This window comes from Spirosoma terrae (assembly GCF_010435915.1).
Classification (GTDB): Bacteria; Bacteroidota; Bacteroidia; order Cytophagales; family Spirosomataceae; genus Spirosoma; species Spirosoma terrae.
The window spans coordinates 1-57,671 of the sequence record NZ_JAAFZH010000002.1; the positions used below are offsets into that span (position 1 = coordinate 1).

Here is a 57,671-nt window from a genome sequence, read left to right on the forward strand (position 1 = left end):
GGTGTTCACACTCAACCCGGCCGGATCAGTAGCGGTGACGGTCAGTGTTATAGGTGAGCCTATAGTGGTTGACGGCGTACCAGTGATGGTGTTATTACTGACTAGAGCCAGTCCGTTGGGCAGCCCACTGACAGAGATAGATAAGCTGTTGGGTGTTTCCTTGTCAGTGAACGTATTGATTGGAATAGCGAAAGTGAATGGCTGTCCCACGGTGGCTGACTGAGGGGGGATGACATTGGCCACGGTGGGAGCGGTGTTGGCGGGTGCGCCACAAGCGGCCAGCCAGTTGTAGGCGAAGCTGGCGGTTTGTCCGTTTTGCTGCGCCTGTAGGGAGATTGGTGAATTGTCGGTGTACACACGGATGGTATATGGCCCCGTGGCGGTGGTTGGTGTCAGCAGTCCTACGGCGGTAAAGGTGATGGCCGATCCGTTGCTGCCTGTGTAGAGCGGTAGGAAAGTGAGCTGTCGTTCGGTGGCTGAGACGGTCACACAACTCAGGGTGTTGACCGACGTAATGGTAAATAAGGTTGGGTTGGTCACTACTGCTGGGCTGATGGTCAGCACCAGGGGCGTGTTCACGCTCAACCCGGCTGGGTCAGTAGCAGTGACGGTCAGTGTTATAGGTGAGCCTACAGTTGTTGACGGCGTACCAGTGATGGTGTTGTTACTGGCCAGAGCCAGTCCGGTTGGTAGTCCAGTGACAGAGATAGATAAGCTGTTAGGCGTTTCCTTATCGGTGAATGTGCTGGCGGGGATGGCATAGGTAAATGGCTGTCCCACGGTGGCTGACTGGGGAGGAATGACATTGGCTACGGTAGGGGCCGTGTTAGCGGGTGCGTTACAGGCTGCTAGCCAATTATAGACAAAGCTGGCGGTTACGCCATTTTGCTGAGCGCGAAGATTGATGGTTGGGTTATCGGTATACAGACGTAACGTATAGGGCCCTGAATCAGTGGTATTTCCTAATTCATTAAGGACAGAAAAGTTTACAGCAGAGCCATTTAGGCCTGTATAAACGGGTTGAAAAGTGATTCTACGTTCACTACTAGAAACAGTCTCACACTTAATTGAGTTGACGGATGTAATGGCGAAGACACCAGGGTTCGTTGGAGCAGAATAAATGGTTAGCACCAGTGGAGTCGATACGCTCAACCCACCAGCATCGGTAGCGGTGACGGTCAATGTTATCGGTGAGCCTACGGTTGTTGACGGCGTTCCTGAAATAGAGGTGTTATTCGCAAAGCTAAGACCCGATGGTAAGCCAACTACAGAAAGCACTAAACTATTGGGTGTTTCTTTGTCGGTAAACGTATTGGTCGGAATAGAGTACGAAAATGTTTGTCCAACAGTGGCCGACTGAGGAGGAATCGCGGTAGCTAGGGTAGGGGCTGTATTGGTCGGAGGGTTTGAGTTACAGCTAGTGGGCGCTATATATTTTGTCGAACTACTGGTATAACCATTGCCAGTGACTGTAACGGTATGTTCTCCTGTACCCGAGGTGAGACCGGCCAGCATAAACGTAGCAGACGATTGTCCATTACTAATAAGTACCGTAGTCGTCGCGTTACCATCCGTAATAGTAAGCGTACTGGCTACAGCGGCCGTCAACGAAATCGTACCACTTACTGTGTAAAGGTTTGTAGCAGCGTCGCAGGAACCTGGCGTCGCTGCTACAAGTAAAGCGGTTTGTGCAGTACAGGTAGTCCGAGATAAGGACACTACATAGTCTGTATAGCACCTAGCGGTATTATAGACACGGATCGTATACTGCTTATTGCCTGACGGATTGCTTAGATTATTGACGAGAATCCCGTTGGCAGGAATGCGTTTAGGGGAGCCAGATAGAGAAGCGCCAGCGTTAAACGAAGAACCTTCCGAATATTGATACGTGTGAGCCGGATTGAAATTTCGCAAAACGATCTGCCCATTGGTCTGGATTACTCCATTTTGACAGCTCGCAGCTACAGTCTCAGCCTGGAAACTAGGAATTGGGTCTTCTTCTATAAAAAGTGGGCAGCAGGCAACATCCGGACATTTGTCTGAACCATTATCAATTGATACGCTATAACTACCCACTGAGGTTATATAGAGCGTATTTTTGGTTTGGTCAGCCAGAAGATTTCCATCTTTATACCATTTATAGCCAGCACGACCAGCCGGAGCTGTCAGTAAAGAAGAGATTGGCGTTCCAGGACATACTTTTACCGGAATACTAGTGCATATAGTCGACGTAGCAACGCCTGGTATAGTCGATTTAGAATATACGATTCCTGAGCTATCGGCAACCGCCTGGAAGGTGAGCCGTAACGTTTGTCCACCATTCAGATTGGCGACACGCCAACTACTAATAGGGTTTCCCAGGTTGAAATTTGTATTTCCAGGATACGTAGCAGAGTTGGTTACATAACGGAGACCTGTTCCTAATGAGTCTCTAACCTGTATGTCGTTAACTGTTGAGCCACCGCTGTTCGTTAAAATAACTGTATAAGTAAGCGTATCGCCTAAGCTTGCCTTCGACTTGTTGACTTGTTTACTGATTGTCAACTGGGTGGATTGGGCCCATGATTGATTTCCAAGATTAACAACTAAGTTAATTAATAGACTTAGTAGTATTACGTTTGTTTTGGAGCAAACCATGAATACAGTAGTAGAAGAAGTTCTCAATAGTTGGCAATTTGTCGACTTAGCTATTTTTTATATCGAAAAAAGTTTACGTAAGTCGATATTTGGTAATATTTTGTTTGTTGTATTAACTTTTAGTGTGGCTGTTGTTTAATTCTATTTTTATGGTGTTACATGATGACGGGGTCAAAATGCGTGCCAAGATTGTTTAGTAAATTATTTTACTGAAAATCGATTACTTAATTAATTTTGTAATAACTGTGTTTTTTTACTTTTTTATGTAATTTTATTGTTTTTAAATCTACTTGTAGGTTTATTTAGTTATCTAAATTTAATATTTAGATAACTAAATATATTCAGATAAAACTATTTGGAGGGAAAGCGGCCTGTTTCATCTAAAGCCGGTTTATCGAACTGGCACAGTACTGCCTGTCCCGAAAACCCAGTTTCATTTAGTGCCTCAAAGCTGTACCTTGCAGGCTCAGGCCGATGAAAACGGTGCTGGGTTTGTGTATGAAAAACGAAAAAAAGGCTACAGTCTTCGACGCTTTGGTAATGAAAAACCCAATTGAGTTGCCTATCAATGTTTCCTCTGAAATTGGAACGCTCAGACGACTGTTAATTCATAGTCCAGACCGGGGCTTAGGCAAGGTAGTGCCGTCAAAGGCGCAGGATTGGCTTTTCGAGGATATCGTTCATCTGGACATGATGCGCCGGGATGAATATGATTATTACGTTAAGATTTTACTTTACTTTTTAGATCCGGATAAAGTAAGAGGTAAGATTGCTGAACTTGGGCCAGATGCGGATCGGTCATTTTTTAAACCTGCCGATGACCATTATTTTAAGTCTGATAAGGTTATTGATATTCAGCGGTTACTGACGGATATATTGGGCGATGAATCCATTCGCCTACGGCTTATTGCAGCCATATGTGGTATTGAACGCACATCATTCCGTATTCAGCAACAACTAAATGAGTACGATCCTGTAGAGCTGGCAAAAATCATGATCTCCGGCTCGTTGCCCGATCGAACAATGTTGTTTGCCCCGCTACCCAATTTTATTTTTACTCGCGATATTGGGATCGTCATCAATGACCATATCCTGCTCAACAAACCGGCAAAACTGGCTCGCACGCGGGAAGCCCTACTATCGCAGTATATCTTTTTTAATCACCCGCTCTTTGCTGATTATCAGGATAAAATACTGGAGATACCGGATAATGAGCACGCCTTTTTATTATCCGACACGGATACCAATCGTGATGTTACCCGTTCGACTTTGGAAGGGGGCGACGTAATGATGATTGCCCGTCGGCATCTGTTGATCGGCGTCAGCGAACGGACTACACTATATGCTGCTCAACAGGTTATGCAGGTAGTGTTTGCCCGCAATCTTGTTGATAAAGTAACTATTCTTAAAATCCCGAAAAAACGGGATTATATGCATATTGACACGATTTTTACCCAGGTTAAACGAAATGTGTGGGTACTGCTTGGGTCGCTTGGGCGTACGGGCGATGAGGCTAAAAAACGGGACGTTATTCATTTTTTTGCGCCTAAGGACGTATCGGAAGATCTAAAAATTCTTCAGTTCATTAAGGGTCTGGAGCATAAGCCAATCGAAATCGAGAATCTGGAAGATCTGCTGGCCGATATTAGTAAAAACGATCTGGGTGCTTCAGAGCCTATTCAATTTATCTATTCGGGCAATAACGAATTTCCGTTTGGGGCTCGGGAGCAGTGGACAGATTCCTGTAACTTGCTGGCGTTAAAAGATGGTGTAGTAGTGGGCTACGATCGGAATCAGAAAACAGCCGATGCGTTTCGACAAGCTGGCTTCGACGTAGTAGATGTTGCCAGCATTCTGGATCGTTTTGAACGAGGAGAGTCATCGCCTGAAACCATTGAAAACACGTTGATTATGCTCCCCTCGGCGGAGTTGTCAAGAGCCAGGGGTGGCTCTCATTGTATGAGCTTGCCATTACTGCGGGACGATGTATAAGATACTTGGTGCTTGGTAGGTTACTGTCTTATCTATAGGTTTTATTGAACAATTAATGCTTTGATGCTAATTTGCTGGCTAATTACGAACGTAACCAGACCTGTATTCTAATAAATTTATAAACCAGTATGCAATCTCAGGCTACCTCAAAAATACTAATGATTCGACCGGCTAACTTTGGCTACAACCCAGAAACCGCCGAATCAAATGCGTTCCAGAACCCAGAACTGGCCGCTCAAACGAACGATGTAGCTAAGGAAGATGCTCAGCGTGAATTCGATGAAATGGTGCATCAGCTACAGGCCACTGGTGTGGATGTAATGATTTACGATGATACGGCTGATCCCAATACGCCCGACGCCATTTTTCCAAACAACTGGGTTTCGTTTCATGCCAGCGGTACTGTCGTGCTCTACCCCATGCAGGCCGAAAATCGCCGGCTGGAACGCCGACCGGATATTGTGAATGATCTGGCAGAACGCTTCCACGTAGCCAGAATTATTGATCTTACTCATTTTGAACAGGAAGGCAAGTTCCTGGAAGGAACGGGGAGTCTGGTTCTTGATCGGATGAACCGGGTTGCTTTCGCCAGCCTGTCGCCCAGAACTCATCCGGACGTACTGGCTGAATTCGCCAATCAGACCGGATACCGTACCATCTCGTTTAGCGCTGCCGACGCAACCGGCAAAGCAGTGTACCATACGAATGTACTGATGTGTATCGGTGATACGTTTGCCATTGTTTGCTTAGCCGCTATTACCGACCCCGACGAACGACTCATGGTACGTCAGGAACTGGAGAGCCTCAACAAGCGGGTCATTGATATTACGCTGGAGCAAATGGCGAATTTTGCCGGAAATATGCTGATGGTACAGACTCCGAAAGGGCAGAAGTTGCTGATCATGTCGAACCGCGCCTATGAATCGTTGACGCCGAAGCAAATCGATCAGCTGGATGATTATGCGATGTTATTTCACTTTGATTTATCAACAATTGAGAACTACGGCGGAGGTTCGGCCCGTTGCATGATGGCTGAAGTTCATCTTCCTTTAAAGTAAGAAAATACATCATTTTTTGCCTTGTGGATGACGTCGATAGGTCATCTACAAGGCAATTTCTTTATACAGCCGAAAACATGCTACGTAGCAGCAGACTGATAAATTCGATCGACAACGTTTTGTAGAATGGCACCTTGTGTACCTGTGCAGACATTGGATGGTTTCCCCTGGCAGGCATCCAGAAAGGCAACCGTATTTTTTAGTTGTATATCCACATCTTCCAGGTAAGGAAACTGAATGTCGGCCAGCTCGCCAGCCAATTCGGTATGCAGCGAAAAGGGGAATAGTGTCACTCCGCCTTTGGTGCCAAAAACTTCCAGATTACGATCTTTATCGGCCTGGGTGTTTAAAGCGAAGGAAGAAGAGAGCATGATAGAAGCTTTGTTGGAGAAGGAAAGATAAGCCATAGCCGCATCCTCAACCTCAAATGTCTCAGGATGCCAACTGCCCATCAGGCCCTTACCACCTGTTTTACCAATCATATCGTACGTATTGCCCAGAACATGCTCAGGACTAGGGTAGCCTAAGGCACATAAAGCCAGATCGAGCACATGAACACCGAGATCCATTAAAGCACCACCGCCCTGCATGCTTTTATTCGTGAAATAACCCCATCCTGGAATGCCGCGCCGACGCAGAAAATGAGCTTTGATATGGTATATATCGCCCAGCAAACCATCCGTTTGGCAACGCATCAGCAAAGACCACTCGCTGGTTTGGCGAAGCTGAAAATTATAGGCAAGCACCCGGCCTTTCTGTAGGGCCAAATCGGCCATTTTCTGAGCGTCCTGAGCCGTTAACGCAGGTGGCTTTTCGCAGAATATGTGGCAGTTATGCTCCAGAGCCTCAATAGTTTGTGGATAGTGTAAATAGTTTGGGGTGCAGATAACAACCAGATCCGGACTGCATTCCCGGTAGAGATCGGCCGTGTTGGCAAACGCATGAGGAATACCGTGTTTATCAGCCAGGGCACGTGCTTTAGTCTGTTCACGGCCACAAATAGCCACAATGTCTACCTGGTCGGATAGCTGTTTTAAAGCCGGAATGTGATTTTTGTCGGCAATGTTGCCACCACCAATAATTGCTGCTCTAAAGATTGACATGCCAAAAGCAAAAGAGAAAGGTTCGGAGTCAAGTTGACCAAAACTGCTACGTAGTAGACGCGGCTTTTCGACTAAACAAGCACCGGAGATGCGTTGATGGTATACACTGGTGTTTCCTCAAAACGAGAGGCAACAATAACGTCAGTCGTATCAGCGTGTTGCGTAAACAAATCTCTGGTTAATTGCGGGCAATTGTTGTCTTTCGATAAGTGAGACAGTAAAACGTGGCTCATATAGGCAGGCTTGTGATTTTTAAAAAGCTCTAAAGCCTGCTGGTTGGAAAGGTGACCCCGGCCGCCCCGGATTCTACGTTTCAGAAAATAGGGATACCGGCCTTTTTCCAGTAAATCGTCGTCATAATTAGCCTCCAGAAAAGCCGCGTGACATTGGCTGAAGTGGTGAATAACGTGCTCGCAGGGAGCGCCAATATCCGTAAAGACACCAACGGTTATGCCCTGATACGTAATGATAAAGCTATGCGGGTCCGATGCGTCGTGTAGTTTCGGGAAAGCCGTTACGCTAAGATCGCCAATCTGAATGGGTTCATAGCCGCGCAAAGCACGTAGCGGAAAACCCTGGATAGGTAACCGGGATTGTTGTAGCGTACGGGACGTAATAAAAACAGGGAGCTGGTGCTTTCGGGCTAATTGTGGAATACCACTGATATGGTCAGCATGTTCGTGTGAAACAAAAATGGCTTTGACGTTACTGAGCGACAGACCGAGCCGTTTCATGCGCCTTTCGGTTTCCCGGCAAGATATCCCGGCGTCAATTAATACAGCTTCGTGCTCATTACCAACGTAATAGCAGTTGCCGTTGCTTCCTGAGTTTAAGGAGGTAATATAAAGTGGCATATAGATGCAAGTAAACAAGTTTTCGGGAATTATTCGAGTGAATGAGTGCTGGAATGAGCATTAAAATAACGTAGTCGGCTCCCTGCATTTAGGGCTTGACTGGAAAAAAAGAAAAGAATTTTTTGATTTTTGTTTGCACATACAAATATCGGTTTTACCTTTGTACTACCAACCTGAAGAAAGAGTATATGAATGCAGAGAGTGAAGTCGTGCAGGGCGAAAAAGCAGAATCTCGCTATAGTGCCTGTCTTCTGTTTTCCGCGAATGCGTTAGCCCGAGCCATTACGGCAATTGGTGACGAAGAGTTTGGACGGTTTGGATTGTGTTATTCGCATGCCTATTTGCTTTGTGAAGTGGTAGAGCAGCCCGGAATAACCCCATCGCAGTTGAGTGAAACACTTTCTCTATCGCCATCGACGATTACTCGATTGGTAGAAAAGTTAGAACAAAAGCAATTAGTACGTCGTGAATCGGAGGGCAAGAAAACCCTGATTTATCCAACAAATGAGGGCGAAGCGCTGCAACCCGCTGTTGCTAAAGCCTGGGATCGTGTTGGTGAACGTTACTCTAAAGCTATTGGTGAAGCCGACGTATGTCAGCTAACGCAGCAAATTAAGAAAGCAACCCAGGTCCTGGGCGAAGGCTTTTAAAAATTTTGCAAGAAATATTGTATGTGCAAACAAGTTAACTACTGACCGCTATGAAAACTGACAACGAAACCATTGGACTGCTAATCGGAAAAGCAGATGCTGCCACGAAAGATATCTGCTGGTCATTAGCTAAGGAAGGAATTTCTGCCATCGTGAAGCAGAAGGAAACAGGAACAACCGAGCCCGACGACGTATCTAAGCAATGGTCAGGCCAGCCCGGAAAGGATCTCTTTTTTAATGGGTGGAAACTACTCTTTTAAGATCAGGTTCCGAAGGGTTGGAATAGAATCAGATGCCATGTTCCCGCCTTTCGGGCCACTCGAAGTTCCTCTGCACAAGGTTAAGCATACCTTGTTGCTGGAATGCAATAAAATCAACTGTGAAGAAGGAGCCTGTGGGCTCTTTTTTATTGCCCATTAGTCAGAAGTGAACGTATCGATTCCCGGAAAATTTACTGTTTTAGCAATCTGTCAATCTCCTCCAGAAACGGATAGCCGGGCTCTAAATCACATTCAGAAGACAACGCTGCTCGGGCTTTATGGTAGATCGTTAATCTGACGATGTTCTTAGCCTGGCAATGCTCGTCGTAGCCTTTACAGGCGATGACCATGGCTGCAGTGGTTGGGTTTTCCCACCAAGTGCCCGATATAACCTGAAAACCGTCGCTTCTTTGCAAACAGCGCCGGTTCCGAACAGTCGGTAAGGGTATATCGCTTCCCAACCTGGGTCGGAAGATACGCCTGAGCGTATCGCTATAATCACAGGAAATCCTGAATAACGTATCGTTGTAGAAGAACAGAGAAAGATTGGTCAGTAATACCTCATCAATCGTTATCTGAGTTGCTGTGAATTTCCGAATATGTGGACAGGAGAGAGCCAGAGTTCCTTTTACCCGTGGCTGATCTTCCTCCAGAAAGAGACTGGTATTTATCGTACTGGCCGTAGTAATGCCGATCCGATAAGCGCCCAGGCCATCTGTTATTGATTGAGCCTTCGCGAAAGCAGGTATTAACAAGAATACAAGCAGGAAACGTAGCATTCATCAGGAAAGCCTGGTTATACGCGGAAAGATAATGCTTTCTGGGGACGATACGCTAAGGAGCCGCAACCGGAATAGGGTTCACGGGATGATGTGGGTAAAAAGGGAAATATCCTGGCTTAAAATCAGGAGTTTTTAGGGCTGATAACTGCCCATGCAGCCGTATGTCCTGTTCGTTTACGTAGTCAATCTGTATCACACGTATTAGTAGCGTATCCAGGTATAATAGTTCGCCAACCGTAGGTATACGAGACAAACCGATCGACCGAAAACGGCGCCCCTTAAAATAGACGTAAACGTTATGCATAGAGGTAGTGGAAACTAGTTGAACATATATATTACGACCGATTTGTAAATAGTTGCCAGCGCTGACCATTACGATCAATAATCTTCTGGGCTCTGCTCAGCGTTGGGCAAATGGCAACAATAAGACCCGCTTGCGGGCATACAATCTGGTAGGCATCGCGCTGACCTGTATTCGTAAACACTGGCTGAGCGTTAATAACAAAGCCTTTATAAATCATTGTGAACAGGATTATATGCTCCTTATACGAAAAAAGGATAGTCGTAAGATTTCTTTTTAGCCTGTTTATTAATTAAAAGGTTGTATACTATGATTATTGACTAAAAATAAAGCTAGTATTTAGTCGAAATGGATCATATGAAAAATTTATCTTTTATGCTGGCCTTGCTTGCTATGCTTTTGTATGGCTGTAAGGATGCACCGGTTGAAACGTCCGTCGCAATACCATCTGGTCAGAGAGTAAGCCGTCTTACTACCTCCTACCTGCGCATTCTGAATCAGGACCCGTTGTTAGACACGGTTGTGGTTGATGGAACGGTCTATTCAATTGCGTCAAAAGACAGCATGGCTTTTCAGTACGACAGTCAGGATCGATTAATCAACTTCGACAGAACACAGTTTTCGGGCGGCCCTGGTGGCTCGTATACGAATGGACCTCTCAAAAATGTGTATGCATACAGTAACGGTCAGTTTCAGGAGGTTGAAGGCGGAACCGGCAGCCGGTTTAGTTACAAACTGGATAACACGCAACGTAGAGTATTGAGCCGGACAAAGAAACGAAACTTGTATACAGAGCTGGATACCCTAAGACAGTACTCACCTGAAGGTATTTTAACCAGTGTACAAACCGCGAATTATCGTCAGGTCTTTACTATCGAAAATGGGAACGTAACGCGCATCGAGCAGTACAGTAACAGAACCAATAAGCTCGATCAGACGACGGAGCTGACATATGACCTTGCCCATACTGCGCCACCTGCTCAGTTTACTTTTTTGGGCGAAACCAGCCGAAATGCCCTGGCGAACAAAAAAGTTCAGGATTACACCGCGCCTGGGGGAGCCGTTACGTATACCTACTCCTACAGGAATCTTTACGACTCACAAGGTAGAACGATTCGCCAGATTGAATACCACCAGGATTCCGCTATTAATCAAGGAAAACCGTATTTCTGGACTGCCACGGATTACTACTATTAACGATTGGGCAAAAGAATTCGGCAAACGCGTTGAGCGAGGAGAATTGGTTGCTGATTGTCTTTCAATAGCAACCTCTTATGCTACGTTTACCTCTGTTGACACTGACTAACGGTTAGATCAATTGGGTAGATCACAATCTCCTTTATTCATGATTAGTAAACAGAGTTACTTACTCATTCTATGCTTTTTACCTCTACTGACAATTGCCCAAGTAAAACCGGAAAATCAGATCGCTATTCGGGGATTACTCGTCGATGATCAAAACAAGCCAGTTCCGTTCGGCAACATCGCGCTATACCAGAAAAGCGATTCGACGCTGATAACGGGGGCGGTTTCCGACGAGGCCGGGGCATTTGAGATGCGTAGCAAACCCGGTCAATTCTCCGTAAAAATCAGTGTACTGGGTTATCAGGAACGGCGCATTGCATTGGTTCAGGTAGCGAATCAGGCTATTGATCTGGGTAGAATCGCTCTCAAAGCTGGCTCCAAACGACTGGAAGAAGTAGTCGTTAGGGGCGAGCGCAGCCAGATGGAATTGTCGTTAGACAAGCGTGTATTCAATGTCGGTAAAGATCTGGCGAACGCAGGGGCAACGGCCGCCGATATTCTCAGTAACGTACCGTCCGTAGCCGTTGATGCCGAAGGTAATGTTAGCCTTCGGGGGAGCAATAGTGTTCGAATCCTGATTGATGGCAAACCATCGGGGCTCGTTAGCTTTAAGGGCGGAAGCGGATTGCAGCAATTGCAGGGAAGCGCTATCGAGCGAGTTGAGGTGATTACAAATCCATCGGCACGCTACGAAGCGGAAGGAATGGGCGGCATCATTAATATCATTCTCAAAAAAGAGCAGCGCGAAGGTATTAATGGCTCGTTCGATGTCATTACTGGGTATCCGACCAATTTTGGGTTGGCTGCTAATGTCAATTACCGCCGAAAAAACCTGAATTTCTTTGTCAATTATACCAACTCATTTCGCAATACGCCCGGACGTAACGCTTTGTATCAGGAGCTGTACCGTAACGACACTACGTTTATTACGCAGCAAAACTCAACGAGTCATCTGAAAGGAATCAACAACAATGCCCGCGCCGGACTGGACTATTTCTTTGACTCGAAAAACGTACTGACGGCTTCCTACACCTGGCGACTGAGTAAAGGAAAACGCTTTTCAGACATTTACTACCGCGATTATCAGTTTACGACCAGCAACCTGCAGAGTATCACGAATCGGACGCAGGACGAGACCGAAACCGAACCCAATTCTGAGTATGCCCTTACTTATAAGCGATCGTTTAAACGGGAGGGCCATACGCTCACGGCTGATGTCCGGTTTCTGGATAACTGGGAAAGCTCCGATCAATATTTCGCCCAAAAGACGTTTAAACCCGATGGTAATACGTTGATGGTTCCTTCGGTACTGCAACGTAGCGTAAATGACGAAACCGAAAAGCAATTTCTGGTTCAGATCGACTACGTACAGCCATTCAGCAAGAACGGAAAATTTGAAGCGGGACTACGTAGCAGCACCCGCGACATGACGAATGATTATGCCGTTACGCAGCAGGAAAATGATGGGAGCTGGACGCCTTTGCCGGGGCTGGTAAACGATTTCCTGTATCAGGAACGTATCAATGCACTGTATGGCATTGTTGGGAATAAGGCGCGGAAGTTTTCGTACCAGCTTGGCCTGCGAGCCGAAAAAACCGACGTAACAACCACACTGCGACGTACGAACGATGTGAATCCCCGGCATTACACAAACCTATTTCCCAGTGCTCACGTTTCGTATGATCTTCCACGCCAGCATGCGCTCCAGCTCAGTTATAGCCGACGCATTCGACGACCACAATACAATGATCTGAGTCCGTTCTCTACCTTCAGCGATAATCGAAACTTCTGGAGTGGCAATCCGAATCTGAACCCTGAATTTACGAATGCGTTTGAAGTTGGCCATATCAAGTACTTTACCAAAGGATCTATTAGCTCATCAGTTTATTATCGGCATACCGAAGACAAAATCCTGTCGATTCGTCGGGTAAATGATCAGGGATTTTCAACCACGCGTCCCGAAAACCTGAGTAGCGAAAATTCGTATGGTGCTGAATTTGCTGGTTCCCACGCACTCTATACCTGGTGGAAACTTGATGGGAGTTTTAATTTCTTCCGGGCTATAACCAACGGTAGCAATCTGGACCTGAACTATCAGAGTGATACGTATAGCTGGTTTACCCGGATGATTTCCCGATTCAATCTGCCCAAATCGATCGATGTACAGTTAAGAGGGAATTACGAAGCGGCCCAGAAAACGCCACAGGGCCGTCGGAAGGGATTAGCTACACTCGATTTTTCGGCCAGTAAAGACTTACTGAACAACAATGCTACGTTGACCCTTAACGTACTGGATGTATTCAATTCCCGGCGTTTTCGGAATATCACAGAAGGGGATAATTTCTACGCTGAAAGCACGTCGCAATTTCGTCTGCGTCAGATCAACGTAACGTTTAGCTATCGGTTACGTCAGGCTAAGAAAAAAGAAAAAGAAGGGGGAGAGGGCGAGTTTTAACAGCCTATATAGCATAACTACCGTAACCGCCAATCAATTTTTCGGTCAAGTAGGCGTGTGAGCAACCGATATGATGCATACCCATTGGGGTAATTTATTGACGGAAAGCCTATCAATTCGTTGGAGTTGATGAGCTTTGGTTCTCTAGTTTGTTCTTTTTTGTGCCTTCGAACCTGTAAAGTGGTGATTACAGTAAAATATGGCCAGCTTTTTGTTTTACTACTTATAGACTATTGGCCAAGTAGCATATATTTTGAATGCGCTCCTTCCTCTTTGTAATTTCTATAATCAGCTACGGGCTATTTCCCTTTTGGGGCTATAGTCAGTCTATTTAGCCCGCTATTCTGGTGAGCGATACAACCCGGTTTCTATCGGTTGGTCGCCAGTTGGGTGTTTTGGACGATAAAACGACCAAACTAACATTTGAACAGGTCAGACGAAGAACTGATTTTGTGCCCAGCCGTTCCGAAACATTTCAGTACGGCTACAGTAGCAGCGCTTATTGGTTTCGGTTGCGGATTACGAACCAAAGTCTGGAAAATACAAAACACTGGTTAATCGGATTGCTCGATGCGTCGTCAATCGACTATGCAGACTGCTACGTTGAGTATGCTGACGGACGGGTAGAGCACCAGACGGGTGGCTTGAAAAGACCCTACGTAGATCGCGGTTTTTTCGCAACAACGCCCTTCTTTCGGATCAATTTACTAACTAACGAGCCGGTTACGGTCTATTTTCGCATCGAAAGTAGCGCAGCGATGTTTGGCAAGGTGACCATCTGGGAAGAGTACTACAATCTGAGCAAAGGACGGGTTATCATTTTTGCTATCTGGATGTTTCTGGGGCTTTTTATTCTGCGTTCGCTGAATAGTTTTGTGCTGGCCCGGTTTGTTTCCAATCGTCATTTTCGTTTTTATGCGGTATGTACATTTCTGCTGTATCTGGCTACGCTGGCCCGTACCGGAATCTACCCAATCCTTTTATCGAATCACCCGCAACTCCTCGACTGGGTTCCTGCGGGCATGGGTCGGTTAATGCCGATGGGGTTGTCTGTCTGGCTGTATTCACTGCTTGATAATCGACCGATTTTACGGCCGCCCCGCTGGTTATTGCTCGCCATTGCCGGCACTAGCTTTATAGGAATATTTTTGTCATTAGTTGTGCAAAACGCTTTCATCGGCCAGTTCTTTGCCGCGCTGGTGCTGCTTACCTACGTCCTGTTCTTTATAGGAGCGGGTATCATCTGGAAACTTGGGCCGCGAACCGCTCTGGTTTTTGTGGTGCCGATTGCCATTTGTACAATTCCTTTTTCGCTCTATCAACTACAGTCGCTGGCCCTAATCCCGTATCATCCGGGTATCAGTCAACTGGCACTGCTGGCGCTGGCTCTCGAAATGGTGTCGATGTCGCTGGTCTTAGGACGTATCGTGCAGTCCTATATTAAAGAACGGGTGGCTGTGGCCAATGCGCTGATCCAGGAAAAAGTGGAAGTAGATAAACTACAGGAACTCGATGCGCTGAAGACCCAGTTTTTTACCAATATTTCTCACGAATTCAGAACGCCACTGACACTGATTCTGGCACCGATTACCGAGCTGAAAGAACGCTACCCAACTGAAAACGTACTGACCCTGATGGAACGTAACGGGAACCGGTTGCTGACACTGATTAACCAATTGCTCGATCTGAGCAAGCTCGAAGCGGGTCACCTGAAACCTGTGCCCGAACCCGGCGATATAGCGGGGTTTTTCCGGGCGCTGGCTAGTGCTTTTAGTTCACTGGCGCAGAGTCGACAGATCCATTTCGTCTTTGACCAGTCGGAAACTGGTTGGTGGGCCTTCTACGACCGCGATAAGCTGGAGAAAATCGTTACCAATCTGCTATCGAATGCCTTTAAGTTCACGCCCAACGGAAAAGAAGTCCGGATGATGGTTCGGTACCCGCACGAGGATCGGGTTAGGATCACAATTCAGGATACGGGCATCGGAATTTCAAAGGCCAACCTTCCCCATATTTTTGAACGTTTTTATCAGCGCTCCCCCGATGCGGTCGATGGCCAGATGAACCGGGCTTACGAAGGTACGGGTGTAGGGTTGGCGATAGTGCACGAACTGGTTCGGGTACTGGGCGGAACAATTGACGTAACGAGCCAGGAGGGCATAGGTACTACGTTTACGGTTTCGCTGCCTCTTGTACCGGTTCTCGATCCGCCCGACGTAGTGACGGAAGAAAAAATAGAACATCCTATTGCTGCCAATATTGCTAGCAAACAGTTGTCGGTTGCGTTGCCCTCATCGGATTCGTTAACCGACGTAGCATCGAAAGAGCTATTGCTAATCATCGACGATAATCCCGATATTCGGTCTTATATACGCAGTATTTTCGACGCCGATTATCAGATTCTTGAAGCCGTTGATGGACAGGACGGTGGGCTCCCAGACGGCCACAGTGGGTAAATCCTTTAACCTGAACCTGGCCAACACGTTTGTCGATCAGGAGACGCCCAATCAGCTCACCCTATCGGCCAGTGGTTTACCAGCGGGTCTTGTCTTGTAGGGAACAGCCATCAGTGGCACCCCTTCGGTGAGTGGAGTCTCGACGGTGATCCTGACGACGACCGATGGCGGTGGACTGACCAACACGACCAGCTTTTCGCTGACGGTGAGTCCAGCTCAATCCACGACTACGACACCGCCGACTGGTTTTGCCATCACGGGCGTACAGACGGTAAGCTGTGAAACCGTGAGTGCAGGCCTGCGCCGGGTGCGCTTTACGCCCCAGTACGCGGGTGTTACTGGCCAGACCATCAGTTTTCGGGTGGAGAATGAGCTGGCGGCCACCACGGCGTCATGTCCTTATACGCTGAATTTGTACACGGATAATCCGGCCATTACCTTGAAGGCTCAACAGGTGGGCAGTGGAGGAGAGGTTAGTTACCGTTACAACTGGCTGGCAGCTTGTTCAGCACCGGCTCGGGTTGGCTACACCAGAGGTCCAGACTCGACTGGAGGTGACCGTATTGGGCAACCCGGTGGAAGGTGAGTTTGTGGAGATCGAGATTCGGGGTGCTGCCCGCCAATCAGTATCGGCTGAATTGGTAGATCAGCAGGGTAGAACAGTCTGCCGGCAACGTATTGACGAGGCTAGCACCTTGGAGCGGATGAGTTTACCGGTGGGGTATAGCCGAGGGGTGTTGCTACTCAGTGTTCAGGGGGCTTATGAGCGTCAGCAAGTCAAAGTGATTATGAAGTAATTGCTCTTTTTTGATCATGAACCAAGGGGCTGATTCCGCAGAGTAGGTCCTTTGGTTTTGAGTGTGGTCTGGAATCTTAGTATCCATTGACTGTATACGTCAGGCATTTATCATAAGTCTGTCATATGGCCTGTGATACACAGTTATACGTGTGTGGTAGATTGCCCCCGAACTAAATAGAAAAAGGCTAATCAGTAAATTTGGAGTTTGACACTCGAAAACTGATTAGCCTTTATTCAAAAACGGAGTCTCTCTAAAAGATTTGAACTGATAAAATGGCTGATAATTAATAGGTAGATTTGGCTTATAAAAAGTGGACAAAGGAATAGGTGATGGGCGATGAAATAACTAAAATTTTTATTGGAGCCGGAGGATGCTGATCGACAGCAAGTTGTATTTTTATCATAAACACAAGTTTCTTTTATTGGTAGCTTGGCTTGGTCAGAGGTAAGCGGGTGGTTTCCTTTATTTTATACGTGTTTTACAAACCTATTTGTGATAGCGATGCCATGTCCTAGAATAAGTTTACAGCTCAGTTAGGGGCTGTAAACTTATTCTAGGACATGGCAGGTCAACTAGTCCTTCATTGGCTTGTCGTTTGATCCGCAACGGCGGACCGTCATCGTTGAAGTGTTGATCGAGCAATACCACATCGACGAGCGGCTATGCTGACCGAGCCCACTTATTTACAGACGGCTAGTCAAGTTTGACGCGCCTGAATTCGAGAAGCTGACATGGTTAAGGTTAAAAAAGAATGGCTAACCGAAAATAGTCTTTTTCTCAGAAACTTAGTATGTTCCTAACTGTAGCGGATGTTGCTAACCATCACACATCAACACTAGTTGTCATTTGGCAAAAAGTGAAGGGTGAGGGGATAGAAATGATTGACAGGTTGCCAATCTCAGAAATCGCTCATTTTACGGAGACAAATCACAAAAACGTTCTTGCTAAAATACGAGTTGAACGATCCCATATCATTTTAATCTATCAATACATAAGCTAGATTTCATAGGAAACCTGGCTTATGTGTTCTGCTATTTTACAGCCCTATTTTTTCTCCAATAACTGCTTAACCAAACGCTTCAGCTCATCAATCTCTGCTTGTTGTTGCTGTAACTCCCGTTTCATGTGCTGCTTATCTTTCTCGAGCTTAATACTATATAGCGTCAACTCTTCAATCTTTTCCAATAATCTGGCATCCATCTTGGCCGCATCGATACCCTGCTCAACAACCTCAGCCGCAGAAGGTACGCCTGGTAGGTGTTGATATTGTTGGATGAAATTATCCACTTCTAAAAGCGAACGTAGCTTGTAGCCACTCATAAACACCTTATCCGACCAATCCGCTTCGCTACGTACTGAGTAATGGCCTGAGGAGGTTAGTACCAACTTACCGGTAGCATCAACCGTGAGTAGTTTATCTGTTGTAGCAAGCTGAACTGGGCTATTGGCCGTGAGTCGACTTAGACGAACACCTGATTCATTATCCGTTCCACTATTTACTTCTAGTCGAGCGGTTGGTGCTGAGGTGCCTATACCGACACTGGCCTGATTGCCCAGGATAACAGCATCACTAATGGCAACCCGTGTGTTGGCACCGATGGCTGTGGCATTGTAAAGACCATCCTCGGCTTGGCTGTTATAGCCCATCAGTACGTTATCGCTGCCGGTTGTAATAGCACTACCAGAGTTAGGGCCAATGATGATATTATTGCTACCCGTCGTATTGTTAATGCCCGCCTGGCTACCCACAAAGGTATTGTTGGTGCCATTTGTATTATTACCCCCGGTCGACGCGCCAACGAACACATTGCTGCTCCCCGAACCATTACTATAGCCCGCATTGCTGCCGATAAAGGTATTACCTGTGCCATTATCATTACTGTAACCGGCCAACCCGCCTGTGAACGTATTGCCTGAACCGGTCCGGTTACTAATGCCTGTTAAATAGCCCATGAAGGTATTCAGACCACCAAGCGTGTTTGAGTAACCCGATTGAGTTCCCACAAATGTATTTTGGAAGCCTGTGGTGGTATTGAAACCTGCTTTAGAGCCAATCATAACTTGATCAGACACCGTGGTCGTATAACCTGCCGAGTCGCCGATCATTACATTGTGGGCTCCTGTTGCATTCTTATAGGCAGCATAAGCTCCTATAACAGTATTACTATAGCCAACTTCGTTTGTAAAGCCCGAATAAGCGCCAACAAACGAATTAGATGGTCCTGTTCTGTTTTTGCTGCCGGCATAACTCCCTATGAATGTGTTGGCGGAAGCCGTGGTATTTTGCTGACCGGCTACCGCGCCAATAAAACTATTATTGGTGCCCACATCAGTAAACAAACCCGCTGTGCTACCAATAAAGGTGTTTAATCCTCCAGTCTTGGTGAACCTACCAGCACTAGCCCCTATAAAGGTGTTATTAGCTCCTGAGGAAACAATGTTGCCGGTTTGTGCTCCGTAGAAAGAGTTATTAAAACCGGTCATGGATGTGTTGCCCGATTCATAGCCCACAAATGTATTGTTGGTGGATGGCGTAGCGGAATTGGCTGTCCGTTGAATATAATTGGTTTGCGCCCGTAATGGTGAAATCAGCAGGACTAAGCTAAGTAAAGGGTAGACTAGTTTCATGGAGTAGGCGGACTTGGCTCGCTATAGTTTAACTGATGCCTCAATTAGTAGCAGGGCCATTAAACGAGTACAATACTAGCAAGCCTAGAGATGGCTTTCAATCGGATAAATGTATGAGCAAGCTGCCATCATTGTGTTAAAACAAAGAACCGGGCCGCCAGTAGCAGTCCGGTTTCCAGTTCCAACTTAAAAATTCTTGTCTACTGTCAAAAAGCCCGACTTTTAGGCCGGGCTCTTGAATGTAGGTGGTGGGACGGTGTTACTGCATGGCTACCACACGGCTATTCTGCTGAACAGTCTGAGTCGATAGGTTTAGCTCTTTCTTGATGCTGCTGTCGCCGGATTTTACTTCTAGCTCATACTTGCCATCGGTCAACTCATTGACGTTTAACTTCAGGGCACACTTCTCATCTTTCCTATCCAGGCTTTGACGGAAGATCACCAGATTGTTGGCATTACGTAGAACGATCTCTGCCGGGGCGTCCGCTCCTTTTACCACCGATACCCGTACTTGATTGTCGATGGTGACGAAAGCACTGGCACCAAAAGCGTTGGCTTTAGGAGTGGCCGGATTGGTGAATGTCGAAGCACTGATCAGAGCAGAAAGGGCGAGGTTTGATAGGAAGGTTAACATGGTTGTATTTGTGTTTAGTGTTGTTCTGGTGTTGTTTATCTGTTCGTTGTTTACTGTATGCCAAAGGTTGTGCCAACTAGTAGTGTCTGTTGATTATCAGTGGCTTAATTAGTATGCCATACTGGGTAACTGTCCGTTGGTGGACAACCGGTGTTCATCTACGGACAAATGTATAGGGGGATAGAAGATAGCAAAAGAAGGAATGGATAAGCAGCAGAAAACAGCGACGGAGAGCGGCTTTTTCAGTATAAATGGTTGATCAAGGAGCGTACGAACTTTAGCAAGACGCTCGACTGCAAGCTGAGTCGGGCGTCTTTTGGGATATTTTCGTGGTTAGCTTATGAGCAAAACCCATTGACTTGCCGATTTGAGTTAAATCCTGATATCGTCTCAGCTAATACAGCTTCTAGGTTATGCGAAATCAGACTATGCAGTCTGACCCATTTTTACTTCGTTCAGTAATGATCTTTTGTCCAGATAAGCCATGAACTTCATACAGAGAACGATTTTTGATGTATCGGGTTGAAACCAATGATACAACAATTTCAATAGGAGGGGACGGATTTACTTTACGTAACCTGGCTATTTTCTATTAAGTACAATAAACAGAAAAAGGCTAATCAGTTGATTTTGAGGTTTTACGCTCGAAAACTGATTAGCCTTTAGTCAAAAACAGAGCCTCCTACGGGATTCGAACCTGCGACCTACGCATTACGAATGCGTCGCTCTACCAGCTGAGCTAAGGAGGCTTTTTTGCTGTTAGCGGGTGCAAATATAGTAGCCCATTTGTAGAGACGCAATACTTTGCCACTCCTTTTTTGCGATAGGCCAACCGTTTTTGGTAAATTTGCACTATGATTTCCATCACGAACCTCTCGTACTATCTCGGTAGCCGGGCACTGTATGAAAATGCCTCGCTTCATATTAAACCCAATCAGAAAATCGGCCTGATTGGTCTCAATGGCACTGGTAAATCGACGCTGCTGCGAATTATCAACGGCGAATATCAGGCTGATGGCGGAACCATTTCCAAAGCTGGCGACGTAACCATTGGTTTTTTAAATCAGGATTTGTTGTCTTATCAGACCGACGACTCTATTTTGTCGGTGGCGATGCAGGCGTTCGAACGCCAGAATAAACTGCAACAACAGATCGATGAGTTACTTCATGAGATGGAGACCAACTACCGCGATGAACTGGTCGATAAGCTGGGCAAGGTGCAGGAAGAGTTCGACGCGCTGGATGGCTATACCGTACAGGCTAGAGCTGAAGAAATTATGGAAGGTCTTGGTTTTTCGACCGAAGACCTGCAAAAGCCGTTACGCACCTTTTCGGGGGGATGGCGAATGCGCGTCATGCTGGCTAAGCTTCTGTTGCAAAAGCCTTCTTTATTGATGCTTGATGAGCCAACCAACCACCTGGACTTACCGTCGATTCAGTGGGTGGAAAAATACATTCAGACTTACGAAGGAGCTGTGATGGTAGTATCGCACGACCGCGAATTTCTGGATAACGTGATTGATGTTACGGTTGAGGTATCTGGTACGAAGTTAAATTACTATGGTGGTAATTATTCGTTCTATCTGGAAGAGAAAGCGTTACGTAACGAAATTCAGAAAGGTGCTTACGAGAACCAGCAGGCTAAAATCCGGCAGACGGAGCGCTTCATTGAGCGGTTTAAAGCTAAAGCTACCAAGGCTAAGCAGGCCCAAAGCCGCGTAAAGCAACTGGCTCGTATGGAACTGGTCGATGCCGTTATCGATGAAACGGCGCGGGTTAATTTCAAATTTCAGTTTTCAACCCAGCCAGGCCGTCATATTCTCCATCTTGAGGATATTACTAAACATTACGGACCCAAGCGAATTCTGACTCACGCCGACGTCAGACTGGAGCGGGGTGATAAAGTAGCGCTGATTGGCGCTAATGGTCGTGGGAAATCGACGTTGCTACGTATCATTTCGGGGAGTGAGCCACTGAACGATGGTCGTCGGCAGTTGGGACATAACGTATCATTTAGCTTTTATGCACAGCACCAACTTGAGTCGTTGAACGTAGACGATACGTTGCTCGAAGAACTAAAACATGCGAATCCGACCAAAACAGAGGGCGAATTACGGGGTGTATTAGGCTGCTTCCTCTTCTCCAATGACGAGGTTTTTAAGAAAATCAAAGTTCTTTCAGGGGGAGAAAAATCACGTGTAGCACTGGCAAAAGTGTTGCTTTCGCAAGCAAATTTCCTACTGCTTGACGAACCGACCAACCACCTGGATATGCAATCGGTCAATATTCTTATTCAGGCGTTGGAGCAATACGAAGGTACGTACGTAGTGGTATCGCACGACCGATACTTTGTGTCGCAGATTGCCAACAAAATCTGGTACATCGAAGATGAGCAGATTAAGGAGTATCCGGGTACGTATGATGAATACGAATGGTGGATGGAAGAGCGCAAAGATGGCAAAGTTGCTGAAACGCCAAAGTCTCAACCAGCCCCTGTTGTAGCCAGCCAGCCGCAATCCAGTAATGGTAAGGCCGACAATGGACGACCTTCGGAAGAGGATCGAAAAGAATGGCAAAAAATGCTACGTAAGCTAAATCAGCAGGCCGAGGCAGCCGAAACAAAAATTGCTCAGCTGGAAGAACGTAAAAAGCGGCTCGAAGACGAGCTGGCCGATCCTGCTACGTATGGAGACGGTAAGCTAATGCAGGCTAAAAACGACGAATACCACCGGGTTAAAACTGAAATCGGCCAAATACAGGATGAATGGGAAGCCGCTATGATGGAAGCTGAAGAGTGGGAAAAAAAATTAGCATGACCATTACCTAAAATAGTCGGCTTCATATTACAAATGAAATATAATTATATTTCATTTGTAATATGAAGCCGACGTATAATAAGGGGAGAGGGGCGCAGTTTAATACGGCCAACCCCTACCTGAAGAACCGCCTTGAACCCGACGAAGCAGAATGGGCTGTGGATAGTTTCACAGAGCCAGCCCGCAAAACTCAATTTCTCGACGATGCTCCCAAGCAGATTATCAGCCGTTCGAAAAGCCCGGATGTTGGCTTTTCGGCTTCCGTAAATCCATATCAGGGTTGCGAACATGGCTGCATTTACTGCTATGCCCGACCTACGCATGAGTATTGGGGCTTTTCGGCGGGGCTGGATTTCGAAAGCAAAATAATGGTCAAGAAAAATGCGCCTGAGCTGCTGGAGAAGCAGTTTCAGACGCGTTCCTATCGGCCAGTGGTTCTCTTCTTTTCGGGAAATACGGATTGTTACCAACCGGCCGAACGGACCTACCAACTGACGCGTCGGATGCTACAGCTGTGTCTGCATTATCGAAATCCGGTATCGATTATTACGAAAAATGCACTCATTCTACGCGATCTGGACATCCTGAAGCCGTTGGCCGACTTGAATCTTGTCAGCGTAGCCATAACGATCACTACTCTAAACGAAGAATTACGGCTGCTGATGGAGCCACGTACCGTTACGTTCGCTCAGCGTTTAAAAACACTGGCTACGTTGCATCAAGCGGGGATTCCCGTAGGGGTTATGACTGCACCAATTATTCCCAGCCTCAACGACCACGAAATACCGAAACTAGTTGAATTAGCCGCTGAATCGGGTGCGCTTTGGTCGGCTTATACCATTGTTCGTCTAAATGGCGCACTTGCCCCCTTGTTTACGGATTGGGTAAATCAGGCTTTCCCCGACCGGGCTGAACGAATTCTGCGGCAGATTGCCGACTGCCACGGCGGACAACTGAACGATTCACGTTTTTCGACACGAATGGTGGGGGAAGGAAATTATGCGCGGCATATTGCTCAGCTGCACCAGATTGCCTGTCAGAAATTCCTGAAAGACCGACAGCATCCTACATTAACCACCAGGTTGTTTCGGCCAGCCGGGCAGATCGGTTTGTTCGAGTAACTATAGATTGCTTGATCAACTCAGTTCTCGTAAGAAAAGCCTTTTTGCTGCCGCTGTGTTTCGGCCATTTGTATTCGTTTGGCCGAATGGTCGAACGATTGGGTTACTGTTTTTTGAATGTTCGTGCAAATTGTATCGAGAGGCAGATCATTATCGTCGGTTCCAAACGGATTTTCGATTTCTTCGGCAATGATTTCAAGGCTGGCTAACACGTAAAAAACAAAAATGACCAGCGGAACAACCAGATAGTGTAGGTTTGATACGTAGCCGAGCGGCAGCGTCATGCAATAAACAAAAATAAATTTCTTGATGAACGAGCTGTACGAGAAAGGAATGGGCGTATTCTTGATCCGTTCGCAGGCGCCACAGGTATCCATCAATGACTGAATTTCTGGGTTCAGAATAATGAGGTGTTCAGGTAGTAAAATTCCCTTGCGCTGTAGATCGTTGATTTTGCCAAAAATAGCCAGGGCTATTTGCTGAGGAACATGCTCGCTCATATTCAGATTGGTGATCGGAAAAAGCGACGTTTCTGAAAACTCCTTTTCAATCGAGTGCTGGCGTAAGTGATTCTTCAGCGCAAAGGCAAAATTAGGAATCATAGCCCGGAAAAACTGACGAACATCGGTTTGGCTAACATCCAGTAACTGGTCAAGTTTCAGCGCCATGTTACGTGTATTATTGACCAGACCGCCCCACAGCTTTCTACCTTCCCACCAGCGGTCATAGGCTGTATTGGTCCGGAAAACCAGTAGCATCGAAATCACAAAGCTCAGCAGCGAGTGCATGAGCGAAAAATTCTTGAGATGCGGATTGTCGCTCAGATCGAGCAACTCAATAATATGAACTATAATGAGCGAATAAAGACCAATGCTGAGGATAGCCGGTAGTAATTTGCGAACGGTATCAGCTCGGTTGAAGGTGATAATGAACCGGAACCAGTCTTTCGGATTATAGTTTACCATGGATTAGTTAAGGAGACCTTCGCCAAAGTTATCAATTTTAAAATTCGGCAAAGGCTACCATCTTTGCCCGATCAGAACGTTAGCATAACGTTCATAGACTTATTCGTTACGTTAAAAAGAATCAAATGACTGTCTCTCTCAGGCTGTTGGCTGTTACGTTACTATGTTGTTACGCTACGTTGCTACCGGCGCAAAAAATACAAACCGTTGATCAGATCATTGATGCTAAGATAGCAACGGTGTTGCTGTACCCACTCGTCAATGGAAGTCATAATGATCCGTCCTTAACCCTCAACCCGCCCGTTATTTCGCTTGATGAGCAAATTCCGTTGCAACTCGAATTTGACGACTTAACCGCTAACTATCGGTCGTTTCGCGCTAAACTTATTCATTGCAATGCCGATTGGCAGCAGTCGGTACTAAACGATATTGAATTTACGTACGAATACAACGACAACCCCATTACTGACTATCAGGTTTCGCTCAATACCAAAATTCCGTATTATCATTATCGATTCGTGATTCCACGCGTAAAGCTGCCAGGAAATTATGTGCTGGTTGTATACGACGAGCGCAATCGTAATTCGATCATGTTTACCCGTCGGTTTAGTACGTATCAGAATAAAATATCGGTCGCTGCCAGTGTTCATTTCTCGTCCGATCCATCGCGGCAGTTTTCTGATCAGCAAATTGATATGGCCATTAGCTACAAAGGCTATCAGGTGATTTCTCCACAGGACGATTTTAAAGTCGTCATACGTCAGAATTACCGCGATGATCGTGTAATTCGTGGCTTGCGACCAACCAATGTGCAGGCTTTCGATCAGATGCTGGAGTATCGATTGATCGATCTAAGTAATACGTTGCCGGGCGGGAATGAATTTCGATTCTTTGATACGCGGACGGTTCTTTCCAGAGCCAATTACATTGATCGTATCGACCGAAATGCTGATCGTAATATTGCCTACGTACAGATCGATAAACCACGTAGTCAGGGGGCCTATATTCAGAGCGATGATTTCAACGGCTTATTCGTAATCGACCAGCGGGAAACCGGCAACGGAGCAACCAATGGCGATTATATTGAGACCGTGTTTACGCTTCAAATTCCTGAACTGCCAGGCGTAGATTTATATGTTAATGGTGCCTTCAATTTCTGGCAATTAACGGAGCGTAACCAAATGACGTATGACGCCATTCTGGGCGCTTACCGAGCAGCTATATTACTTAAGCAGGGCGTTTATAATTACGATTACGTAGTGAAGACGACAACCAATCCGCCAAAAGTTGATGAGAATTATATTGAGGGAAGCTATTCGTCAACCGAAAACGATTATGAAGTTTTTGTCTATCACCGTCCGCCAGCTTCTCGCGCTGATCAGTTAGTGGCCTATCAGCGAGTGGGGGTCAATAAACGGAAATAACGAGCAAATGGGTTGATATGCCATATCTCCAAGATATGGCATATCAACCCATTTGCTCGTTATTTCATAAAGCAACGGTTTATGCGCTGTGCAGGAATTCCATGATATCGCCATCCTGAACAACGTATTCTTTGCCTTCTACGGCTAGTTTTCCAGCTTCGCGAACACCGGCTTCGGTTTTAAATTGTTCGAAATCGGGTAGTTTCATGACCTGCGCCCGAATGAATTTCTTTTCGAAATCGGAGTGAATCACACCAGCGGCTTGCGGGGCTTTCCACCCTCTATGGATTGTCCAGGCCCGAACTTCTTTAACGCCAGCCGTGAAATACGTAATCAGCCCTAGTAATTTGTACGAAGCCTTGATCAGCTTGCTCAGGCCCGATTCGGTTAAACTATATTCGCTCAGGAACATTTCCCGTTCGTCGGGATCTTCCATTTCGGCAATCTGCGATTCGATGCTGGCGCTAATAATAATAACCTCGGCTCCCTCATCCTTAACCGATTCGCGTAACGCATCGGAATACTCATTACCATTTGGTAATGAGCCTTCATCGACGTTTGCTACGTAAATAACGGGCTTGATTGTGAGCAGCGAGATATCGCCGATAGCGGCTTCCCGGTCTTCTGGTGAAATCTGCACTGTGCGAGCGCTTTTTCCAGATTCGAGCACTGTTTTGTACTCTTTCAGAATGGCCAGTTCTGCTTTGGCTTTGGCATCCCCAACCTGAGCCGCTTTTGCAATTCGCTGGATTTTTTTATCGACAGATTCCAGGTCCTTTAATTGAAGCTCCGCGTCAATAATTTCTTTATCCGATACCGGATTTACTTTTCCTTCAACGTGAACGATATTTTCGTCTTCAAAACAACGGATCACATGAACGATAGCGTCAACTTCGCGGATGTTGGCCAGAAATTTGTTGCCTAAGCCCGCTCCCTGACTGGCTCCTTTTACCAATCCGGCGATGTCGACAAACTCAATAATGGTGGGGACCACTTTTTGTGGTTTTACCAGACTTTCGAGTGTGTTCAGACGTTCGTCGGGGACGGTAACGACACCAACGTTAGGTTCTATTGTACAGAACGGGTAATTAGCCGCTTCGGCCTTCCCGCTTGATATTGCGTTAAACAACGTAGATTTTCCCACATTTGGTAAACCTACGATACCACATTGTAAGCCCATAATTGATTGTGAATGAGTGAATGATCTGGCCGCCGGAGCGAAGGTGGACTAAATAGCCTAGTATTGACTATTCGTTCTGGTGCTCATTCACTCAATCGTCATTTAGTTTTTCTGCAAAAGTACACCTGTATTGGCGGACCGCAAAAAAAGCCTTTAGCTTAAAGCCAAGGCTTATTAAATCGTAAAGGAAAAGTGGAAGTATAGGGTTAAATCATAGAAGATTGTTTGCTGGGATCGGTTTTGACGAGTCAATGCGAATCTAGTCCCATTTGAACTCGCTGGCGAAATCATCCTGTTCGTCGCGTTGGGCAAATTGCGCGAAATCAACGTCAGGCATCAGTTCGACTTTCACATGATCTACCGTTTCCTGTAGTGCTTCAATAAATTTATCGAAGTCTTCTTTGTAGAGGAAAAGCTTATGTTTTTCATAAACAAATCCATCTCCCTGGGGGTGTCGGCGGCTTTCGGTAATGGTCAGGTAATAATCATTACCACGGGTTGATTTGACGTCGAAAAAATACGTCCGTTTACCCGCCCGTACTCGTTTGGAATAGATCTTTTCCCGTTCTCTTTCGTCCACAATCAGTGAGGTTTAGTACGTTCGTGAACGCTAAAGATACGTTCATTCAGGGCAGAACAAAAATATAGGCCATAAATATATTTCGGGGTAGTTTCTCCCCGAAAGCAGGTAGAGTTGTAGAGGCCAGTCCACAGTTTTTTCGGTAAAAGCTTGGTTGTTAGCATCATTTAACCTATCTTTGTTTTGTAGGAATTGCACTTTTTGGGGACGGAGGAGATCGGAAGATACAACTGATTGCCTTCGTTTATTTTTTTCACGTAACCAAAAGCTGTATGAGTTATATCATGTCCCTTATGTTGTTTTTTAGCAGCATAAAACCGGCGGAGGCTCTCCCGAGCCTCATACAGAAAGGCAAAGCGTCTTTTTATTCCAAGAAGTTCAATGGTCGTAAGACCGCTTATGGCGAGCGCGTTAGCGCAGCTGCTCTTGAAGGTGCTCACCGTTCATTGCCCCTCAATACACTCGTTGAGGTAACTAACCTGGACAACAATCGTTCGGTAATTGTACGAATCAATGATCGAGGTCCATTTTCAAAAAGTCGTGTGATCGATCTTACTCACGCGGCTGCAGATGCACTTGGTATGGTTTCTAAAGGAGTCGCCAATGTGTCGCTTCGGGTTGTCGGTAAAGGAAGCCGGGCATTAGCCGCTTTAACACCTGATACCCCGTTTACTACTCCTGATGCTTTTCAGCCTATGCTGGAGCCAGTATTGTAATCTGACGCGGCCGTAGGGACGTGTTATGATGGTTGAACCGTTCAACGCTCATCCGTGCAATTCCTGACACGGGCGCTGAACGGTTCTTTTTTTGTTATCCGGCATATGATTTGTAGCTTGTAGACACGTTGGCCTTTTGTTCGTTCGTTATGAATAACAGGAAAGCAATCTGGCATCAATCATGAAAGAAACGCTTAATCTGGGGCAGATTCGCTCGTTTGGCAATGTCGAGTTTTTAGCTCGTCAACTGGTAGAAGGTTTTATTACCGGCCTGCATAAATCTCCCTTTCATGGGTTTTCGGTTGAGTTTGCTGAACATCGACTGTATAATACGGGCGAAACAACCCGCCATATCGATTGGAAAGTGTACGGGAAAACGGAGAAACTATTCGTCAAACGGTATGAAGAAGAAACCAACCTACGATGCCACTTGCTGATCGATACGTCGTCGTCCATGTATTACCCAGAGGCTAATTATGGCAAAATGACATTCAGTGTGATGGCAGCAGCCTGTCTGGCGTATATGCTTCAACGTCAGAAAGATGCCGTTAGCTTGACTACGTTTGCCGATACAATTGATGTGCAAACGCCAGTGAAATCAACACCCTCGCACATCCATAAACTGTTTACGCAACTGGATCAGCTGATGCAGCAGCCGAAACCGTTACGTAAAACATCGGCAGCAGATGTAATTCATCAGGTGGCTGAAAAAATCAATAAGCGGTCGTTGGTCGTTATTTTCAGCGATATGTTTGAAAATGTCGAAAAGGCAGACGCGTTGTTTTCTGCCCTGCAGCATCTGCGGCATAATTTACATGAAGTCTTGCTTTTTCACGTTACCGATAAGAAAACAGAAGAGGAGTTTGCTTTCGATGAGCGCCCTTATGAGTTTGTTGATCTGGAAACAGGTGAGAGTGTAAAGCTTCAGCCAGGGCAGGTTCGTGAAACGTATCAGGAAGCGGTAAAATCGTATTTTCAGGATTTGAAAATGCGTTGCGGCCAGTATAAAATCGATTTTATTGAGGCTGATATTGCCCAGGGATTTGACCAGATTCTGACGTCGTATCTGGTCAAACGAACAAAAATGAAATAACAGTCTTCTAAACGTCTACGTCCAGAGAGGCAGTAAAGTTTATTACGTACCTGACGTAGACGTTCAGAATGCTGCTATTTTTTTACGCTTGCTTTCGCATTGGCTGGAGCAACGGCAGGTTTACTGGCCTGCTGTCGTTTATGAAAAAGCACAAAGTCTTCTATTTGCTCTACGGGAAGGTTGCGGGCCAGAATCTTCCGATTTTTATCCAGCACGTATACTGTGGGCGTCGTCCAGACGTCGTACTGATGGCGATAGTCGGTACGCGAGGTGAAATCGTAGCCGTTAATGGCGTTGCCCAGTTTAAACTCCCGGATAAATTTTTTCCATTCGTCGGGGCTTTGATCAATGGCAATAGCTACCAGATCGACGCCTTTCCCTTTATAAGTATCGACAAACTTCTTAATCTTTGGAGCGCTCTCGCGGCAGTGCCCACAGTGAGGATCGTAGAAAAAGACGACTGTATAATCTGATTTCAGATTTTGAAAAGCAATTGGCCGACGTAGCGTATCGCTTACGTTAGGCGAGGGCAGAATTTTGCCGACCAGCAGCGGTTTGAGCGTTTTTACCCGTTCGCCGATGTTTTTAATTGTCGACGAGTCTGTAACAGGCATTACCCCTGTGGCGTAATACGTTTCAAACATGTGAACGAACAAGCCGTCGGTACCCATTACTTTAGGGCGCTCATACTGACTGGTTGTGTACCAGATTACATACGATAGCACTTCTTTACTCTTGCCCGCTTTCGCTTTGCTGACCATAAAGTCGGCAGTCTTAATGAGCGAATCGGCCGACTGGACGGTTAATTCTTTCAGGTAACGATCAATTTTGCGCTGCAGAATAGGCGTACGAACGAAACGCTCGTCTGAGAAATCGTAATCGTCCCAGAAGTGGCTTTTGAAGTAATTGAATACCCAGACGGAATCAGGGCGGCCATTGGCTGCTTTAGGAGCGGGCGGCACATCGGGTTCAGCGGAGGCTTTAATCAGTTTGACCGCAAACGTACCGTTATTTTCTTTGGAAAACTGGTCGCGATAATCCTGTGCTTTTTTCTGCAGCGCATTCAATTTCTGCGTTGCCAGGGCTGAAGACGTAGCATCGTTGCGGATTTTCTTCTCTACCTCAATGGCTTTGGCTTCGTCATAAAAATTGCCCAGCTCCTGCTGATACGAATAGAATAGCTCGTTTTCTTTAGAGCCAGTCACTTTCATATGCTTAATGAAATTGGCCGTATCGGTTTCAAAAGAAAAATTCTGATCGTCAGTCATCAGCAGTTCGACGTAGCGACTTTTGGGTGTAACGGCAATATACAGGCCTTCTGGCAATGTGTTTTTACCTTCAAAAACCAGATTTCCATTCGCATCAACGCGGGCTGTGTCTTTGGGAATGTACTGACCTGCGCCAAAATAGTGTGCTAAAACGCAGGTGGTGTCTTTTAATCCCTGAATGCGGCCAGTAATTTTAAATCCATTGGGCTGTGTTGAAGTAGATTGGGCTCTTGCGTTATTGGCCAGAAAAAGGCCTAGTAGAGCTAGTAGAAGGAAATTTTTCATACAAGCAGATGCGTATCTTCGCGGCTGAATAGAGACAAATTTACACGAATTAGTCCAAGATTTATCTTCTACAAAACGCCTGCCATATCTGATCTAGTCTATGTTTTATTTCTTTTCTAAGACACTCAGTTATTTGCTAACTCCAGCGGGCTGGCTTTTTTCCGCTTTATTGGTGGCCTTCTTCTCGAAAAAGGCGCTCGTCAGACAGCGTAGCCTTGGTGTAGCAGTAATTATATTTTACGTATTCGGCAATTCATTCCTGGTCAATGAGTGGGCGCTTTTGTGGGAATATCCACAGGCTCCTGTCCCTGCCGATTCGGTAACGAAAGTGGCCATTGTGCTGACGGGAGGAATGGTTAATGTATCGAAAGAAACACCCGATAAACGATTTTTGCTTAATCGTGAAGCCGACCGGGCCGGACAAGCACTGTATTTATATAAGAAGGGAGCTGTGCAGAAAATCCTGATTAGCGGAGGCTCAGGCGACCTCCCGTTTCAAAGAACGGAAGCCAGCGACGAAGGCCAGATGACAGCAAGGTTTCTCGAAACAGCTGGTGTACGGACGGAGGATATTGTCTTGGAAAACAAATCGCGTAACACGCATGAGAACGCTGTTTTCTCTGGTAAAATGCTACGTGAACGTTTTCCGAATAGTAGGTATGTACTTGTTACGTCGGCTTTTCATATGCGTCGGGCCGTTGCCTGCTTTCAGAAAGAGGGAATTACTGTAATCCCGTTTCCTGGGAGCTTTATGAGTACGCGACGATCATTTATGCCCGGCGAATGGCTTTTCCCGCACGAAGAGTCGTTTGCGTACGCATACTCACTTCTGAAAGAACTGGTTGGATACGTAACCTATAAAGCAGTAGGATACGTTTAACCAGGTATCGCTTTGTCTACAGCATCGAAAGGTAGGTGTAAAAACCTAGCTCTTCGACGCTATAGATACTATAAAAAAACGGTTATACGCTCAAGATCTTCACCATCCGCAGCAGATCCTCGTTGATTGGCTTCGGTAGGCGAATTGTATCGCGGAAGGGAGTATAGACTAGTTCATTATTAACAACACCCGCCATTACGTTCTTTTCTCCATTCATGAGGCCTTCCAGAGCGCCCAAGCCCAGGCGACTGGCCAGAATCCGGTCGTACGCCGTTGGAATACCGCCACGCTGAATATGACCAAGCGTCGTCACCCGCATATCGATATTTAATTCGACCTGCTGACGAATTTTTTCGGCAATTTCGCTGGCAATACCGGCTTCTTCGCCTTCGGCAATGACAACAATAGAAGACGATTTCTGGCGGCTCCAGCCTGCTTTCAGGGTTTCTACTACTTCCGAAATAGGCGTGAGTACTTCAGGAACCATCACTAATTCGGCACCTCCGGCAATCCCCGATTGAATAGCGATATAGCCTGAGTCGCGACCCATCACCTCAATTAAGAAGATACGGTCGTGCGAATCAGCCGTATCCCGGATTTTGTCAATCGCTTCTAACGCTGTATTGACTGCCGTGTCGTAGCCAATCGTATAATCAGTACCGTATAGGTCGTTGTCAATCGTACCGGGTGCGCCAACGGTCGGAATACCGTACTCGTCGTAGAATATTGTTGCACCGGTAAACGTACCGTTACCGCCAATAGCGACCAGGCCTTCAATGCCAAACTTTTGTAATTGTTCGAAAGCCTTGGCGCGGCCTTCAGGAGTCATAAATTCTTTACTACGGGCCGATTTCAGAATGGTTCCACCCCGCTGAACGATATTGCTCACTGAGTAGGAAGACATCTGAAAAATGTCGCCATTTATCATCCCGCTGTACCCCCGGCGTACACCAAATACTTCGATACCGTGGTAAACAGCCCCCCGGACAACCGCCCGAATGCAGGCATTCATACCCGGCGCATCACCACCTGAGGTAAAAACAGCAATTCTTTTCATCGATCAAGTCTATTTTTTACTGAAAAAGGACAAGAAGTTAGGTTGTTCGTACAAGAAACCCCGCAAATTTATCCGCATTTCACAATCTTAAGGCATCGTGTTGGCAATTATCTCGAATGATTCATGGAAATTTCATAAAAAGCCTTCAGACTGCCCTACTGTCTTGCCAACATTAGTAAACGCAAAATCCATTTTTACCGCTATACCATCACCTTGCGTGCCAGTGCTCGCCACACGATGCGGCCGTGATTAAGAATAGTCGGGAGTAGTCCGAAATGAGTAACCAGTACGTTAAATCGATCAATTAGTGATTGACGATGCTGTTGAACCGATAAGCCGCCAATGAGGTATTTGCACAGGACAAAGGGCAGAAACTCGATTGTTTTAGCTTTTTTCAAGCAGCGGATTTCCCAGTCCAGATCGGCACTCAAATTATCAATCGGATAATCAGGAGCAATCGAGCGTCGGGCTATGAAAGCCTGGTGACACACTTTCATGCCCATGTTCATATCCTGCCAGGTTAAGCGATGTGGAAGCGTATGGGGTGTAACCTGGCTACGTAAGCCAACCGGTGTTCCATCATCCCGTACAAAGAGCGCATCGCTGTAATATATGTCGGCGGAGCCCTGTTCCTGACGTTGCCAGGTTATTACGCCGAGTAGGTTAGAAAGGGTTTGATCGTCGTGGAGTTCATCGCCTGCGTTCATAAACCAGACATATTCTCCCGTAGCTCGATGCAGGCCTTTATTCATGGCATCATACAGCCCTTTGTCGGGCTCAGAAATCCACTGTGTAATCGAGTTCTCGTATTGCCTGACGATCCCAAGCGTACCATCGTTCGACCCGCCATCAATCACGATATACTCATAGTCGGTCGCTTGCTGGCTCACAATACTGTTGATAGTACGTTCCAGAAAGCGCTCGGCGTTGTAGGTAATCGTAATGATTGAAATGGTAGGCATAGATGACTAAAAAATCGGTTGATAATCGAATCAACCCGCCAATAATTGTTGATATAACTCAATATGCTGTCGGGCCACGACTTCTTCGGAGAAGCGATCTTCTGCCGACTGACGGGCCGTCTGACGTAACAAATCTGGATTCTGCTGACGTAACACGAACGCCAATCCATCAGCAAGTTCCTGCGCCGAGCCGATCTCAGCCAGATAGCCATTTTGCTCATGATCGATCATTTCGGGAATGCCGCCCGTTCGAAAACCGACTACAGGCGTACCGCAGGAAAGTGACTCAATAACCGTGTTGGGCAAGTTATCTTCCAATGATGGAACAACCAGTACGTCGGCGGCATTATAAGCCGCTACGATGTCTTCCTGAGTGGTCAGAACGCCCAGATGCTGGATTGGATAAGGCAGCTCGTCGAATAGATAAGAACGACCTTTTCCGAAAACCAGAATTTCTGGCGTTACGTCTGGTTGTTGCTGGTGAAGCAGTTGCAATGCTTCGGCAAAATACCGAAAACCTTTCCGCTGATCCGTTACGTTGGCGCTTCCGAACAAGATGCGAGGCCGGTCAGTCGCTGGAATTGTTAGCTGCGCATTGGCCTCGGCCCGATCGATAGGCCGGAACGTATCCTGATCGATGGCGTATGGAATAATCGTGAACGGAAACGAACGTAACAGCTTACTACGTATTGCTTCGTCGGATAGCCAACGACTTGGGGGTGTAAAATGTAGATTCGCACCCTGGAAAACCGCTTCTTTTTTGTCGAACACTTGATGCGATAGATCCTGTTCGCCGGGCTTTTTCAGATATGGGCACTGGTGACAGTGCGTTAAAAAATGATCGCAGCCGCGCGAGTAGTGACAGCCACCCGTAAACGCCCACTGATCGTGCAAGGTCCAGACAACAGGCTTCCCCAGATTAAACAGCGATTTTAAGCCACTGAGGGATAAAAAACCGAAATTGATCCAGTGCAGATGCAGAATGTCGGCTTGCTGAATGGCGGGGTGAAAGTCAATATTGGTGCCGAAAGCAGCTGGCGAAAACTGAAAGCGGACAGACCGGTTTCGCTCGTACGGCAGAAAATATAATCGCTCAGCAACGAATCGCCCGAAAGCGGTTTGTTCGGCCAGAAAGTTGTTGGCCAGATACGTAACGCCGGGAGCGGGTCGGTGCTTTTCCTGCCGATTCGACGTACCAACGAGCATGGTGCTCTCAACGCCACCATACATCCACCCAACTTTCGACAGAGCCTGATGGAGTCGGTTAGCGGCTACGGCAGCTCCGCCAAACAGATGATACGTGCTCAGGTGCGTAACTCTCACCGGCCAACTAACTGGTTAAACTTTTTAACAACTTCTGGCCAGAACCCAATTCCTAAAACACGTCCCCAGATACGCCGACGCGAGTACTGTTCCATCTCCGCAAAAATTGGGTCGGAAAAACGCTCTTTGGCTTTCTGAGTCAATATAAGCGCGAAGCCGTGTTGCTTCAGTGTAGTAGCAAAAACCCAGCCCAGTAACAAATTGCGCTGGGTTAAGGTAGCATCGTCTGCAAATCGGTTTAGATACGTCATTTCGCCCCATACCGCGCTATTTTTGAGCGAGAAAAGAACAAACTTTTTCACTAATGGCTGAGTCGAGAAGCTATCCAGCAAAGCAGGCGTGATGCGGGGAGAACCTTTGGGCAGTAGTTCGGCCAGCCAGTGGCTGCCCGTTTCTTCCATAAATTGCAGCACTTTGTAGAGTTTATCCTCGCCGTCGTAGATCGACGCAATGCCCGGTTCAAATTCAGCCGTCAAAACGCGTTTGGTACGTTCTTCACCCAAATTGCGGAACAGTCGAAGGTCGGTTCCCTGCGAATCGGTTTTAAACCAGTCCACCTGTTTGATTTTCAGACTGTCGAGCGTCGAGCGCAGGCTTCGCGTTTTGAGTTGAACCACTTTTGTGGGTTCAAATTTGGGCGCAAACGCATATTCCTGAATCAGATCGGGGCGGGGACGTAACAGACTGGAACAGTGGGGCGATTCGGTCAGATAAAAATTGGCCGTTTCGGTATCTGTTTCCGTAACGATGTGGTTGAAGGTATATAGTTTTCGAAAGTGGCTGGATTCGCTCTCTACGTAGCCAAAGTCGCGGTCGTCGGCGTCGAATGCGATGCAGATGGCATATTTGGCAAACGTTTTCCACCGATTATGGAGTTGCCCGGAAGCTCCTATATCGACCAGCACCGGCGGTTCGGTCTGAAACTCAGGGCGACTTAGTATTTTATCAATCATTCAGGACTCTGTTTTCGTTAATCCAGTTTTTAGTGCATGGTTTATAGTTGCTCTGTCTATTAGCTTATATCCTCGTATGACGAATCAACCATAAACTGAAAACCATAGACTATAAACTCAACTCCGCTAATTTCGATACGCAAAGATATTCAATTGAAGGTCCATGCTGTCATTACCCCGATACCGATGATTAACTAATGGCGCATGGCGGTATTGACTGGTGTTTATGTAGTACCGAAAACCACTTTCTTCCAGAATCTGAACAACTTCAGCCAGCGTTTGCGGATGATCGAGATACGCGTGGAATTCAACAAACATATTCTGAACGTGCGCCAGAGCATCCCGACAATCGGTCAGAACGGCTGTTTCGGCGCCTTCAATATCCATCTTCAGCATGTCGATTCGGGTTTCGCGCAGCAGATAATCGCGGAGTCGAATGGAGGGAACCAGCTTGCGATCCGTTTGCGAAAAAATAGAAGCCGAATCGGCCTGATCGCTACCAAACCAGATGCCTTCATCGTTTATCCAGACGGCTTTCGTTACGATCTCGACATCCGAAATCTGGTTTTGCCGGAGGTTATTCTGTAAGACTAAGCTGATTTGCTCATCCGCTTCGAACGCTACAATTCGGGCATTGGGATAAGCCTGCCGGAAATAAACGACGCTGGTACCCACGTTGGTACCGCAATCAAAAATGACGGGCCTGGCGCTGGTGGTATGAAACCGGTAAAATTCATCGACAAAAATTTCCCGGACCTGCCAGATAAATGATAGCGCATCGGGTACCCGAAACTGGTATCGACCAAACGTTACGTCAATCTGCTGATTACGAGGTTTGCTACCGTACCGCAAGGCTAACCACAACAATCGACGTCCTTCAGTTGAACGTAGTAACCGAGCTGTTTCGGTGAATAAAAAACGGAAAACCCACATGGAGGAATGGTAAGGTTTATGGTTTTTAGTTTAAGGTGTATGGTTTATTGTACAACGAATCAATTCAGAAGACAAAACCTCGAACCTCGAAATCATTATACATATCGTTTTCGTAAATCGTCGACGGTCTGATTGATTTCCGGTGACAGACGTAGCAGAATAACCAATCCGCCAAACAAGGCTGTAATTAGTGATGACCGCCACGTTAAATCCAGAATGACCCGCCAGTTAGAATCGTTGGCTGCAGGATAGGGGATTTGAACCGCTATCCACCAAACAATAAGTCCAATAACAATGGCCGCCAGATTTCGCCAGGTGAATGGCTGCAAACGAAACGCAAAGCCGACGAAAACCGTCCGGGCAAAATTAAACAGGAACGTGGCCAGTGCAGCGCCAATGGCTGCTCCGTTGATGCCAAACTGAGGAATTAATAGCTTATTAGCGCCAATGGTAATAAACGTAAGGGCTACGAAAAACAGCGAATCATAGACGTAGTACCGGGATGTATTCAGAATAATACCGTTAACGCCGGTTGCCATATCGATTAATTTGCCTAAGCCCAACCATAAAATAACGTAATAGCCGCCTTCGTAACCAGCAGGTAGAAAGTGAAATACGTTAGGCAGATTAGCCGCAACGCCCACAAACACAAAACATCCCGCAATAAGCTGATTCAGACAGCTCTTCCGATAAATGGTGGCTATATTTTCCAGATCATTGTTTTTCCAGGACTCAGCAATCAACGCACCGGATACTTTATAAAGAGCAGTTGCAGGGACGGCAATGACGGCCCCAAAATTGGCCGCCATGCTGTAAATTCCAGTCGCATCTAAACCTATGTCATGGTTAATCATGACTTTATCAACGGCAAGGATAATTTGGGAAGAGAGAGCCGTTGTAAGGGTTAAAGCTGCGTATCGTGTTAACTCTCGGCGTAATGTGGGATTGATGGAAATGAATCGACGATTGAAAAAAAGCGATTTGTCGCGTGCTACGCTGAAAACCATCAACATGGCTTGTATAAAAAAGGCTAGTAGCCACAACCCTAGAAATTGCGAGAATGTGACCCAACCGAACCAGTACGTAATACCAGCCAGGAGAATAAGTATGCGTTGGACAAACTGCTGTAAGATTGTACCCGTAACTGGGTCATATAGCAACCGGGAGTAGTTATCAAAAACAGTGAAATAAACCGTAAAAAGCGTAAGTGGAATGAGCAGATAATAGTAATTAACAAATAAAGCTGATGAGCCTTGATTTTGCTCGATAAACCATGAACGTGCCAGCCAAAGCCCTACTATGCAAATGAGAGAACCGATAAACGTAGTAAGGGTAGCTATGAATAGATAGCCGTTGTGTTGACGATCGGCGTTTCGGAAATAAGGGAAATAGCGGCCCCCCGCGCCATTAATGCCCAAGTTGGAAAATTGGGCCAGCACTAATGAAAGCGAGATCAGCAATGATAATAAGCCGTACTGCGCCTTGCTAAATAAATGCGGAAAGAAAAGTCCCTGCGTTAAAAAACCAACGGCCACACCCGCGTAGGTATATATTGAACTCTGAATGGTTTGCCGTTTTATGATACCCATGTAGTGGAATGATAGAATGATTGATTGATCGAATGAGTGAATAATTCATGATTGGCCTATTCACTCATTCGATCAATCAATCATTCAAAATTAAACTCCAGTCCAGTGCTGTGCCTGCGGAGATGTCTTTGGTGGCTGTTTTGTTGATGATGTCGTCGTAATAGCGGGTATGCAAACCGTTCGCAGGGCGAATGCTACGTACATTTTCCGGCGTGAAGGCTTCTCCTGCTTTCACATCCTGCACTACGTATAGCGAGCGCTTGAACTGAAGACTTTTTTGCTCTTTGGCCGTCAGCGTGTAACTAACCTGACCCATTGCCAGAAAGGCTCGTTCGGTTTCAATAACGAGACTTTTTAGTTCGTCCGGTTCCAGCGAAAAAGCCGAATCGACTCCACCGTCAGCCCGACGTAACGTTACGTGTTTTTCCAGAACAACCGCTCCTAATGCCACAGCCGCGACGGCCGCACCGATGCCCATGGTGTGGTCAGAGAGCCCAACCGCTACGTCGAATAATTCGCGCATGTGCGGAATCGTGCGCAGGTTTGTCGTTTCGGGTGTAGCGGGGTATGTACTCGTACATTTGAGTAACACCAGGTCCTTACAGCAATTGGCACGTAGCACTTTTACCGATTCATCGAGGTCGGCAACCGACGCTACGCCCGTACTCATGATGACTGGTTTACCCGTCTGCGCAATTTTTTTGAGCAGTATATGGTCTGTGTTTTCGAATGACGCGATTTTATAGAGTGGTACGTCGAGTGATTCCAGAAAATCGACCGCCGTTGTATCAAACGGCGAGCTAAAAGCAATCATGCCACGCTTTTTCGCATGGTCGAAAATGGGTTTATGCCATTCCCAGGGCGTATAGGCGTCTGAATAGAGCTTATATAAATTCTTATCGGCCCAAAGCGATTTGGCATCCCGGATGTAGAATTCTTCCGACGAGCCGTTAAACGTAATCGTATCGGGTGTATAGGTCTGAAGTTTTAAGGCATGAGCGCCTGCATCGGCCACGGCATCAACAATTTCCAACGCCCGTTCGAGCGATTGGTTATGATTGCCCGACATCTCGGCAATAACGAAAGGCCGGTGTCCTGCGCCGATGGTATAGTTGGCAACCTGAATCGGTTGATTTGCTGTCATAATGATTGTAACCTCACAGATTCCGATAGGAGAGGTCGGTTTCTACAAGGTCTTACTGAAAACTAAACTAGGTCTCTCCTGACCAGAAACCCCAAATTTACCGCTTTCGTGCGAGAATGTGAACCCAGCTTTGGTAAATGAGCGGATAGAACTCTGGTTATCAGGTTTAATATAGGCATGTATTGTTATGGCTCCCCACTGCTTCCGGCATTCGTCGCAACCTTCGGCTATGACTTGGCTGGCCAAACCCTGTCCCCGGAAACGAGTGTCTACCGAAATACCGACAATAATCTCATCGGGCATGTCGGCAACCGGTTTCCGCTCAAACCGTATTTGACCAACCGGCTCGCCAGCTTCGTTTTCAAACACCAGCAGTAAAGCGGTTGAATCCGCCAGTTTTCTGGAAAACCAGGCCGTGTGCGTTTCCAGCGAAATTGGGTCAGAGCTAAATGATTGTTGTCGGGTAATGGGATCATTTGCCCAATCGAAATACAAGTGAGCGTCGGCCAACGTAGCGGGGCGGTGTGTCAGGTTCATGAGGTGACTAGGCTTGCCTTAGTGTCGAATGAGGTTACGTATGCCATGTCTTGGAGACATGGCATACGTAACCTCATTCGACACTAAGACCGTGAAATAAAGCTCGGAATCGTTCGGGAGATCGTCCGTCGAAAAAGCGCTTCTGATTCGCTAACGATTCGGAGGTAGGTTCTGTTGAGAATTGAAACGATTGGATCGACAGTTTCAGCATCTGATCCAGGCCGAGAACCGGCGTGAGCCGCGTTAGGAGCGTCGGGAAATTAACGGATAATGCCAGTTTTTCTTCGGATAGAAACCGAGCCAGCCGATCCTGATTCTCAGCTGTTACGACTGCAATTAATGGTCGATTAACGGCGCAGACTTCGTACGCAATCGTGCTACAGGCCGTAATCGCCAGACTGCATTGACGTAGTTCGTCGACCATCTGATCAGCACTCAGATTCTGAAGAATCGTCAGATTAGGCAGTTCAGCCTGAAACGCTTCTATGGAGTCTCGGTTCGGATGGAATGGGCCTAATACAATACGAACCTGCAGCGACGAATCAACAAGGCTGATCGCTTTCAATACGTCCAGCGAGGTGTTTTTAGGATCTGCACCGCCCAGACTTACGAAAATTGGTCCGTTTGCGGGTGGTTCCCCAAACCCATCGGGATTCAGGAACTGAGGGCGGAGCAAAGCATATTGCGGACCCAGACAGAATTGTGTGTAGGATTCTGCATCATACTCATCAGCCGTCAGACCGCCCGCATGGTTTATAATGACATCGGCCACCTGATGGCCCGTGATCAAATCGTCGATGTAAACCAGTTTATTAGCCCGTGCGCGTACGGATTGCTGGAATGCTGAATCAAACGAGTAACCATCTAACACAACCGTTTCGTCGGCGTCAATACTAGCCAGGAACGTAGCGTTTGATGTTTCCTCATAAAAGTCAACAACGGTCAAACCGGCTTGCTGGATTAAATTCGTTACGTTGCTGGTTGGCTCAGTAATGGCAAAACGCATCGAAAACTCGTTTTTCAACATATTGGCCAACGCCAGACACCGCATGACGTGTCCTAACCCAATTTGCGCATTGCCGTCTGCGCGGAAAAAAATTCGCTTCATAGGACTGCTACATGACGACTGCTACGTACCGAATGAAGAGTGTTTCCTTATTCGGTACGTAGCAGTCTGAGTTGATATTTTAGTTCAGCAACCTGCCAGTCATCTTCCGTATCAATATCGTGGGCTTCCATTTCGGAGATGATAATACCGCCGGAATTGTCAGTAATCAGACGCTGATTTTGCTGAAAGGCGGCTACGTTGAAGAAATAAAACTGCCCCGCATCGTGGTAGGCAGGTTCCAGATCTTGTGAGCGAGTCAGAGCATGTTCGGGCTGGAACCACTGGACTTTTTCGTTACGTAGCAGTACCGCCCGCTGAATCGGAAAACTGAATCGCTGAACCGGGTAAACCGTATCAAACTGTCTGTCGATGAGCGTCGAAAAGGCCCGTTTAAGCAGTTCTTTCGTAACAAATGGCGCCGTTGGATACAGGCAGCAAGCATAATCGAACGTAACGTTCTGCTGAGCGTACTGAGCTAAAACTTCCGTCAGTACGTCGGCGGTTGTGGCAAAATCATCAGCGGTCTGGGCGTTACGCAGAAACGGGACTGATGCCCCGTAGTGTTGAGCAATGTCGGCAATCTCCACATCGTCCGTCGAAACCATTACGTCATCAAACAAACCCGATTGAATCGCAGCGTTAATGCCGTAAGCGATAATCGGTTTGCCCAGAAATGGCCGGATGTTTTTGCGTGGAATGCGTTTGCTGCCACCCCGTGCCGTAATGATTGCCAGCGTACGCATCAGGCAGTTTTTTCGAGCAGATACATATAATCGACGTTGCCCGACTCGGCTGCGTTGATGTAGGGGTACAACTCCTGCTTCACCAGACGTAGCGACGGATGACGCTGTTGAAACAGAGCCGCATAATCGGCTTTCCACAGAAACCCTTCGTTGCCCCGGTAAGGTATCGCTTTCAGTTCAGGGCTGTAGTATTCAAATCCCCAGATGTAACGACCACTGCAACGTACCATTTCGTCCATGATTTTGGGCAGATCGTCGGGAGCAATATGAATCAGCACACCGTTGGTACACACTACGTCGAAGAAGCCATCCCGGAACGGTAATTCGAAACCCGAACCCTGAATGATATTAATGTGCTGGGTGGTTTGTTTGGCTTTTTCAACGGCATAGGATTGAAGCTCAATGCCATACAGATTCTCAAACCCGGCGTCCTGCAAGCCCCGCAGTTGCATGCCGGTATTACAACCGACTTCCAGAATCCGGGTATTGGCCGACCAGCCTTCCGTAAAACGGGCGTTCATTTCGGATTTGGTAAGTCCCCAGTTTTGCTGGTAGAACTCATCCCACTCCAGCCGGTCTCGCGTGTTACGGTCTGTGTAATGCTGGCCAAATTCGCCACTCCAAAAGTCCTCCTGTTGGGTCGTTTTCATTAAATAAGGTAGAGTAATGTTATTTTACAATGTAGCAGGGCGTAACAGCAAACGGAAAGCGCTTGACCGTTACGTTCTTTCCGGCCAGAAATTCTTCCACCGCTGCATTGGCGCCGGGGAATACGTTGGCGTAGTCGTCGAGCATAATAACCCCGCCTGTTACGACACGGTCATACAGGTGCTCAAGAGCTGCGCGGGTCGGTTCGTAGACATCCACATCGATATTAAGCAGGCTGATCCGTAGTTCAGGGTGTTTTTCCAGATACTCGGGAATAGTCTGACAAACATCGCCCTGGATCAACTCCACATTCTGGGCAACGCCTTTGTGTTCCAGAACGGTTTTTAGCTGATCAATATCGATTCCTTCTTCGCCGGAGTCAGTAATGAATTTCTCCCGCCAAACCTTATCGCCCGTGAAGTCTGTTTCTGGAAAACGACCGAATGCGTCGAAACCGATGATTTTTTTTGCGGTTGGGTTACTCAGCAACTGCCGGAACGTAGCGAGTCGAATCAGCGAGGCACCTTTGAATACACCACATTCGACAATAGCGCCGGGAATATCGAGCGTCTGTTTGTATAGCTCATAATGAGCCATAACCTTCGCCATACGGTTGACGTCGGACGCCCAGTAATAATTATTTTCGTACTCAAACGAGCGACTGAAGTCGGGGAGTTGAATCATTAAGCTAGTTGGTTTCGATAGAACGCAGATCTGTATGCTAATTATGATCTTAGGAGACTCTATCAATCATAAAAACCGGCGTTCTATATAGTCAAAATAAGTGATCGGCGGCTACGGCTCCGCTTGGATGGAAGTCGAAGTAGTAGCCGTTTAAAAACGGATTGTCGGCCCTGGCGGCTATCCAGCCACTGGCATCACCGAAAAACTGCCGGAGTTCGTCATCGTCGCTGATTCGAATCGTGAACAAACCATTGGCAGGAACCACGCAGTTCCGTTCCAGGACGCTGCTGTCGGCTTCGCGGTAAAATGAAAGTGCTACGTTGGCCGAACGATCATAGCCATGCAGCGGAGCCGAGTTGGTCAGGGCAATTTCAGAATCGCCGACGTTTACAAAAGGTGCCCAACGGAACGTACCGGGTTTACTCAGCATTTTGGCATTTCCAACTTGTGGCGCAAAACAAATGTTGCTCGGCAATGCCGATGGCCGATTCTGATACCCAACATTAAGCCCGAATTTCAGGCGAGTTGGAATGCGTGTTGAATCATCCCAATGAGCAATCAACTGGGCCGTTTTAGCATCGTCTACGGCTATATCGGCCTGTTGAGCTAGTTCGCCAAGGTCGATCTGCACGTATTCCTGACTGGCTGATTGAAACGTACGGGCATTAATCACTTCGCCCAGAAACAGCCCATCGGCATCGTAGAACCGAAAGGATAACGTAAAGTCGGAAGGTGAAAAAATGGGATAAACGACCAGCTTCGTAAACTGACCATCGGTCAGATACAATGGAATCGAGGTTGACGAATCCATAAAGCGTTCGTCCTGCCGAGGCCAGTAGGCTTTCGCATCGGCAATGGCTGAACTATCGTAATACGAGTGCGTAATGCTAATGCTACGTACTGGCTCGTCGATATTACCGACCAGAAAACGCGGAAAGAAACCCGAAAAATTATGCCCGAATCGAATCATACCTGGTTCGTCGCCCAGGAACGGTTTTAGGTCGATATGCTCTTTCAGGTAAATAAAAACAGTTTCGTAAGGTTTCAGCGCTGTTAAGGCGAATGTGCCGCGCAAAGTCTGGTGCTGGCTATTAACGAGTTCATACGTAACGAGCGGGTTTTCGTTGGCGAGCGGACCGTTCGTAAAGCTGAGAAACGGTAGTAAGCCATCGCGACCATAAATGTCAAATCCCGATTCGCTGACCTGGTATTCGTTGTTTTGTTGCAGATCTTCGATGTCGTTATAGACCCGCCCAACCGTATGCACCACGCTGCTGGACGTATCGTTGTAATAAACCAGCACAAAGGCGGGGTAGGGAAACACCAGATCCTGCGTCGAAAAAACCTCCAGTTCCAGCGATCCGATAAAGTTGTCGGGTTCGCCGAGTTCCTGTAAAAGTTCGTCGTATTCACTCATCTGGATCGACCAGGCTTTGGCCGAGTCTAGCAGAATGTATTTCCGGGAAAGAAGCGTACCGGCGGCATTACGTAGCGTGTAGAGCAGGCCAACTTCCCGAATGTTACGTTTCAGCAGCCAGTAGCCCATGAAAATCACTTTGCTGGAATAGGAGGCTGTATGTAAGACGGGAAAAATTGCCGACGACCGTAACACGGGTTTTCGGTTAGCAACCAATGCTTCACCCGCGCTTTGGGTGGCCTGAAGATGACTTTGATAAGAACGCATAAGTCAGAATTTTTTCGACAGGATTTACATGATTAACAGGATCTGTTGACTGAAAAAATCATGGTAATCCTATCAGAAACGTTTTTACAGTATCTATAACGTAATCCTGTTCCTCATTGGTCAGTGCCGGGAATAAAGGTAGGCTCAAACAGCCTGCGTAGTACTGTTCTGCGTTCGGGAAATCACCTGGTTCCCAGCCAAACTGACGATAATAGGGCATCAGATGCACCGGAATGTAATGCACCTGCACCAGAATATTTTTTGCTCGCAGAAAATCGTAAAGCGCTTTTCGCTCAGGCGTTTGTATGACGTATAGATGGTACGCATGACTGACGTTTGCCGGAGGAACGATGATCTGAATGGGAAGACCAGCAGAAGCGGCTTCCGAAAAAGCAGCATCGTAACGAGCGGCTAATTCCTGACGGCGGCTAAGCATCGAATCGGCACGGTTGAGCTGGCTTAACGCCAGAGCCGCCTGAATATCGGTTAGCCGATAATTATAGCCTAATTCCTGTAATTCCATGTACCAGCCACCCCGTTCAGGCTCACCGGAATAAGGTTCTGTAAATTCGTCGGACTTGTTGGTGATGCCGTGGGTACGCAGACGTAGCAAGTGTTTATACAACTCTTCGTCGTTGGTGGTAATCATACCCCCTTCACCAGCGGCAATATGCTTCACGGGATGGAAGCTGAAAATAGCCAGATCGGCCAGCGAACTATCGCCAGAACGATAGGTTTGATCGTTGGTGGTGAATGACGCACCCGGTGCATGGCAGGCATCTTCCAGTAACCATAGACCAAACTCATCGGCCAGTTCCCGGAACGCAATCAGATCGACCGGATAGCCTGCAAAATCAACGGGAATTAACCCAGAGAAAAAGCCTTTTGGATGCGATTCCAGCAATTCACGTACTGCTTTTGGATCGAGCAGGGCTGTTTCGGGATCGATGTCGGCAAAATAAACCTCACCGCCACAATACCGAACGCAGTTGGCCGACGCCGAAAAGGTAATTGGCGTCGTAATCACCCGCGTGCCTGGACCAACACCGAGCGCCAGACAGCACAGATGCAGGGCGGCTGTGCCATTGGCGACAGCAATGGCGTAGGTTGAACCGATGTATTGAGCAAAGGCGTTTTCCAGCTCACCAATTTTGGGCCCTTGCGTCAGATAGGGCGACCGCAATACGTCGTTGACGGAGGCAACATCGTCGTCGGTGATATGCTGACGGCCGTATGGAATAGGTAGATTCATTCGAAACGTAGTGACTAATCCGGGTTGATAAACGCGACGATTTTATACCTGAAAATCAGCGTCGACATGCTGTCGAATCTGGTCGCGTAGCTGCTCTACGTTGAGCCATTCGGTGTTTGTGCCGGAATTGTATTTAAAGCCCATGTCAACGGCCCGGCCATTGAAGGCTTTCATATAATCGTCGATACTCCAGGTTGGGGTGGAGGGCGTTATTACGTAGTACCGATCTGTTTCAACAGTATTGAGCGAATCGGTTTCTGTAATCATTTCCTCATGAAGTTTCTCGCCCGGACGAACGCCTACAATACGTTGTTCGGCGCTTGGGGCGATGGCTTCTGCTACGTCGGTGATGCGATACGACGGAATTTTAGGAACGAAAATTTCGCCACCCCAGGCATGTTCGAGGGCATACAACACCATTTCTACGCCTTCTTCCAGCGAAATATTAAATCGGGTCATGTCGGGGTGCGTAATGGGCAAAATACCATCCTTCCGTTTATCAAGAAAGAATGGCACAACTGATCCGCGTGAACCGATTACGTTACCGTATCGAACAACCGAAAACCGTAGATCGCGGCTGCCACGCATGTTGTTGGCGGCAACGAATAATTTATCGGAACAGAGTTTGGTGGCTCCATACAGATTGATGGGGGCCGCTGCCTTATCGGTAGAAAGTGCTACAACGCGCTGAACGCCATTGTCCAATGCGGCATTGATTACGTTTTCAGCACCAAAAACATTGGTTTTGATGCACTCCATAGGGTTATACTCAGCGGCTGGAACCTGCTTAAGCGCGGCCGCGTGAATAATGATGTCGACTCCTTCGCAGGCCCGCTTCAACCGCTCGCCATCGCGCACGTCGCCAATGAAAAACCGGATGGATTTATAGGTCGATTGCGGATAGTGCTGCGACATTTCAAATTGCTTCAGCTCATCGCGCGAGTAAATGACCAGCCGTTTTATGTTGGGAAAGCGTTTATAGACCATTTCGACAAATTTTTTGCCGAATGAACCCGTACCGCCTGTGATGAGGATTGATTTATTGGTTAAATCTAGACTTGATGCTATACTAGACTGACTCATAATTACTTAGCTGTAATTCGTAAATTGGCTACTGAAAGCTTGCTGAAATCGTTGGGCGAAATCTTGGTGTCGCTTATTTGGTGCTGCAAAGGTAGGGGTTATTCGTTCAGGATTTCTACGTTTAGTGCGGTCCGCTTACCTCTATTAGCCAATGATTGCCCATCGGCAAGAAAAAGTTGGTTAGTTCATTAATTGATCCGGCAATTTGATGGCTTCGGCCTGTCTTTTGACCGTATATCCATATCCCCATAGCCAAAATGTAGGAGCGATTTAATATTGCTACGTATCAGGTGCTTGCAGGCTTTCTCTATTAAGGTATTCTCGCTTGATAATGAGTGAGTAATAATCTGTTTTGTGTGTAATTCGTGCAAAGAAACCGATAACTAATTCTGCTATGAATCTCTTCCAGGCACTTCTTTACTTTAGTTTTTTCGTTTTCTCCGTTGTGATTTACAATGGGGTTAACTGGTTGCTCAATCAGCCCAGCGATATCACGCTGATCCTGGCGGGAGTAGGCATTATCGTCTACGTTTGGGTAGCAGTCACATCAAAAGCCTTCACTAAAAACCCTTTTAAGAAATGAGATTTTTTACAAAGCCTATTTTAATAGCTGCTGCGGTTCTGTTCTTTTTCATCCTCCTGAGTCAGTCCTGCACGACTATTGACGCTTCTCACGAAGGGATCAAGGTTAGTAAGATTGGATCGGATCGTGGTGCGAATGATATTGAGAACGTAACGGGCTGGGTTTTCTATAATCCGTTTACGTCCTTCATTGAACAATATCCGATTTATACGCAGACAAAAGATTTTGATTCGTTTCAGGTGACAACCCGCGATGGAGCCGTTTTCTCGGTTGATCCAACACTAAACTACAAGATTCAGCGCGGGCAGGCAGCCATAATTTACCGAAACTACCGAAAAGACTTGCCCAGTATTGAAAACAGCATGATCCGGAATCTGGTCTACAATGCTTACCGGGATATTGCCAACCAATATACGTCTGATTCGCTTATGCGCTCGCGTGCCAATTTTGAAAATCTGGCCGAAGTTCGACTGACAAAGTTGCTGGCTAAGGATGGATTTCAGTTTGAGCAGATTACATCAGGATTAACACCGCCGGCTTCATTACAGGCTGCTATTGATGCGAAAAACCAGGCTGTTCAAGTGAGTTTGAGACTTCAGAATCAGATAGCGGCTACCAAAGCACAAGCTGAAATTAACGTAACGGCCGCCCGTGGGGCTGCGCAGGCATTGATTATTAAGGCGGAGGGTGAAGCAAAAGCAAACCAGCTACGACAGGCTTCGCTTACGCCATTACTGGTACAAATGCGCTGGATAGAAGCCTGGGAAAAAGGCGGTTCTCATGTGCCTACGGTTGCCGGAGGAAATGGCGCTATGTTATATCAACTGCCCGCCAGTAAATAAAATAGCGCCGTGCAATCTTTTAATAAGCAGCTGTTTATAGGAGAAAATGAGCAATCCATTTGAGAATGAAATAAAACTCGGTGGCTATCATCAGGAAGAAAATAATCCACGGATTTGGAAACGCCTTTCGAATGCTCATTTCTTTCAAATAGTTACGTTTACATAAAGCTACTATATTAGATTAATTTTAGGTAAAATATTAACTATTCGGTGGCCGGTAGACGATAAGTCCCGCCCAGCTAACAACCAGGCGGGATCTCGATTGAGATCCTGATTGAACAAAAACAGGATAATATTGAGACGACGGATTGGGTAGTAACGAGTATAAATCCACCTGGAAATTAATTATTCGGTAAATAGAAACCCCATACCAGCCTTGTCGGTATGGGGCCAAATCGTAATTAATAAGTGGCCGGAGAGTTTGTCTGCAAGATTGGTTTAGTAGAGAGCAAAATTACTGCCTTAAGGCCGTTGTTTAGGGTAAAGGTGAACTGTCAATACATTGTTTGAGAGCCGAATAATCGTTAAGAAATAGCTGGCTGGAAAGCCATAAATTGCTCAACCAGCTCGCGTTTAATAATCTGATCAGCCACGTAGATGGAGTGGCTGGCTCGCTCTATCCGATAGGCGATGGCGAACAGGAGAAGTCGTTGATTGAAGATTCGAATCGATTCTTCTTTGGGTTTTAGTAAATGGTAGCTGTCTGTCATCATAATGGGCATATGAATTTATGTCAGGATAGACAACAGCTGTGACAAAACTTATGCCATTTGACAAACAGACGGTGAGCGGTCAATTAGAGGTCGTTTAATAAAGATCTAAACATAAGGCTTAAACAAGGGATATCGAAAGAGTTATAAACTTTCAATCGATTCCTGTATGTATTCTTCCGCCTATGAAATTACCAAGGCAAGTGCATTGCCTTTTGTTGCCAAGGTAATTCTTTCCTCTGATTTTTTATCCGTAATTGTTGAGCTTCGTAAAACGCCCTCGTTAGGATTGCCTCGAAAAAATATACTTTACTTTTCTGCCAGCTCATTTACTGCCCAACAGGTTGAGGAGGCTTACAATAGGATTAAAAAGGAGTACCTTGACCGGAAAAACGGTAAAGCTATTGCTATTCACCGGCTGGTTGATTAGCCGACCGAGTGATTTTTACCCGCTCCAGGGCATCAATGTAACTCTTACTACTGGCATTCAGGACACGTACCTTTCGATAATCGGCGTAGTCACGTAAAACTTCGTAGCCCCGAAAAACTTTGTGTAATGACAAAAACTGGCTAGCCATTGTAAACGTCTTCGTTCGATTTGCATCGCTATAAACCGGCTGGAAATCAACACTCTTGGGTTTATCATAGAAGTGTATTTGTTTAATTTCCAGCTGGTTTGTATCGCTGATTCGAATTTGTTCGTGCCAGGATGTGTCAGCGCCAAATAGAAAAACTTGTTCGAACCCTCGATTAATCATCAGGAAAAGAGCCGTTACAATAACAGTCTGAGCCTGAGGCATTCCTAAATTAGTGGTATACATCCAATGCCGGAACCAGGCATAACCACGTACAATAGTTGGATTGTAGTAAACGAGTTCAATCCGGGAGTTACCCGCTTCCAGTTGTCGAATGAAATAAGAACCTCTGGCAAGTTGAGGAATAAACAAGCGCATCGGCCAGTCAACATCATTGATCAACGCTGCCAGAATCTGATGAAGGTCTTCACGGCCAACGGTAGTTTCGTTAAACGTAAAACAGTTAGGGTCTGCCAGAATATAATTGGCTGGTTTCAACCGCGTAAAATAGTCTGTAATCGCAAAACCGTTGACGCAGATTAGTTCAGTTTGTTGTAGAAAATCCAGATGATTTTCCAGTGAGTCGGTTAGTGAAGGACCGTTGCCTAAAACTGAGCAATTCGGTTGTTGAGGTGCGGGTAGTCTGACGCCCCACCGCGAACGTAGCAGCACTTTAGCTGCTGATAGCAAAGTGGCCGCCAAATTCGAAAGGAAGGTAACCACCGAGTTAAAGGCGACTTCAAGCATTAGTATGTACTTCTTAGGAAACGGTTTTGCTACAAAATTACGCAAAAATGTAGCTAGCCAGTTAGAGCTGTTTATCAAAAACGAGCTTTACCGATTCCCGTGCCCCCAGGTTTTGTTTAAAGCGGATGAGGCTAGGTTTGGGCTGGCGATTATTGTCGAGCGAGACGCCAAGATCAAGTAAACGAATTCCCTGCTGACGGCAGTAGGTGAATAAACCGTCGGTAAGCATCACCATCGGACTGAATGTATTGTAGTCAGGGTCTGAGACCGGAAGGAAATTGTAAAGAATATCGTTTTGGACTCGTACGGTAATAGTAAGGGCAATTATATCGGTCCCATTACGTACGGTAAAGATAGAAAAGTGGTCTGAGAACGTACGTAGCAGCGAGCGTAAATAGAGATAGGAAATCGTGGGTAAATAGCCTTTCTGCTGGTGAACGTTCTGTATAAAGGTTAATATAGTATCGGGCTGTGGGGATGACCAGCAACTGAATTGAAAACCAGCTTCGCGGCATTTGCGCAGCCGTCGGCGTTCGGAGGGAGCTATCTGATTTTCGAATGGTTCATTCGCGATAGGCAGATACTGACATTGATCGATCCGGCTAATCTGAAAATCATGATCAATCAGTTTTCTGGACAGCCGATTCGTTTGGATGGGGGCGTAGCAAGAGGGATAGTGGATAAGTTGTAAAACGGAGGCCCCTGTCGATTTGGCTTCGGCAATCAATAGCGAAATCAGTTGGTCTAGTATAGAATCAGGCAGCGTATCAATAAATTCAATAGACCCGAATGGAGCTGCTGCAGGACTTATTACCTTATTCGATTCGCTGAAAAACGCACATCTGGCCTCTGATTGTCCGGTTTGCCGATTAATAGCTATAATAAGCGAATAGATACCATCTCCCTGCTGGCTCAAGTGTTCTGGCTCATTAAAAAAGAATCCAGATTGATAAAAGGCAGGCGTATCGGAGAAAGAAGGTTTATGCAGACAGACGATTTGATAGTCGCTCATAGGCTTAGGAGCCTAAATATCAAAAATTGGTAAATTGGTATATAAATGTATGGGAAACTTATAACCGTTCGGAAAATAAAAGATGGAAATAGTTATGTAAACATATAGACAGCAAACAGGGCTCCCCGGCGACAGAATTACCACCGGAGAGCCCTGTTATGGAACCAAACTAATCAGATCAGATGCTTTCGTTTTCCTAATTGATTGTAAACCAATTGGATGATGCCGTCTTTCAGGCCGAGGTCAGGAACGATAATCTTACTGGCTCCTGCCCACCGCATCACCGACGTATAAATGTCGGCCGCAGGAACAATAACATCGGCACGGTCGGCATTCAGGCGAAGTTTATTAATCCGATCTTCCTGGCTAAACTCGGCGATATAATTGCGAATACGTTCAATTTCGGCCCGACTTGTTTCCAGTTCCGATGTTTTGGATGCCAGGTTAAATAATTTACTGATATTGCCACCCGTACCGACAGCCACGACCTCCTCAGATGAATCAACATTTTCTTCAACCCAGTCCTCGATTTTGCGCCAGGCCCCTTTAACTTCTTTTCCTTCCAGGAGCCGAACAGAGCCAATTTTAAAGGATTTGGAGTTAATTTTCTCGCGGTTCTTGTACAGATTCAATTCGGTACTACCGCCACCCACATCGATATGGATGAACTGACGATCATCAATGGCCTGAACCACTACGTTATTAATGAGTTCAGCTTCTTTTTTGCCATCGATAATATGAATTTTAATTCCTGTTGAGGCTTCTATCCGTTTGGCTACTTCTTGGCCATTGGTTGATTCGCGCATGGCCGACGTAGCACAGGCCAGATAATCTTCTACTTCGTGGAGTTCCATCAGGAGCTTATATACCTGCATGAGTTTAGCCGTACGCGCTTCACTTTCCGGCGTAAGCTCGCCATAATTGAAGACATCGTGGCCCAGTCGGAGCGGAAAACGAACGTACTCAACGCGTTTAAAACTCACAACATCATCGTTGTGTAAGACGGTTGAAATTTGAAGACGGGCTGCATTGGAACCTATATCAATGGCGGCTAGTTTCATCGTATAAAGTGCGAAATAGTAAAAGAGCGAGAGAATGCTTTAAAACGAATTCAACTTCGCTTATTGACCACTCTTTCGCTCTTTCACTCAGTAAGACGCTCCAAAAGTAACGCATTTTTGGGGACAATGGTTAGAATCTGTATCTTTGCTCAAATGCTTATCAAGAAAGACGGAGGGAATGGACCCTGTGATGTCTTGGCAACCAGCCGCTTACCCTAAAAGACGGAAAAGGTGCCGCGTTCCACCCCAATTCATAAGGGGACAGATAAGTTAGCGTTCCGCTGCCTTCTCCTGTTTCTGATAAGCCTCTTTACATAAATTGAAGCGATAAGACGAACCATGCCCGTCTGACTAATACATTATAATTTTCTACCACTTGAAACAGATTTCTGAACTTCTGCAAGAGCGAATTCTCATTCTCGATGGAGCAATGGGAACGATGATTCAACGCTATAACCTAACGGAAGATGACTACCGTGGGGAGCGTTTTAAGGATTATCCACACGACGTAAAGGGGAATAATGACCTGCTGTCGCTCACTCAGCCACGTATCATTCAGGAAATTCATAAACAATATCTGGAGGCTGGCGCTGATATCATTGAAACCAATACGTTCAGTGGTACATCAATCGCCATGGCCGATTACCACATGGAGGAGATCGTTTATGAACTTAACTATGAATCGGCCCGGATCGCTAAAGAGGTAGCAGAAGAAATGACCCGGCTGGAGCCGCATAAGCCTCGCTACGTAGCGGGGGCTATGGGTCCTACCAACCGTACGGCATCGTTGTCGCCAGATGTAAATAATCCGGGGTATCGGGCCGTTACGTTCGATGAACTGGTTAATGCCTATTATGAACAGGTAAGCGGATTGGTAGAAGGCGGCTCCGATATTCTGCTGGTCGAAACGATTTTCGATACGCTCAATGCTAAAGCGGCTCTGTTTGCAATTGACAAATATTTCACCCTGAATCCTCAACAGGCGGTTCGGCCGGTCATGGTGTCGGGAACTATTACGGATGCCAGTGGACGTACCTTATCTGGGCAAACGACAGAAGCATTCCTGTATTCTGTATCGCACCTGCCACTGCTCAGTGTTGGCTTAAACTGCGCCCTGGGAGCTGAGCTAATGCGCCCTTATATCCAGACGCTGGCTAAAGAAGCACCGTTTTTTACGTCTGCTTATCCAAACGCCGGTTTACCGAACGAATTTGGCGAGTACGACGAAACGCCCGACAGTATGGCCTCGCAGGTCGAAGGGTTTATTCGTGACAGTTTCGTCAATATTGTTGGTGGCTGTTGTGGCTCTACTCCCGATCATATTCGGGCTATCGCCCAAGTGGCTGCTAAATATCCGCCAAGAGCCTTGCCAGCTCTGGAACCCTATCAGAAGCTGAGTGGTCTGGAGCCTCTGAAGGTTACCGAACAAACGAATTTTCTGAATATTGGCGAACGTACCAACGTAACGGGATCGAAAAAATTTGCCCGACTGATCAAGGAAGGTAATTACGATGAAGCGTTGAGTATTGCTCGTGGACAGGTTGAGGGTGGGGCGCAGGTAATTGACGTCAACATGGACGAAGGTATGCTGGATTCAGTCGAAGCCATGACTACGTTCCTGAACCTGATTGCCTCGGAACCCGATATCGCCCGCGTTCCGATCATGGTCGACTCGTCAAAATGGGAAGTGATCGAAGCCGGTTTGAAATGCGTGCAGGGTAAAGCGATTGTGAACTCTATTTCGCTGAAGGAAGGCGAAGAAGCGTTTATTGAGCGGGCCCGATTAATTAAACGGTACGGAGCCGCTACGGTAGTGATGGCGTTTGACGAAACCGGACAGGCCGATTCCTATGAACGACGTATTGAAATCTGCGAACGGGCGTATCGCATTTTGGTCGACAAGGTCGATTTTCCTCCGCAGGACATCATTTTTGACCCGAATATTCTGACCGTAGCAACGGGTATAGAAGAGCATAATAACTATGCCGTTGACTTCATTAACGCAACCCGGTGGATTAAAGAAAACCTACCTTTAGCGAAAGTGAGTGGTGGAGTATCCAATATTTCGTTCAGTTTCCGGGGGAACGACGTAGTGCGGGAGGCTATGCACTCCGCTTTCCTTTACCACGCTATTCGGGCGGGAATGGATATGGGTATCGTAAACGCTGGCCAGCTGGAGGTATATGACAACATCCCGAAAGATCTGCTGGAGCGTTGTGAGGACGTATTGCTTAACCGCCGTGATGATGCGACGGAGCGCCTGGTTGAGTTTGCCGAAACGGTAAAAGCAAAAGGTAAAGCTATTGTTCAGGACGAAAGCTGGCGGCTAGAACCCGTTCGCGAACGACTGAAATACGCGCTTATCAAAGGAATTACGGATTACATCGATCAGGATGTTGAAGAAATCCGGCAACAGGTTGAACGGCCATTGCACGTCATTGAAGGGCCGTTGATGGATGGTATGAACGTAGTGGGCGATCTGTTTGGCGAAGGGAAAATGTTCCTTCCGCAGGTTGTTAAATCAGCGCGGGTGATGAAAAAAGCCGTTGCTTATCTGACTCCATTTATCGAGGCAGAAAAGTCTGGTGGCGCTTCATCGTCGGGCAAAATCCTGCTGGCGACTGTGAAGGGCGATGTACACGACATTGGTAAAAACATTGTTGGCGTTGTCCTGGGCTGTAACAACTACGAGATCATTGACCTTGGGGTGATGGTGCCGACCCAGAAAATTCTGGAAGAAGCCAAAAAGCATAACGTCGATATTATTGGTCTAAGTGGCCTGATTACGCCTTCACTGGATGAAATGGTGGGTGTGGCCAAGGAAATGGAACGGCAGGGTTTTTCGCTGCCACTCCTGATCGGCGGGGCCACTACGTCTCGTACGCACACCGCTGTTAAGATCGATCCACATTACTCGGGGCCCGTTATCCACGTCCTGGATGCCAGTCGGAGCGTACCGGTAGCCGGGCGTTTAACCAGTGAAGAAATTACGACACGGGAAAAGATCTTTACCGATATCAAATCCGAGTATGCGAAACTTCGTGACGATCATGCCCGGCGTCGGCAGGAAAAAGCTAGTCTGCCGATCGACAAAGCGCGCGAAAACCGTACTGCCATCGACTGGAGTAATTTTGAACCGACAAAGCCAGCTTTCCTGGGGAACCGCTATTTCGACGACTATTCTATTGCCGAATTAGCTGATTACATTGACTGGACTCCATTTTTCCAGACTTGGCAATTGCACGGTAAATACCCCGCTATTTTTGACGACGCTACGGTCGGCCAAGAAGCCCGTCAATTGTTCGATGATGCCAATAAACTGCTGCAGGAAGTTATCGATAAAAAGCTGCTGAAAGCCAAAGCGGTCGTTGGGTTCTTCCCGGCCAATTCAGCCGATGACGACGTCTTGTTGCATGATTTTGAAGAGCAGGTTCGGGATATTCCCTGCGAACGGCATGGATCACACCGCCATATCGAATACAAGATTAGTCGGGCCCAGTCGCAAACCTCGATTAGTCCGGCGGGTGAGTTAATTTACGATACCAAAACCGTTTTGCATTTCCTGCGTCAGCAGAATCAGAAAGCGCCGGGATTACCAAACTATTGCCTGTCAGATTTTATTGCGCCACTGGAAAGTGGTCGTGAAGATTATATTGGCAGTTTTGCGGTTACAGCGGGCATCGGAATTGAAGCGTTGCTGGACCAGTATGAACGCGACCACGACGACTATAACAGCATCATGGTAAAAGCCATTGCTGACCGACTGGCTGAAGCATTTGCCGAACGGATGCATGAGCGTGTCCGTACTGAATTCTGGCCGTATGGCTCTGGCGAAAAATTCACCAACGAGCAATTGATCAAGGAAGAATATCAGGGGATTCGTCCGGCACCGGGCTATCCAGCCTGCCCTGATCATACGGAGAAAGGAACTTTGTTTGAACTACTAGATGCCGGGAAAATCGGTATTGAACTGACAGAGAGCTATGCTATGTATCCGGCTTCGTCGGTCAGTGGTTTCTACTTCTCGCACCCCGAATCGAAATACTTTGCCGTCGGTAAGATCAACAAAGATCAGGTGCATGATTATGCCATGCGGAAGGATATGCCAGTGGAAGAAATAGAAAAATGGCTGGCTCCGGTATTGAGTTACGATGCGTAAAACAATAGAATAACTACTAAAAAAGCCCGCCAGAATTGT

Annotated in this window: 50 protein-coding genes, 1 tRNA gene and 1 riboswitch; of the genes, 19 read left to right on the forward strand and 32 right to left on the reverse strand. The window is 46.7% G+C overall.

What is annotated here, in order from left to right:
• The coding region (locus GK108_RS05055) for a putative Ig domain-containing protein (protein ID WP_163943869.1) at positions 1–2,544 on the reverse strand (2,544 nt) is incomplete at its 3' end.
• A gap of 633 nt (positions 2,545–3,177) precedes the next feature.
• Here GK108_RS05055 and GK108_RS05060 point away from each other — a divergent pair.
• Together GK108_RS05060 and ctlX are read left to right on the forward strand one after the other, a co-directional pair.
• The gene (locus GK108_RS05060; RefSeq protein WP_246224744.1) at positions 3,178–4,629 is read left to right on the forward strand and encodes an arginine deiminase family protein; all 1,452 of its coding nucleotides are present in this window, start codon (positions 3,178–3,180) and stop codon (positions 4,627–4,629) included.
• Between the two features lie 128 nt (positions 4,630–4,757).
• Entirely contained in the window at positions 4,758–5,687 is a 930-nt protein-coding gene (ctlX, locus tag GK108_RS05065; protein WP_163943874.1) for a citrulline utilization hydrolase CtlX, read from the forward strand.
• A gap of 80 nt (positions 5,688–5,767) precedes the next feature.
• Here the strand turns inward: ctlX and GK108_RS05070 are convergent, their stop codons facing one another.
• Complete coding sequence (locus tag GK108_RS05070) at positions 5,768–6,790, reverse strand: Gfo/Idh/MocA family protein (protein WP_163943877.1); 1,023 nt, start codon at positions 6,788–6,790, stop codon at positions 5,768–5,770.
• A gap of 71 nt (positions 6,791–6,861) precedes the next feature.
• Complete coding sequence (locus GK108_RS05075; RefSeq protein ID WP_163943880.1) at positions 6,862–7,644, reverse strand: MBL fold metallo-hydrolase; 783 nt, start codon at positions 7,642–7,644, stop codon at positions 6,862–6,864.
• Positions 7,645–7,832: 188 nt separating this feature from the next.
• Between GK108_RS05075 and GK108_RS05080 the strand changes: the two genes are divergently transcribed.
• Entirely contained in the window at positions 7,833–8,294 is a 462-nt protein-coding gene (locus GK108_RS05080) for a MarR family winged helix-turn-helix transcriptional regulator (protein ID WP_163943883.1), read from the forward strand.
• Positions 8,295–8,344: 50 nt separating this feature from the next.
• On the forward strand, positions 8,345–8,554 hold the full coding sequence (locus GK108_RS05085; protein WP_163943886.1) for a hypothetical protein: 210 nt from the start codon (positions 8,345–8,347) through the stop codon (positions 8,552–8,554).
• A 191-nt stretch (positions 8,555–8,745) separates the two neighbouring features.
• On the opposite strand, the gene GK108_RS05090 is transcribed toward GK108_RS05085, so the two are convergent.
• Genes GK108_RS05090 through GK108_RS05100 form a run of 3 tightly spaced genes read right to left on the reverse strand, consistent with a single transcriptional unit; the run spans position 8,746 to position 9,857 of the window.
• Entirely contained in the window at positions 8,746–9,333 is a 588-nt protein-coding gene (locus tag GK108_RS05090) for a hypothetical protein (RefSeq protein WP_163943889.1), read from the reverse strand.
• A 55-nt stretch (positions 9,334–9,388) separates the two neighbouring features.
• Positions 9,389–9,640 carry a hypothetical protein gene (locus GK108_RS05095; RefSeq protein ID WP_163943894.1) on the reverse strand — a complete coding sequence of 84 codons (252 nt, stop codon included), beginning with the start codon at positions 9,638–9,640 and terminating at the stop codon, positions 9,389–9,391.
• A 31-nt stretch (positions 9,641–9,671) separates the two neighbouring features.
• Positions 9,672–9,857 (reverse strand): hypothetical protein, encoded by a 186-nt coding sequence (locus tag GK108_RS05100; protein ID WP_163943896.1) that lies wholly within the window; start codon positions 9,855–9,857, stop codon positions 9,672–9,674.
• A gap of 137 nt (positions 9,858–9,994) precedes the next feature.
• Here GK108_RS05100 and GK108_RS05105 point away from each other — a divergent pair, with 137 nt between their 5' ends.
• The 5 genes from GK108_RS05105 to GK108_RS05125 all read left to right on the forward strand — a co-directional run bounded on the left by GK108_RS05105 (position 9,995) and on the right by GK108_RS05125 (position 16,650).
• Entirely contained in the window at positions 9,995–10,834 is an 840-nt protein-coding gene (locus GK108_RS05105) for a hypothetical protein (protein WP_163943899.1), read from the forward strand.
• Between the two features lie 148 nt (positions 10,835–10,982).
• The gene (locus GK108_RS05110; RefSeq protein WP_163943902.1) at positions 10,983–13,397 is read left to right on the forward strand and encodes a TonB-dependent receptor domain-containing protein; all 2,415 of its coding nucleotides are present in this window, start codon (positions 10,983–10,985) and stop codon (positions 13,395–13,397) included.
• 347 nt (positions 13,398–13,744) lie between these two features.
• Positions 13,745–15,853, forward strand: a complete 2,109-nt coding sequence (locus tag GK108_RS05115; RefSeq protein WP_317166485.1) for an ATP-binding protein — start codon at positions 13,745–13,747, stop codon at positions 15,851–15,853.
• A 127-nt stretch (positions 15,854–15,980) separates the two neighbouring features.
• Positions 15,981–16,439 carry a hypothetical protein gene (locus GK108_RS05120; protein WP_163943905.1) on the forward strand — a complete coding sequence of 153 codons (459 nt, stop codon included), beginning with the start codon at positions 15,981–15,983 and terminating at the stop codon, positions 16,437–16,439.
• On the forward strand, positions 16,408–16,650 hold the full coding sequence (locus GK108_RS05125; RefSeq protein WP_163943908.1) for a hypothetical protein: 243 nt from the start codon (positions 16,408–16,410) through the stop codon (positions 16,648–16,650). The genes GK108_RS05120 and GK108_RS05125 overlap by 32 nt, the downstream gene beginning before the upstream one ends.
• 1,047 nt (positions 16,651–17,697) lie before the next feature.
• Here the strand turns inward: GK108_RS05125 and GK108_RS05130 are convergent.
• From GK108_RS05130 to GK108_RS05140, 3 genes are all read right to left on the reverse strand, one after another.
• A complete protein-coding gene (locus tag GK108_RS05130) occupies positions 17,698–19,281 on the reverse strand; it encodes a hypothetical protein (protein ID WP_163943911.1) in 1,584 nt (527 codons plus the stop codon).
• 259 nt (positions 19,282–19,540) lie between these two features.
• Positions 19,541–19,915 carry a hypothetical protein gene (locus tag GK108_RS05135; RefSeq protein ID WP_163943914.1) on the reverse strand — a complete coding sequence of 125 codons (375 nt, stop codon included), beginning with the start codon at positions 19,913–19,915 and terminating at the stop codon, positions 19,541–19,543.
• Positions 19,916–20,591: 676 nt separating this feature from the next.
• Positions 20,592–20,664: transfer RNA gene (locus GK108_RS05140), tRNA-Thr, on the reverse strand.
• A 105-nt stretch (positions 20,665–20,769) separates the two neighbouring features.
• Between GK108_RS05140 and GK108_RS05145 the strand changes: the two genes are divergently transcribed.
• A complete protein-coding gene (locus GK108_RS05145) occupies positions 20,770–22,731 on the forward strand; it encodes an ABC-F family ATP-binding cassette domain-containing protein (RefSeq protein ID WP_163943917.1) in 1,962 nt (653 codons plus the stop codon).
• A 62-nt stretch (positions 22,732–22,793) separates the two neighbouring features.
• Positions 22,794–23,852 carry a PA0069 family radical SAM protein gene (locus tag GK108_RS05150; protein ID WP_163943920.1) on the forward strand — a complete coding sequence of 353 codons (1,059 nt, stop codon included), beginning with the start codon at positions 22,794–22,796 and terminating at the stop codon, positions 23,850–23,852.
• Between the two features lie 20 nt (positions 23,853–23,872).
• On the opposite strand, the gene GK108_RS05155 is transcribed toward GK108_RS05150, so the two are convergent.
• Positions 23,873–24,817, reverse strand: coding sequence for a bestrophin family protein (locus GK108_RS05155; protein WP_163943923.1), 945 nt, complete (start codon positions 24,815–24,817; stop codon positions 23,873–23,875).
• Between the two features lie 125 nt (positions 24,818–24,942).
• Here GK108_RS05155 and GK108_RS05160 point away from each other — a divergent pair, with 125 nt between their 5' ends.
• Positions 24,943–26,241 carry a type IX secretion system plug protein gene (locus tag GK108_RS05160; protein ID WP_163943925.1) on the forward strand — a complete coding sequence of 433 codons (1,299 nt, stop codon included), beginning with the start codon at positions 24,943–24,945 and terminating at the stop codon, positions 26,239–26,241.
• Positions 26,242–26,320: 79 nt separating this feature from the next.
• On the opposite strand, the gene ychF is transcribed toward GK108_RS05160, so the two are convergent.
• Positions 26,321–27,421: a redox-regulated ATPase YchF gene (ychF, locus tag GK108_RS05165; RefSeq protein ID WP_163943929.1), complete on the reverse strand. Its 1,101-nt coding sequence runs from the start codon at positions 27,419–27,421 to the stop codon at positions 26,321–26,323.
• Between the two features lie 259 nt (positions 27,422–27,680).
• Complete coding sequence (locus GK108_RS05170; RefSeq protein ID WP_163943932.1) at positions 27,681–28,001, reverse strand: DUF3276 family protein; 321 nt, start codon at positions 27,999–28,001, stop codon at positions 27,681–27,683.
• 272 nt (positions 28,002–28,273) lie between these two features.
• Between GK108_RS05170 and GK108_RS05175 the strand changes: the two genes are divergently transcribed.
• Entirely contained in the window at positions 28,274–28,717 is a 444-nt protein-coding gene (locus GK108_RS05175) for a septal ring lytic transglycosylase RlpA family protein (protein WP_163943936.1), read from the forward strand.
• A 181-nt stretch (positions 28,718–28,898) separates the two neighbouring features.
• A complete protein-coding gene (locus tag GK108_RS05180; protein ID WP_163943937.1) occupies positions 28,899–29,810 on the forward strand; it encodes a DUF58 domain-containing protein in 912 nt (303 codons plus the stop codon).
• A gap of 74 nt (positions 29,811–29,884) precedes the next feature.
• Here GK108_RS05180 and GK108_RS05185 read toward each other — a convergent pair whose 3' ends face one another.
• Complete coding sequence (locus GK108_RS05185; protein ID WP_163943940.1) at positions 29,885–31,363, reverse strand: thioredoxin-like domain-containing protein; 1,479 nt, start codon at positions 31,361–31,363, stop codon at positions 29,885–29,887.
• Between the two features lie 100 nt (positions 31,364–31,463).
• Between GK108_RS05185 and GK108_RS05190 the strand changes: the two genes are divergently transcribed.
• On the forward strand, positions 31,464–32,243 hold the full coding sequence (locus tag GK108_RS05190; RefSeq protein WP_163943943.1) for a YdcF family protein: 780 nt from the start codon (positions 31,464–31,466) through the stop codon (positions 32,241–32,243).
• Between the two features lie 82 nt (positions 32,244–32,325).
• On the opposite strand, the gene pfkA is transcribed toward GK108_RS05190, so the two are convergent.
• From pfkA to pseB, 15 genes are all read right to left on the reverse strand, one after another.
• Entirely contained in the window at positions 32,326–33,300 is a 975-nt protein-coding gene (gene pfkA, locus GK108_RS05195; RefSeq protein ID WP_163943945.1) for a 6-phosphofructokinase, read from the reverse strand.
• Between the two features lie 200 nt (positions 33,301–33,500).
• The gene (locus GK108_RS05200; protein ID WP_163943948.1) at positions 33,501–34,262 is read right to left on the reverse strand and encodes a glycosyltransferase family 2 protein; all 762 of its coding nucleotides are present in this window, start codon (positions 34,260–34,262) and stop codon (positions 33,501–33,503) included.
• A 30-nt stretch (positions 34,263–34,292) separates the two neighbouring features.
• Positions 34,293–35,585, reverse strand: a complete 1,293-nt coding sequence (locus tag GK108_RS05205) for a glycosyltransferase family 4 protein (protein WP_163943951.1) — start codon at positions 35,583–35,585, stop codon at positions 34,293–34,295.
• Positions 35,582–36,538, reverse strand: a complete 957-nt coding sequence (locus GK108_RS05210; RefSeq protein WP_163943954.1) for a hypothetical protein — start codon at positions 36,536–36,538, stop codon at positions 35,582–35,584. The genes GK108_RS05205 and GK108_RS05210 overlap by 4 nt, the downstream gene beginning before the upstream one ends.
• Before the next feature lie 126 nt (positions 36,539–36,664).
• On the reverse strand, positions 36,665–37,471 hold the full coding sequence (locus tag GK108_RS05215) for an FkbM family methyltransferase (protein ID WP_163943955.1): 807 nt from the start codon (positions 37,469–37,471) through the stop codon (positions 36,665–36,667).
• A 95-nt stretch (positions 37,472–37,566) separates the two neighbouring features.
• Positions 37,567–39,060, reverse strand: coding sequence for a lipopolysaccharide biosynthesis protein (locus GK108_RS05220; RefSeq protein WP_163943958.1), 1,494 nt, complete (start codon positions 39,058–39,060; stop codon positions 37,567–37,569).
• Between the two features lie 76 nt (positions 39,061–39,136).
• A complete protein-coding gene (pseI, locus tag GK108_RS05225) occupies positions 39,137–40,204 on the reverse strand; it encodes a pseudaminic acid synthase (RefSeq protein WP_163943960.1) in 1,068 nt (355 codons plus the stop codon).
• Between the two features lie 42 nt (positions 40,205–40,246).
• A complete protein-coding gene (locus GK108_RS05230) occupies positions 40,247–40,741 on the reverse strand; it encodes a GNAT family N-acetyltransferase (protein ID WP_163943963.1) in 495 nt (164 codons plus the stop codon).
• A gap of 73 nt (positions 40,742–40,814) precedes the next feature.
• Positions 40,815–41,849: a UDP-2,4-diacetamido-2,4,6-trideoxy-beta-L-altropyranose hydrolase gene (pseG, locus tag GK108_RS05235; protein WP_163943966.1), complete on the reverse strand. Its 1,035-nt coding sequence runs from the start codon at positions 41,847–41,849 to the stop codon at positions 40,815–40,817.
• Positions 41,850–41,896: 47 nt separating this feature from the next.
• The gene (gene pseF / locus GK108_RS05240) at positions 41,897–42,592 is read right to left on the reverse strand and encodes a pseudaminic acid cytidylyltransferase (RefSeq protein WP_163943968.1); all 696 of its coding nucleotides are present in this window, start codon (positions 42,590–42,592) and stop codon (positions 41,897–41,899) included.
• Positions 42,592–43,242: a pseudaminic acid biosynthesis-associated methylase gene (locus GK108_RS05245; protein WP_163943972.1), complete on the reverse strand. Its 651-nt coding sequence runs from the start codon at positions 43,240–43,242 to the stop codon at positions 42,592–42,594. The genes pseF and GK108_RS05245 overlap by 1 nt, the downstream gene beginning before the upstream one ends.
• 19 nt (positions 43,243–43,261) lie before the next feature.
• The gene (locus GK108_RS05250) at positions 43,262–43,924 is read right to left on the reverse strand and encodes a TylF/MycF/NovP-related O-methyltransferase (RefSeq protein WP_163943974.1); all 663 of its coding nucleotides are present in this window, start codon (positions 43,922–43,924) and stop codon (positions 43,262–43,264) included.
• 91 nt (positions 43,925–44,015) lie between these two features.
• A complete protein-coding gene (locus tag GK108_RS05255; protein ID WP_163943979.1) occupies positions 44,016–45,608 on the reverse strand; it encodes a hypothetical protein in 1,593 nt (530 codons plus the stop codon).
• A 58-nt stretch (positions 45,609–45,666) separates the two neighbouring features.
• Positions 45,667–46,860, reverse strand: a complete 1,194-nt coding sequence (pseC, locus tag GK108_RS05260) for a UDP-4-amino-4,6-dideoxy-N-acetyl-beta-L-altrosamine transaminase (protein ID WP_163943982.1) — start codon at positions 46,858–46,860, stop codon at positions 45,667–45,669.
• Positions 46,861–46,902: 42 nt separating this feature from the next.
• Entirely contained in the window at positions 46,903–47,943 is a 1,041-nt protein-coding gene (pseB, locus tag GK108_RS05265) for a UDP-N-acetylglucosamine 4,6-dehydratase (inverting) (RefSeq protein WP_163943985.1), read from the reverse strand.
• A gap of 394 nt (positions 47,944–48,337) precedes the next feature.
• Here pseB and GK108_RS05270 point away from each other — a divergent pair, with 394 nt between their 5' ends.
• Both GK108_RS05270 and GK108_RS05275 read left to right on the forward strand, forming a co-directional pair.
• Positions 48,338–48,526, forward strand: a complete 189-nt coding sequence (locus GK108_RS05270; protein ID WP_163943989.1) for a hypothetical protein — start codon at positions 48,338–48,340, stop codon at positions 48,524–48,526.
• Positions 48,523–49,368 carry an SPFH domain-containing protein gene (locus GK108_RS05275; protein ID WP_163943992.1) on the forward strand — a complete coding sequence of 282 codons (846 nt, stop codon included), beginning with the start codon at positions 48,523–48,525 and terminating at the stop codon, positions 49,366–49,368. Before GK108_RS05270 ends, GK108_RS05275 begins: the two co-directional genes overlap by 4 nt.
• Positions 49,369–49,892: 524 nt before the next feature.
• On the opposite strand, the gene GK108_RS05280 is transcribed toward GK108_RS05275, so the two are convergent.
• A complete protein-coding gene (locus tag GK108_RS05280) occupies positions 49,893–50,081 on the reverse strand; it encodes a hypothetical protein (protein WP_163943995.1) in 189 nt (62 codons plus the stop codon).
• Positions 50,082–50,247: 166 nt separating this feature from the next.
• Here GK108_RS05280 and GK108_RS05285 point away from each other — a divergent pair, with 166 nt between their 5' ends.
• Positions 50,248–50,508, forward strand: coding sequence for a hypothetical protein (locus GK108_RS05285; RefSeq protein WP_163943998.1), 261 nt, complete (start codon positions 50,248–50,250; stop codon positions 50,506–50,508).
• Here the strand turns inward: GK108_RS05285 and GK108_RS05290 are convergent.
• From GK108_RS05290 to GK108_RS05300, 3 genes are all read right to left on the reverse strand, one after another.
• On the reverse strand, positions 50,486–51,400 hold the full coding sequence (locus GK108_RS05290; protein ID WP_163944001.1) for a hypothetical protein: 915 nt from the start codon (positions 51,398–51,400) through the stop codon (positions 50,486–50,488). The two genes, GK108_RS05285 and GK108_RS05290, sit on opposite strands and share 23 nt — an antisense overlap.
• 61 nt (positions 51,401–51,461) lie before the next feature.
• Positions 51,462–52,412 carry a GNAT family N-acetyltransferase gene (locus GK108_RS05295; protein ID WP_163944004.1) on the reverse strand — a complete coding sequence of 317 codons (951 nt, stop codon included), beginning with the start codon at positions 52,410–52,412 and terminating at the stop codon, positions 51,462–51,464.
• Positions 52,413–52,585: 173 nt separating this feature from the next.
• Positions 52,586–53,473, reverse strand: a complete 888-nt coding sequence (locus GK108_RS05300; RefSeq protein ID WP_163944007.1) for a Ppx/GppA phosphatase family protein — start codon at positions 53,471–53,473, stop codon at positions 52,586–52,588.
• Positions 53,474–53,627: 154 nt separating this feature from the next.
• A riboswitch (SAM riboswitch) is annotated at positions 53,628–53,745 on the forward strand.
• 104 nt (positions 53,746–53,849) lie between these two features.
• Between GK108_RS05300 and metH the strand changes: the two genes are divergently transcribed.
• The gene (metH, locus tag GK108_RS05305) at positions 53,850–57,632 is read left to right on the forward strand and encodes a methionine synthase (RefSeq protein WP_163944010.1); all 3,783 of its coding nucleotides are present in this window, start codon (positions 53,850–53,852) and stop codon (positions 57,630–57,632) included.
• Positions 57,633–57,671 lie beyond the last annotated feature (39 nt).

Bases quoted from the DNA above. Each gene is read 5' to 3' on its own strand.
- GK108_RS05060 (WP_246224744.1), top strand. From the start codon at position 3,178: ATGAAAAACCCAATTGAGTTGCCTATCAATGTTTCCTCTGAAATTGGA.
- ctlX (WP_163943874.1), top strand. From the start codon at position 4,758: ATGCAATCTCAGGCTACCTCAAAAATACTAATGATTCGACCGGCTAAC.
- GK108_RS05070 (WP_163943877.1), bottom strand. From the start codon at position 6,790: ATGTCAATCTTTAGAGCAGCAATTATTGGTGGTGGCAACATTGCCGAC.
- GK108_RS05075 (WP_163943880.1), bottom strand. From the start codon at position 7,644: ATGCCACTTTATATTACCTCCTTAAACTCAGGAAGCAACGGCAACTGC.
- GK108_RS05080 (WP_163943883.1), top strand. From the start codon at position 7,833: ATGAATGCAGAGAGTGAAGTCGTGCAGGGCGAAAAAGCAGAATCTCGC.
- GK108_RS05085 (WP_163943886.1), top strand. From the start codon at position 8,345: ATGAAAACTGACAACGAAACCATTGGACTGCTAATCGGAAAAGCAGAT.
- GK108_RS05090 (WP_163943889.1), bottom strand. From the start codon at position 9,333: ATGCTACGTTTCCTGCTTGTATTCTTGTTAATACCTGCTTTCGCGAAG.
- GK108_RS05095 (WP_163943894.1), bottom strand. From the start codon at position 9,640: ATGCATAACGTTTACGTCTATTTTAAGGGGCGCCGTTTTCGGTCGATC.
- GK108_RS05100 (WP_163943896.1), bottom strand. From the start codon at position 9,857: ATGATTTATAAAGGCTTTGTTATTAACGCTCAGCCAGTGTTTACGAAT.
- GK108_RS05105 (WP_163943899.1), top strand. From the start codon at position 9,995: ATGAAAAATTTATCTTTTATGCTGGCCTTGCTTGCTATGCTTTTGTAT.
- GK108_RS05110 (WP_163943902.1), top strand. From the start codon at position 10,983: ATGATTAGTAAACAGAGTTACTTACTCATTCTATGCTTTTTACCTCTA.
- GK108_RS05130 (WP_163943911.1), bottom strand. From the start codon at position 19,281: ATGAAACTAGTCTACCCTTTACTTAGCTTAGTCCTGCTGATTTCACCA.
- GK108_RS05135 (WP_163943914.1), bottom strand. From the start codon at position 19,915: ATGTTAACCTTCCTATCAAACCTCGCCCTTTCTGCTCTGATCAGTGCT.
- GK108_RS05145 (WP_163943917.1), top strand. From the start codon at position 20,770: ATGATTTCCATCACGAACCTCTCGTACTATCTCGGTAGCCGGGCACTG.
- GK108_RS05150 (WP_163943920.1), top strand. From the start codon at position 22,794: ATGAAGCCGACGTATAATAAGGGGAGAGGGGCGCAGTTTAATACGGCC.
- GK108_RS05155 (WP_163943923.1), bottom strand. From the start codon at position 24,817: ATGGTAAACTATAATCCGAAAGACTGGTTCCGGTTCATTATCACCTTC.
- GK108_RS05160 (WP_163943925.1), top strand. From the start codon at position 24,943: ATGACTGTCTCTCTCAGGCTGTTGGCTGTTACGTTACTATGTTGTTAC.
- ychF (WP_163943929.1), bottom strand. From the start codon at position 27,421: ATGGGCTTACAATGTGGTATCGTAGGTTTACCAAATGTGGGAAAATCT.
- GK108_RS05175 (WP_163943936.1), top strand. From the start codon at position 28,274: ATGAGTTATATCATGTCCCTTATGTTGTTTTTTAGCAGCATAAAACCG.
- GK108_RS05180 (WP_163943937.1), top strand. From the start codon at position 28,899: ATGAAAGAAACGCTTAATCTGGGGCAGATTCGCTCGTTTGGCAATGTC.
- GK108_RS05185 (WP_163943940.1), bottom strand. From the start codon at position 31,363: ATGAAAAATTTCCTTCTACTAGCTCTACTAGGCCTTTTTCTGGCCAAT.
- GK108_RS05190 (WP_163943943.1), top strand. From the start codon at position 31,464: ATGTTTTATTTCTTTTCTAAGACACTCAGTTATTTGCTAACTCCAGCG.
- pfkA (WP_163943945.1), bottom strand. From the start codon at position 33,300: ATGAAAAGAATTGCTGTTTTTACCTCAGGTGGTGATGCGCCGGGTATG.
- GK108_RS05200 (WP_163943948.1), bottom strand. From the start codon at position 34,262: ATGCCTACCATTTCAATCATTACGATTACCTACAACGCCGAGCGCTTT.
- GK108_RS05210 (WP_163943954.1), bottom strand. From the start codon at position 36,538: ATGATTGATAAAATACTAAGTCGCCCTGAGTTTCAGACCGAACCGCCG.
- GK108_RS05215 (WP_163943955.1), bottom strand. From the start codon at position 37,471: ATGTGGGTTTTCCGTTTTTTATTCACCGAAACAGCTCGGTTACTACGT.
- GK108_RS05220 (WP_163943958.1), bottom strand. From the start codon at position 39,060: ATGGGTATCATAAAACGGCAAACCATTCAGAGTTCAATATATACCTAC.
- pseI (WP_163943960.1), bottom strand. From the start codon at position 40,204: ATGACAGCAAATCAACCGATTCAGGTTGCCAACTATACCATCGGCGCA.
- GK108_RS05230 (WP_163943963.1), bottom strand. From the start codon at position 40,741: ATGAACCTGACACACCGCCCCGCTACGTTGGCCGACGCTCACTTGTAT.
- pseG (WP_163943966.1), bottom strand. From the start codon at position 41,849: ATGAAGCGAATTTTTTTCCGCGCAGACGGCAATGCGCAAATTGGGTTA.
- pseF (WP_163943968.1), bottom strand. From the start codon at position 42,592: ATGCGTACGCTGGCAATCATTACGGCACGGGGTGGCAGCAAACGCATT.
- GK108_RS05245 (WP_163943972.1), bottom strand. From the start codon at position 43,242: ATGAAAACGACCCAACAGGAGGACTTTTGGAGTGGCGAATTTGGCCAG.
- GK108_RS05250 (WP_163943974.1), bottom strand. From the start codon at position 43,924: ATGATTCAACTCCCCGACTTCAGTCGCTCGTTTGAGTACGAAAATAAT.
- GK108_RS05255 (WP_163943979.1), bottom strand. From the start codon at position 45,608: ATGCGTTCTTATCAAAGTCATCTTCAGGCCACCCAAAGCGCGGGTGAA.
- pseC (WP_163943982.1), bottom strand. From the start codon at position 46,860: ATGAATCTACCTATTCCATACGGCCGTCAGCATATCACCGACGACGAT.
- pseB (WP_163943985.1), bottom strand. From the start codon at position 47,943: ATGAGTCAGTCTAGTATAGCATCAAGTCTAGATTTAACCAATAAATCA.
- GK108_RS05270 (WP_163943989.1), top strand. From the start codon at position 48,338: ATGAATCTCTTCCAGGCACTTCTTTACTTTAGTTTTTTCGTTTTCTCC.
- GK108_RS05275 (WP_163943992.1), top strand. From the start codon at position 48,523: ATGAGATTTTTTACAAAGCCTATTTTAATAGCTGCTGCGGTTCTGTTC.
- GK108_RS05280 (WP_163943995.1), bottom strand. From the start codon at position 50,081: ATGATGACAGACAGCTACCATTTACTAAAACCCAAAGAAGAATCGATT.
- GK108_RS05285 (WP_163943998.1), top strand. From the start codon at position 50,248: ATGTATTCTTCCGCCTATGAAATTACCAAGGCAAGTGCATTGCCTTTT.
- GK108_RS05290 (WP_163944001.1), bottom strand. From the start codon at position 51,400: ATGCTTGAAGTCGCCTTTAACTCGGTGGTTACCTTCCTTTCGAATTTG.
- GK108_RS05295 (WP_163944004.1), bottom strand. From the start codon at position 52,412: ATGAGCGACTATCAAATCGTCTGTCTGCATAAACCTTCTTTCTCCGAT.
- GK108_RS05300 (WP_163944007.1), bottom strand. From the start codon at position 53,473: ATGAAACTAGCCGCCATTGATATAGGTTCCAATGCAGCCCGTCTTCAA.